The 44,574-nt window shown below is 59.2% G+C and carries 34 protein-coding genes and 10 pseudogenes; 27 read left to right on the top strand and 17 right to left on the bottom strand.

Features of this window, described 5'->3' with window-relative positions; translation table 11 throughout:
• Positions 1 to 681 precede the first annotated feature (681 nt).
• Both AC1D2N_RS34705 and AC1D2N_RS34700 read right to left on the bottom strand, forming a co-directional pair.
• Positions 682 to 1,704: a class I SAM-dependent methyltransferase gene (locus tag AC1D2N_RS34705; RefSeq protein ID WP_130653668.1), complete on the bottom strand. Its 1,023-nt coding sequence runs from the start codon at positions 1,702 to 1,704 to the stop codon at positions 682 to 684.
• 494 nt (positions 1,705 to 2,198) lie between these two features.
• A complete protein-coding gene (locus tag AC1D2N_RS34700; RefSeq protein WP_245484440.1) occupies positions 2,199 to 3,974 on the bottom strand; it encodes an adenylate/guanylate cyclase domain-containing protein in 1,776 nt (591 codons plus the stop codon).
• Between the two features lie 210 nt (positions 3,975 to 4,184).
• Here AC1D2N_RS34700 and AC1D2N_RS34695 point away from each other — a divergent pair.
• From AC1D2N_RS34695 to AC1D2N_RS34655, 9 genes and pseudogenes are all read left to right on the top strand, one after another.
• Positions 4,185 to 4,310, top strand: a pseudogene (locus AC1D2N_RS34695) (ABC transporter ATP-binding protein); the annotation flags it as partial.
• Between the two features lie 164 nt (positions 4,311 to 4,474).
• Positions 4,475 to 6,430, top strand: coding sequence for an SARP family transcriptional regulator (locus AC1D2N_RS34690; protein ID WP_130653670.1), 1,956 nt, complete (start codon positions 4,475 to 4,477; stop codon positions 6,428 to 6,430).
• 41 nt (positions 6,431 to 6,471) lie between these two features.
• On the top strand, positions 6,472 to 7,506 hold the full coding sequence (locus AC1D2N_RS34685) for a phosphatase PAP2 family protein (RefSeq protein WP_130653671.1): 1,035 nt from the start codon (positions 6,472 to 6,474) through the stop codon (positions 7,504 to 7,506).
• A gap of 31 nt (positions 7,507 to 7,537) precedes the next feature.
• Entirely contained in the window at positions 7,538 to 9,232 is a 1,695-nt protein-coding gene (locus AC1D2N_RS34680; RefSeq protein ID WP_130653672.1) for a S8 family serine peptidase, read from the top strand.
• Positions 9,233 to 9,335: 103 nt separating this feature from the next.
• Positions 9,336 to 10,919 carry an aKG-HExxH-type peptide beta-hydroxylase gene (locus AC1D2N_RS34675; protein ID WP_130653673.1) on the top strand — a complete coding sequence of 528 codons (1,584 nt, stop codon included), beginning with the start codon at positions 9,336 to 9,338 and terminating at the stop codon, positions 10,917 to 10,919.
• Positions 10,919 to 11,878 carry a ThiF family adenylyltransferase gene (locus AC1D2N_RS34670; protein ID WP_130653674.1) on the top strand — a complete coding sequence of 320 codons (960 nt, stop codon included), beginning with the start codon at positions 10,919 to 10,921 and terminating at the stop codon, positions 11,876 to 11,878. Before AC1D2N_RS34675 ends, AC1D2N_RS34670 begins: the two co-directional genes overlap by 1 nt.
• Positions 11,875 to 12,075 (top strand): hypothetical protein, encoded by a 201-nt coding sequence (locus tag AC1D2N_RS34665; protein ID WP_130653675.1) that lies wholly within the window; start codon positions 11,875 to 11,877, stop codon positions 12,073 to 12,075. The genes AC1D2N_RS34670 and AC1D2N_RS34665 overlap by 4 nt, the downstream gene beginning before the upstream one ends.
• A 76-nt stretch (positions 12,076 to 12,151) precedes the next feature.
• Positions 12,152 to 12,457 carry a DUF982 domain-containing protein gene (locus AC1D2N_RS34660; RefSeq protein WP_130653676.1) on the top strand — a complete coding sequence of 102 codons (306 nt, stop codon included), beginning with the start codon at positions 12,152 to 12,154 and terminating at the stop codon, positions 12,455 to 12,457.
• Positions 12,458 to 12,655: 198 nt separating this feature from the next.
• Positions 12,656 to 12,961, top strand: coding sequence for a hypothetical protein (locus AC1D2N_RS34655; protein WP_130653677.1), 306 nt, complete (start codon positions 12,656 to 12,658; stop codon positions 12,959 to 12,961).
• Positions 12,962 to 13,094: 133 nt separating this feature from the next.
• Here the strand turns inward: AC1D2N_RS34655 and AC1D2N_RS34650 are convergent, their stop codons facing one another.
• On the bottom strand, positions 13,095 to 13,991 hold the full coding sequence (locus AC1D2N_RS34650; RefSeq protein WP_130653678.1) for a GGDEF domain-containing protein: 897 nt from the start codon (positions 13,989 to 13,991) through the stop codon (positions 13,095 to 13,097).
• A gap of 204 nt (positions 13,992 to 14,195) precedes the next feature.
• Here AC1D2N_RS34650 and AC1D2N_RS34645 point away from each other — a divergent pair, with 204 nt between their 5' ends.
• Both AC1D2N_RS34645 and AC1D2N_RS34640 read left to right on the top strand, forming a co-directional pair.
• Positions 14,196 to 14,630 carry a hypothetical protein gene (locus AC1D2N_RS34645; protein WP_018246401.1) on the top strand — a complete coding sequence of 145 codons (435 nt, stop codon included), beginning with the start codon at positions 14,196 to 14,198 and terminating at the stop codon, positions 14,628 to 14,630.
• Between the two features lie 613 nt (positions 14,631 to 15,243).
• Positions 15,244 to 15,483 (top strand): annotated as a pseudogene (locus tag AC1D2N_RS34640) (amino acid ABC transporter ATP-binding protein); the annotation flags it as partial.
• Positions 15,484 to 15,694: 211 nt separating this feature from the next.
• Here AC1D2N_RS34640 and AC1D2N_RS34635 read toward each other — a convergent pair.
• Positions 15,695 to 15,916, bottom strand: a complete 222-nt coding sequence (locus AC1D2N_RS34635; RefSeq protein ID WP_130653680.1) for a hypothetical protein — start codon at positions 15,914 to 15,916, stop codon at positions 15,695 to 15,697.
• Between the two features lie 332 nt (positions 15,917 to 16,248).
• Between AC1D2N_RS34635 and AC1D2N_RS34630 the strand changes: the two genes are divergently transcribed.
• Complete coding sequence (locus tag AC1D2N_RS34630) at positions 16,249 to 18,012, top strand: adenylate/guanylate cyclase domain-containing protein (protein ID WP_130653681.1); 1,764 nt, start codon at positions 16,249 to 16,251, stop codon at positions 18,010 to 18,012.
• A gap of 60 nt (positions 18,013 to 18,072) precedes the next feature.
• Here AC1D2N_RS34630 and AC1D2N_RS34625 read toward each other — a convergent pair whose 3' ends face one another.
• Positions 18,073 to 20,370, bottom strand: coding sequence for a PBP1A family penicillin-binding protein (locus AC1D2N_RS34625; RefSeq protein WP_130653682.1), 2,298 nt, complete (start codon positions 20,368 to 20,370; stop codon positions 18,073 to 18,075).
• Positions 20,371 to 20,776: 406 nt separating this feature from the next.
• On the opposite strand from AC1D2N_RS34625, the pseudogene AC1D2N_RS34620 reads away from it, so the two are divergent.
• Positions 20,777 to 21,010: pseudogene (locus AC1D2N_RS34620) on the top strand (transposase); the annotation flags it as partial.
• Here AC1D2N_RS34620 and AC1D2N_RS34615 read toward each other — a convergent pair.
• Positions 20,983 to 21,311 (bottom strand): annotated as a pseudogene (locus AC1D2N_RS34615) (transposase domain-containing protein); the annotation flags it as partial. The pseudogenes AC1D2N_RS34620 and AC1D2N_RS34615 overlap by 28 nt on opposite strands.
• An 11-nt stretch (positions 21,312 to 21,322) precedes the next feature.
• Between AC1D2N_RS34615 and AC1D2N_RS34610 the strand changes: the two are divergent.
• Positions 21,323 to 21,667, top strand: a pseudogene (locus AC1D2N_RS34610) (Tn3 family transposase); the annotation flags it as partial.
• Positions 21,668 to 21,700: 33 nt separating this feature from the next.
• Here AC1D2N_RS34610 and AC1D2N_RS34605 read toward each other — a convergent pair.
• Together AC1D2N_RS34605 and AC1D2N_RS34600 are read right to left on the bottom strand one after the other, a co-directional pair.
• Positions 21,701 to 22,054, bottom strand: coding sequence for a hypothetical protein (locus tag AC1D2N_RS34605; protein ID WP_130653683.1), 354 nt, complete (start codon positions 22,052 to 22,054; stop codon positions 21,701 to 21,703).
• A gap of 127 nt (positions 22,055 to 22,181) precedes the next feature.
• Positions 22,182 to 22,403, bottom strand: a pseudogene (locus tag AC1D2N_RS34600) (transposase domain-containing protein); the annotation flags it as partial.
• Between AC1D2N_RS34600 and AC1D2N_RS34595 the strand changes: the two are divergent.
• Positions 22,387 to 22,606 (top strand): annotated as a pseudogene (locus AC1D2N_RS34595) (transposase domain-containing protein); the annotation flags it as partial. The pseudogenes AC1D2N_RS34600 and AC1D2N_RS34595 sit on opposite strands and share 17 nt — an antisense overlap.
• Positions 22,607 to 22,689: 83 nt before the next feature.
• A complete protein-coding gene (locus AC1D2N_RS34590) occupies positions 22,690 to 23,304 on the top strand; it encodes a hypothetical protein (protein WP_047617722.1) in 615 nt (204 codons plus the stop codon).
• A gap of 62 nt (positions 23,305 to 23,366) precedes the next feature.
• Here the strand turns inward: AC1D2N_RS34590 and AC1D2N_RS34585 are convergent, their stop codons facing one another.
• Positions 23,367 to 23,846, bottom strand: a complete 480-nt coding sequence (locus tag AC1D2N_RS34585) for an LBP/BPI/CETP family protein (protein WP_130653948.1) — start codon at positions 23,844 to 23,846, stop codon at positions 23,367 to 23,369.
• A gap of 179 nt (positions 23,847 to 24,025) precedes the next feature.
• On the opposite strand from AC1D2N_RS34585, the gene AC1D2N_RS34580 reads away from it, so the two are divergent.
• Positions 24,026 to 24,169 (top strand): hypothetical protein, encoded by a 144-nt coding sequence (locus AC1D2N_RS34580; protein ID WP_245484436.1) that lies wholly within the window; start codon positions 24,026 to 24,028, stop codon positions 24,167 to 24,169.
• A gap of 486 nt (positions 24,170 to 24,655) precedes the next feature.
• Here the strand turns inward: AC1D2N_RS34580 and AC1D2N_RS34575 are convergent, their stop codons facing one another.
• Entirely contained in the window at positions 24,656 to 25,051 is a 396-nt protein-coding gene (locus tag AC1D2N_RS34575; protein WP_130653685.1) for a response regulator transcription factor, read from the bottom strand.
• A gap of 582 nt (positions 25,052 to 25,633) precedes the next feature.
• Between AC1D2N_RS34575 and AC1D2N_RS34570 the strand changes: the two genes are divergently transcribed.
• The gene (locus AC1D2N_RS34570) at positions 25,634 to 26,272 is read left to right on the top strand and encodes a response regulator transcription factor (RefSeq protein ID WP_018246394.1); all 639 of its coding nucleotides are present in this window, start codon (positions 25,634 to 25,636) and stop codon (positions 26,270 to 26,272) included.
• Positions 26,273 to 26,897: 625 nt separating this feature from the next.
• Entirely contained in the window at positions 26,898 to 32,429 is a 5,532-nt protein-coding gene (locus AC1D2N_RS34565; RefSeq protein ID WP_130653949.1) for an AAA family ATPase, read from the top strand.
• 939 nt (positions 32,430 to 33,368) lie between these two features.
• Here AC1D2N_RS34565 and AC1D2N_RS34560 read toward each other — a convergent pair.
• Positions 33,369 to 33,509, bottom strand: coding sequence for a hypothetical protein (locus AC1D2N_RS34560; RefSeq protein ID WP_165403075.1), 141 nt, complete (start codon positions 33,507 to 33,509; stop codon positions 33,369 to 33,371).
• 234 nt (positions 33,510 to 33,743) lie between these two features.
• On the opposite strand from AC1D2N_RS34560, the gene AC1D2N_RS34555 reads away from it, so the two are divergent.
• Complete coding sequence (locus AC1D2N_RS34555; protein WP_112908566.1) at positions 33,744 to 34,001, top strand: hypothetical protein; 258 nt, start codon at positions 33,744 to 33,746, stop codon at positions 33,999 to 34,001.
• A 490-nt stretch (positions 34,002 to 34,491) separates the two neighbouring features.
• Here AC1D2N_RS34555 and AC1D2N_RS34550 read toward each other — a convergent pair whose 3' ends face one another.
• Both AC1D2N_RS34550 and AC1D2N_RS34545 read right to left on the bottom strand, forming a co-directional pair.
• The gene (locus AC1D2N_RS34550; RefSeq protein WP_130653686.1) at positions 34,492 to 34,686 is read right to left on the bottom strand and encodes a hypothetical protein; all 195 of its coding nucleotides are present in this window, start codon (positions 34,684 to 34,686) and stop codon (positions 34,492 to 34,494) included.
• Between the two features lie 365 nt (positions 34,687 to 35,051).
• Positions 35,052 to 35,516 carry an alpha/beta fold hydrolase gene (locus AC1D2N_RS34545; protein ID WP_245484435.1) on the bottom strand — a complete coding sequence of 155 codons (465 nt, stop codon included), beginning with the start codon at positions 35,514 to 35,516 and terminating at the stop codon, positions 35,052 to 35,054.
• A gap of 181 nt (positions 35,517 to 35,697) precedes the next feature.
• Between AC1D2N_RS34545 and AC1D2N_RS34540 the strand changes: the two genes are divergently transcribed.
• The 5 genes and pseudogenes from AC1D2N_RS34540 to AC1D2N_RS34520 all read left to right on the top strand — a co-directional run bounded on the left by AC1D2N_RS34540 (position 35,698) and on the right by AC1D2N_RS34520 (position 40,192).
• Positions 35,698 to 37,695, top strand: a complete 1,998-nt coding sequence (locus tag AC1D2N_RS34540; RefSeq protein ID WP_197728228.1) for an AI-2E family transporter — start codon at positions 35,698 to 35,700, stop codon at positions 37,693 to 37,695.
• Between the two features lie 213 nt (positions 37,696 to 37,908).
• Positions 37,909 to 38,091, top strand: a complete 183-nt coding sequence (locus AC1D2N_RS34535; protein ID WP_018448446.1) for a hypothetical protein — start codon at positions 37,909 to 37,911, stop codon at positions 38,089 to 38,091.
• Positions 38,092 to 38,175: 84 nt separating this feature from the next.
• A complete protein-coding gene (locus tag AC1D2N_RS34530; RefSeq protein WP_130653687.1) occupies positions 38,176 to 38,472 on the top strand; it encodes a PRC-barrel domain-containing protein in 297 nt (98 codons plus the stop codon).
• Between the two features lie 73 nt (positions 38,473 to 38,545).
• A pseudogene (locus tag AC1D2N_RS34525) lies at positions 38,546 to 39,152 on the top strand (hypothetical protein).
• Between the two features lie 245 nt (positions 39,153 to 39,397).
• The gene (locus tag AC1D2N_RS34520; RefSeq protein ID WP_130653688.1) at positions 39,398 to 40,192 is read left to right on the top strand and encodes a potassium channel family protein; all 795 of its coding nucleotides are present in this window, start codon (positions 39,398 to 39,400) and stop codon (positions 40,190 to 40,192) included.
• Positions 40,193 to 40,264: 72 nt separating this feature from the next.
• On the opposite strand, the pseudogene AC1D2N_RS34515 reads toward AC1D2N_RS34520, so the two are convergent.
• The 3 genes and pseudogenes from AC1D2N_RS34515 to AC1D2N_RS34505 all read right to left on the bottom strand — a co-directional run.
• A pseudogene (locus tag AC1D2N_RS34515) lies at positions 40,265 to 40,396 on the bottom strand (alpha/beta hydrolase); the annotation flags it as partial.
• Positions 40,397 to 40,524: 128 nt separating this feature from the next.
• Complete coding sequence (locus AC1D2N_RS34510; protein WP_018448444.1) at positions 40,525 to 42,312, bottom strand: adenylate/guanylate cyclase domain-containing protein; 1,788 nt, start codon at positions 42,310 to 42,312, stop codon at positions 40,525 to 40,527.
• A 7-nt stretch (positions 42,313 to 42,319) separates the two neighbouring features.
• On the bottom strand, positions 42,320 to 43,318 hold the full coding sequence (locus tag AC1D2N_RS34505) for an ABC transporter substrate-binding protein (RefSeq protein WP_130653689.1): 999 nt from the start codon (positions 43,316 to 43,318) through the stop codon (positions 42,320 to 42,322).
• A gap of 269 nt (positions 43,319 to 43,587) precedes the next feature.
• Here AC1D2N_RS34505 and AC1D2N_RS34500 point away from each other — a divergent pair.
• Positions 43,588 to 43,776 (top strand): annotated as a pseudogene (locus AC1D2N_RS34500) (regulator); the annotation flags it as partial.
• 139 nt (positions 43,777 to 43,915) lie between these two features.
• On the opposite strand, the gene AC1D2N_RS34495 reads toward AC1D2N_RS34500, so the two are convergent.
• The gene (locus tag AC1D2N_RS34495; RefSeq protein WP_157626510.1) at positions 43,916 to 44,083 is read right to left on the bottom strand and encodes a hypothetical protein; all 168 of its coding nucleotides are present in this window, start codon (positions 44,081 to 44,083) and stop codon (positions 43,916 to 43,918) included.
• 279 nt (positions 44,084 to 44,362) lie between these two features.
• Between AC1D2N_RS34495 and AC1D2N_RS34490 the strand changes: the two genes are divergently transcribed.
• Positions 44,363 to 44,574: hypothetical protein (locus AC1D2N_RS34490; protein WP_477982882.1), on the top strand; the 212-nt coding region annotated here is incomplete at its 3' end.

Raw genomic sequence — 44,574 nt, 5'->3', positions numbered from 1 at the left:
CTGTTCGAGATCGGCGATGATCCTGGTGGTGATGCGGCTGTAGATATCGGATCGTTGATTGGATGGTTGCCTGCTCATGTCTGAACCTCCGTTTCGAGGTCGCGGCCATCGCGACCTGCTACGGCGGTCCGAAAGCCGGGCGGCAAGTGTTGCCTGCACCCGCAGGGCCGCAACGCAGTGGAGGACGGCAAAGCCGTTGCCGGCGGCGCGAGCCCGGCAGGACCAGAGCCGGGGCAGGACGCGATGACTGCAATCTTAGTAGGAGGTTTTGACGGAGGCGGAAGTGGCAGATCAGCGAGTCGGCATCACGTCGCTCACATCGCCGATGAACCGCAGCGCAGATCGCTTGCTGGCCGGCCGCGCCAATGACCGGGCGATGTCATCGCGCGAAGCGGTTTGGTCTTCCTCACATGAGAAGTTTGGCGTCAACGGCTATCTCGGAAATAACCGGCGGCAAATCGGCAGAATCCAATTGCATAATGGCTCCGAATGCCGACGATGGCGCGCGCCCCATTGGACCAATCGGCTGAGCGAGTAAATCGAGGACATCTCGACACGCGTGGAATCGATGTCCGATCGGACGGTTGGGGCGTGCCTCGCGCTTGCGGATCAGATCAGGATGTTGCGGTTTCCCAATCGAAGACACCTGAACCAGATCGACGCAGGCGACGGTCGATGGGGCTATTCAAAGAGAATGAGGCTTGCCGGAGTTGGCGGCATCGCCGCCACCGTGACGCCGGCAAGACCGGCCAGTCCTGCCATCTCAGTCAGCTCACTTTGCGTATAAGCCTGACCCGCCGGCGTGCTGGCGAGCATCTCCCAAGAGAACGACGCAGGAAAAGGCGGCGACACGCCATTTTCGTTCGGTACGAAATCCACCGCGACGATCCGACCATCCTTTGCAAGGCTCGCGACGATCTTTCGTAACAGTTTGGCACACGTCGGCAGATCGAAATGGTGCAGAAAATTCGGAAGAAGGACAAGATCATAACCCGTGCCCCATTCAACATCGAAAGCACTGCCGGCAATTGTCTGGTACCGGTCAGACACGCCGGCATTTACCGCATTCTGCCTCGAAAGCTCCAACACGGCGGTCCAGTCGACGGCGACGATCTCCGCCGATGGAAGGCCCTTCGCAATTTCGATCCCGAAAAAGCCTGGACCTGCAGCAATGTCCAAAACTTTCTTGGGATGCCTGGCCCAGCCGCAGATTTCGTCGGCCAGTATTTTGGCGCTGAGCCCCGTAAAGGAGCCCATGCCGCGTGCAAACTTCAACCAGACGGGGTTGTCCGCAGAAATGTTTGCAAGCCCAACCGAACCGCCGTTTCGCACGACCGCGGCCGGATCGCGCAGAAAATTGTCGAGTATTTCGGGTGCAGCGACGAACTCGACGGCAGAGCCCATATAGGCTGGCGAATTGCGATCGAGGAACATTTTGGTCGAGGGCGTCACTCGGTACTGTCCGCTCTCCTTGGTCAGGAAACCGTGGACCACAAGGTAATCGCACAGGATGCGTATCCCACGCTCCGAGGCGCCTGTTACCGACGCCAGCAATGCTGCCGTTTTGGCCTCGCCGATATGAGTAAAGAGATCAAGCTCGATGGCCGCCCTGATCGCCGCCGTCTTGCGGCATGCAAACAGCGCATCGATCACGAGTTCGGGCGACACGTCGCCAGCATGGGCGTCCTCGACGATTGTTTGCATGGGATCCCCCAGAGCCCTCGGTCGATCTTGCCTGGCACCGCCAGCCGCAGAAATTATGCGTATATCCACATATTCTACAATACTTACCGCGCTAACCTTATCGGGTGCCACGCCCTAATGGGCGAGCTGTCCTGCGGCCGGCGCGCCGTTCATGCCGACCAAGATGGCTGCGTTGTCGTGCCTACACCAGTTTCCCCATAGTTGCCGGACGATACGCTTTTTCCCATCTCGATCGCTGTAAGCACCCGTCTGTCTCGGATGCATGCTCGAGACGATGTCGCGGAGCCAGAAAACAGATTTGATGCAACGTCGCGCTGCGGCGCGAGCAAGGTCAGGCCGATCGCTGGATTGAGTCGCCGCAAGATGCTCATGTGCGCGCGGCCGTGCACCGGGATGTTCAAGTCCCTCGGCGACAACAGCTTCGTTCGATCGAAGGGATACGGGGGTCGAGATCGACGAGCAATGAGGGGTCAATCTAACCCTCTCGCTCACAGTCAGTGTTCGGGCAACCCCGCTTGCCGCAGGCCCTCGGCCATTTGATCTGCCCATTGCGGTGAGGCTCGAAACACAGGCCGTGTCATATAGCGCTGGATCGTAAAGCCCGGCTCGGCTGCCAGCAGCTTTTTCGCCGCCCATCGAGCTGTGTCCTCGTCACCACTCATTGCCGACCAGGCAGACATCATCCGGTATGGCCACGTCACCTCCGGGTGTTTGTTAACTACCTCCCGGGCAATGGAGATCGCCTCGGAAAGTTTGCCTGCCAGGGCCAAGGAAAGGGCCAAGCCCATTCTCATATTGAAGGCGAGTGGATCCGCCGGACTAAGCGTCATCGCCCGCTCGAAACGCTCTCGCGCGCAATCAGGCTGGCCTCTGTAGCTCGCGACCCATCCATATCTCGCCCATCCCCAGGCATTGTTTGGATCGAGCGCCAGTGCTCTTTCGAGATAGGCCGACGCCCCCTCCTGATCGCCGCAGTGGCTCAACGCTCCCCCGGTAGCGGTCAAGGCAGTCGGATCATCGTCAATCGAGGCCGCTGCAACCTCGATGGCGCGTAATGCGCATTCGAGGTCCTTCTCTGGTTCGTCAGTCCAGATGTAGCCGAGGTTCTGGGCGTGGCACCAGGCTAGGAAAGCATGGGCTCGGCCGTACGCAGGATCGATCTCGATTGCGTCCTGAAGGAGCGGGATTGCCCGCTTGATAGCATCCTTATTCTGACCCCAGAGGTACGGGTAAGCCCGCATGACGAGGTCGTAGGCGCGCAGACTGCTGGGCGGTTTGCGCATCGCGAGCTCGATTTCCGCGCTGCGAATGGCTGGATGGACTGCGCCAGCGACCTGCGCCGCGATCCTGTCCTGGAACTCGAAGATGTCCTGGGTCGCGCCCTCATAGCGCTCGGACCAAAGCTGGGTCCGCATCTCGGCTTCAACAAGTTGGACCGAAATACGCAACCGGTCCCCTCCCCGTCGGACGGTACCTTCGACCACGTAGGTCACGCCAAGTTCCCTGCCGACACTACGCACGTCGACGAAGCGACCCTTGTACGTGAACGCTGACTGGCGCGCGATCACGAAGAAATTTCGTACTCGGGAGAGAGCGGCGGTGATTTCCTCCACGACGCCGTCCACGAAATATTCATCGCTCTGGCCGCTGAGATTGTCGAAGGGCATCACCACGATCGATGGTTGGTCCTTACCAAAGCGGGCCGAAAACGATCGCACCGACCCTGCCCCATTCCCTTCACCGTTCTCTTCGGGCCAATCCACTCGAAAGACAGAAACTGGCTTGGGGATATTTTTCAGGACGCGCTCTCCAAGGCTGGTGAGTGTGAACAGCACCTTGCCGTCGAGATGCTCGCGCACCGACCCGGAAATGCATATGCCTGAGGGAGCGGCAATCTCCTGCAGGCGCGCCGCGATGTTCACGCCGTCGCCAAGAAGATCATCGCCAGACACGATCACGTCGCCAAGATTAATACCGATGCGAAATTCCAGGCGGCGATCCTGTGGAAAGTCGTTTGAGCGGCTGAGAAGGCTGCGCTGCATTTCGACCGAGCACCGGACGGCCTGAACCGCACTTGGAAACTCCGCGACAAGGCCATCACCCGCGCTGCCGAAGATACGACCGCCATGCTCGAGCACCAGTGCCGCTATCTGATCGTGGCAAAGGGTGAGTTCACGAACGGTGGTCTCCTCATCAAGCGCCGTAAGGCGGCTGAAGCCCACGACGTCAGTGGAGAGAATGGCTGCAAGCTTTCGATTCACAGCGGTCACCGCTCCATCTGGTGGCTGTCTATCCGCACTCAGTGCACTGCCTCAACCTTACATCTGACAAAGGTCAAATTCCACCGCGAGACCTGAATGGCGCCAACAATTCCGGCCGCCGCCTTGACGAAGACGCTTGACGGCCGCATCGGGCTGTCGCTTATCACTAGTTGAGATTGACTCGACTTTGAGTAGTGCGCGTGCGCAAGTCAAGTGTTCAGATCCGAACGCAAGGCTTTCATGAAAGAGGTTCAGCCGGTTCTACAGAACCCCTTCGAGGCCTTCAATCCGCTGAAACGTGTCGATCGTTATCTCTTCGAGACGGCCCGCAATTTAACTTGGTCGGTCTTTTCGCCTAAATCGAGACTGGTATTTGCGTTGCGTAATTCGCAGCCTTTAGCGGCTGCCTGCGAAATTATGGCGCCTAAAACAACACTTCTTTGACGCTGCTTTGACGGTAGGGCGCTACGACCGGTTTGCGAAGTTACGCAGAGGGATTTCAGCCGGTTATGCTTCAGTTCGATTATCGCAAAAGCATCGATCTTCCTTTCGGAATCCCGATTTCCCTTCCCGGTTGCTTGCCAGGCGCCGCAGGTATGGCAGACTGGTCTCTGGATGCCAGGTCTTCGACCTGCCAAACGAGCGCATCGGAGGCAACGGGGGCGGGGCCGGTGGATCGCATGAACAAGGGGCACGATCCGTTTCGGATGTTCCTGCTCGGGCCTTTTGCCCTTGTGGATGCTGAAGGGCGGTCGGTTACTCCGAAATCCAAAAAAGCCCAGGCTCTTCTGGCGATGCTTGCACTGTCCGCCCGGGGCTCGCGCTCGAGAATCTGGCTTCGGGACAAGTTGTGGAGTGATCGCTCCGACGACCAGGCGGCAGCCAGTCTGCGCCAGGCCCTTTTGGACATTCATAAGACTCTCGGGCCTGCACGTGATCTCTTGATTGCGGATAAGAATACCGTTTGGCTGGATATGGACCGACTGGTGCTTGATACCGAACTGGTGGTTCGGACAAACCGGTCCGCGGATCAAATCACCGACGAGTTGCTCGAAGGTATAGACATCCGCGATCCGGAATTCGAGGACTGGTTAACGCTTGAACGGCAAAACTGGTATAGCCGGCTCAATGTCGGACAGGTCCACGACGTCTTCGAGCCGCGACAGCAGCCGAGCCGCGATATCGCCAAACATTCCGCCCTGCTACCTCTGACGGGTGCCCCGGATGTGCCAAGACAAGGCAAACCCGTGGAAATCGCCGGCAGCAACCCATATCGGCGGCCGGCAGACGGTGACTGGCAATGGGTCATGGTCCTTCAGCCCCCGATCGTGGTGGGTGTTGGAGAGGGCGGACAAATTGCTGCGACCCGGTTCCAGAATCTCATTGCAAAAGCCATCACCGATGGGCTGGCCATTGGCGTCAGCGACCTCTCCTTCGCTTTGCCGGATATTGAAGAGAGCGAACAGCGGATCAGCCTTCCGATATGCCTACAGCTTCGCCTCACGTTTGACGGTGACATGGTGATGATCGAACTGGTGATGAAGCACCTGATCAACAACCGCATTCATTGGCTGAGCAGTCAGGCAATCAACCGCACGCAGTTCGAGCGGGGCGAGTTCGGCACCGCCGCTGCGCTGATCAGCCAGGCCGTCGATCAACTGGCCTATTTCCTGGAGACCCAGGCAAACGACCGTCGACTGTCGCAAGACGGCCTCCTGATCGACGCCGTCAATGCGATCTTTCGGCTGTCGCGTAGCGATCTGGATAATGCGGAGCGGCGCCTGGAAGAACAGATCCAGTATCAGCCGCGGTCATCGACTTTTGCCTGGCTGTCATTCATCCGGACTTTCCAGGTTGGCCAACGTTTCAACGCGCTTGACGCGCATCTGATCGAGGAAGCTCAGGCATATGCGCGCAAAGCGCTGGAACTCGATCCGCAGAATTCCGTTTCGCTCGCGCTCGTCGGCCACGTCCATTCATTCCTGTTCGGCGAATACGACTATGCGGCCAACCTGTTCGAAAAATCGATCCGCCTGAATCCGGCCCTGCCGCTCAGTTGGGACCTCTACGCGATGCTGCACTGCTATGCAGGCCAGCCCGACAAGGCGGTGGCCATGGCGCGTTGGGTACAAGAGCTCGGCGTCTACAGTCCGCATAAATATTACTTCGATACGACCAAATGCATTGCGGCAGCGCTTGCGGGCGATCATACCGCAGCCATAGCTGCAGGCGAAGAAGCCCTGCGGGCACGGCCGAACTTCAACAGTCTGCTGCGCTATCTTGCCTCCAGTCACGCCCATTCCAACAATCTCGGCGGCGCGCGGCATTACCTGCAGCGTCTTGAGGCGGTCGAGGGCGGCTTCTCCATCAACGCCTTCCGCGGCAGCGGCTATCCGCTGCTCGATACAGGCGGCGGCCAGATCTTGATCGACGGCCTGCTCAAGGCCGGCGCCAAGCTGCGCTGAACTCCGGACAAATCTTCACATCATCGCGCAAGGAGGCTCCAATGGAAGCGGACACTACTGAGGAATCGCAATCGAAAATTGTTTCATTTCTAAACAGTTATAAATTCAGGATTGAGCCGGATACGGTCCTTCCATGCGAACCCAGGGACAATGCCGGTGCTGATCCTCTCGCCGGTGCATCACCGGCTGCACCTGATGAAGCCCCCGAAGCTGTGCTTTTCCTCGGCACGGATGACGATGGATCGCCCCTGCCCGGGCCAATGATGGCGACGATGGCCGTAGCCTCGGTCCTCAACAAGAGCGTTGCAAACAAGTCGGTGCTCAACAAGGCGTCGCTGAACAAAAACAAGAACAAAAATAAGAATAAGAACAAGAACAAGAACAAGTCGACGATGGACGGCGGCAGCCTCGGCGTGTCGCAGCTTATTCCCTCCTTCGAGCTGCGCAGGCTGCACCAGCAGCCATCACGCAACGCCTATACCGCGGCGCGGCGCTTCACCTGGGAAATGCTGGATATACTTCCGCCGCCCGGCCCCGATTATACCCGCCTCGAAACGACGGTGCTGCTCTCTATGCAACGCCGAGACCGCGAACGCGTGCGACGCCTGCCCGATATCCAAATCGAGTCGACGATCTCCGTGGGGGAATTCACCCGCGCATTGCATATCGAGGATCTCGGCGGTTTCGAGCAGACGGAAGGCCTTTTCCAGGCGATCCTGACGGCCTGCGAATATGTCGGACTGATCTACAAGAGCCAGTTCAACCGGCTGCGGCCAAACCAGTTCGAGCCGATGCTGCGGCCGTTGCTGGCCGTGCCGGTCCACGAGTCCTATCCCAGCAACCATTCGTTCCAGTGCTTTTCGATCGCCTTTGCGTTCTCGACGATCCTGCCGGAACATCCGGCCACCGACGAGCTTGCCCGCATCGCCCAGAACGTCGCCGAAAATCGCGAATGGGCCGGCCTGCACTATCCGAGCGATACGCAGGCAGGGCGAGATCTCGCCCGGCGTTTCGCTCCCTACCTCCACGACGCGTTCGGTCCTCTGTTCCAGGCCGTACACGACGAATGGGTCTGAAATCGCCAGTTGCACAATAGGGATCATGAACATGACGGATCAAACACAAATGCCTGAGCCCGCACCGATCAACTACTATTATCTCTGGCACCTGACTGCCCTTGGCGTGGTCGACGCGGAATATGGATCGGCTCCGCCTGCTCCACCGGCGCTCGATGCGAGCGCTGTACGCGCGCTCCCCGACCCCCTCATCACCGGCACGGTCTGGGATGCTATCGCTTCCGCCGGCCCGTTGCGACCCGCGCGGGTCGCGCTGATCGATGTCGGCGTATCTCCGGATCATCCCAATCTGGCAACCCGGCTTGACCGCGAGGCGTCAATCGATTTGACGACCCATCGTTACGGCGCGCGTGTACTCGAAATACTCGATACGACGACGTCGTTTGACCGCGAGGAAAGACATGCCTTCTTTGCCGGGCTCGACATCGCTCCGCTCGGCAATATCGGCCTTTCGAATGACGACCGGGACTATCTCAGTGACCTGGTTGCCGAATATGCCACGTCGGAGGGTGTTCTCCGGCGGCACTACAATCCGGAATCGCTGTTTGCGTCGCATGGTACCTGCTGTGCAGGGCTGATCGTCGGCGAACCCGCCGTTGTTGCGGAAGAAGGCACGCCAAGCCTTCCGCCGGAAGGAGCCTTCTACGGTGATAGTGACGAGCTGCGCACCAGCGGCAATCGCAATGTCATCCCCTATTTCGGCGTTGATCCTTTCTCAAGGCTCATCTCGATCAGAACGTCCTTCGAAGACGATGTCAGGCAGTTCATTGCGGCCTTCCTTTATGCCTATCTTCAGAAAGCAGATGTGATCGTCTTGCCGCGCGGTCTGCCTGACCCGAAACGCAGCATCGTCGATCCGAAGAACGAGCTGAAGGCCGACCTGGAATTATGGAAAAACCAGGATGCCGCCAATCTCTTCGCGCGCATTGCCCTTGCTGATCAAGGTGGACCTGAACTGGAGCCGAAGGCTGCGCAGAAAGGCTCCAATCCGGATCGTCCGTGGCATGTCCTCAAGCAACTCATCCTCGCCATCAGCCGGCACATCCCGATCGTCTGCGCCGCAGGAAACAGTGGCGAGAGCCAGCTGATCTATCCAGCAAGTCTTGCCGCCGACAACAACGGCGTCATTGCAGTTGGGGCCGTTACCGTCGAAGGTTTCCGTTCGGGCTACAGCAATTACGGCGAAGGATTGACGTTAGTCTCCCCCTCCGACGACGGGGAGGTCTTCAACAGGCATCAGTTGCGCCTCGACCGGCTTTCTCCATTTGCCGCGCAGCACGACTACAGCGCTTTTCGAACACGGGAATACTACTATTCGCACTTCTCGCTGCTGACGACGGACCTGTCGGGGATTTTCGGCTATAATCAGGGCTCCGATCCGTGGTCGGCCATCGTGCCGTTTGGAACCAATCCGGGCATCGGAGGCGGATACTACACTCCCTTCGGGGGCACATCAGGCGCGTCGGCGCAGGTGGGCGGGTTATGCGCCCTGATACAGCGGGCTTACAAAAGTCGCCACAATCCCGGTGACCGCCTCTCGGGGCCTCAAGTGAAATCCATTCTGAAAGCTGCGTCCCGCCTGGACGCCATTGTCGCGCCCGGAACGAGGAAATTGACGGCGGATTGTATGAACGCCGAGAGCGAGGACGCCGTCGAGATGGCCTATTTCTTCGGGTCGGGCCTGCCGGATGCGCGGGCGGCGGTGCAGGCGGCTCTGGCGATCTGACCCCGCGGCTGCGTTATCCAGAATTCCAAGCCTCCTCGATCGAGGAGGCTTTTTCTTTGTTTACGTCATTTTTACGGATTTTTAACGCGGAACTGGCGGGCAAATGACGCCCTCGGAGGATAGTGCCTCTCAACAGACGACGCACAACGTTCCGATGACGGACGACGTCGTCTCGAACTCCGGCATTTTTGCCCGAGATGCAATCTTGATCCGCCCGAAGACAAACTCACGGAGGCTGCCGATGTCCGCGACCCGCATACAACAATTGGCAGATGAGGCGCGCCTCCTGCTCAAGCGCAATCCCCTGATGGCAAGTACCGTCTCCCTGCAGCGCGTAGCAACACGCAACCTTTTGAAGCGACGCTTCCAATATGGCCGCACGCTTGCGGCGGCTTCGAAGCTCGCCGGTTGTTCGGCTGGGGTAGAGGCATTGTCAGGTTATTTCCCCGACCTTGCAGATGGCGGATACACGCGCCTGCCGGAGCTTCCGCCAGCGGTTGCCGGACCGGTCGGCGCCGACCCTTACCGTTCATCCGTACTTGCAGCCTGGATGGGTGCGCTCGCGCGCAGTCTGGAATGGCAGGCAGCCCGCCGCGATGTGCAGGTCGTCGGCCGCTATCTGCAGCCGGATCTGATCGCATCGGATCTTGAACTCGAACGTCAGCCAGCGTGCCGGCTCTCTTGCGGCATCGGCCTGGTGCACATCGAAAATCCGGCGCGAAGCCGTATCATGCAAGCCCTCCTGCGCCAATGCATGCCGGACTATCCCCGGCCCGGCTACCCGATCACGGACGATGCGGAACTGGATCGCATCGCCGACCATCTGGAGAAGGCCTTCGCATTAATCGCGGACTTGGACGAGTACGGCCATCAGCGTCTGATCGCCGGCCTGCACACGCTTTACGTTGGTGTCCGGCGCGAACCGCAGTGCTCCTTTTCGAGTTCGAACGAATTGCCGGGCAGCGCGCTCATCGTCCTTTCCAGAGAGAGATTGCGCGCCGGCGATCATGCCGCGACAGCGGCCCAATTGCTTCATGAGGCGGGGAATATCCTGCTCGGGTTTTATACGACCTCGGCGGCGGCATCCCTGCCTGGCGAGTTCCAATATGTTTCCCCATACAAGAAGGACCTACAGACGCTCGAGAGCATCCTGCATACGGCCTACACCATTCCCTGGGAATGCGCCTTGCGCATGGCATGCCTATCCACCGAGACGGATGCTGAGCGCCGCGCCTGGAAGACGGCATTCATAATTGCCTATGCCGCGCGGCAAGTCCCGCTCATCGACATCGCTCGGAAAGGTATCGAACGTCTCGGCGGCGATGTCCTCCTCGACCTCCCAGACATCGCCGCCATTCCTTCCTGGAGCAGTCGGATCTTGTTCCTCGTGAACCAGTTGCTTGCCGAAGAACCCATTGCGCACCGCCAGGCGCATCTGGCCGAGTGCCAGCGAGTTCTCGATCGCCAAGCCTGGGATATCGGACAGATGCTGCTGCGCGGCAAGGAGCCGATCGATCCTCGGATGGGGCGGCGGGAGATCGATGACAGCGGCGACAATGTCAGCCTCTGGTACGACGGCAAATTCCACGTGATTGCGAAGACCCCCGACCATGCGATGGGCGAGGATTACGGACACTACGCCGCGACGATCCGCCAAGTTGCGTCCAGCGAGATGGAGTCGATCTGATGGTCAATTATCGGTCTAGACGATTGTCAGCGGCAATCCGTGCGCCCGTCGACTTCCCGAACTTCTTCGCCCACAGCCTGGGGTGGGGCGGCAGAGGGGCTCTGTTCACCGGCAATAGTGTCGATCTTGCCGAGGAACGGAGCCCCAATGTTACCAGGCCTGCGTTCGGCGTCTCGTTGGAGCGTTCCAATGTGCCGGATGAGGACGAATATGTCTCCGCCGCAATGGATCACGACGACGCCTTCCTGACGCCTCTTTGCCATCGGCAACGCGACTTCGCAGGTTTTCGCGAAATCGACTTCGTCATTATCGGATGCGGCGGCTTGGGCTCGCAGATTGCCATCCAGCTTGCGGCCCACGGCGCGCGCCATTTCTTTCTCGTGGATGCGGATCGTATCGACGAGAACAACTTGAACCATGTGCCATGGGCGAGCGAAGCTGATCTCGGCCGGCTGAAGACGGACAAGCTGGCGACCTGTCTGGCCGCGTGTTTCTCGGCCAATGCCTTCGCGCTGCCGGAATTTGCGGAAGGGGCCGCAGCGCTCCGACTAATCGCAGATTACGCCCACAATCCCTTCGTCGTTCTTGCCGGCGACGATTCTCATCCGGCCCACGAGTTCCTGACGGCCTGCCACGCATCGAAAGCCGGCCTGCCGCCCTATCTGCATGTCGGCCGCTCCCAAGCACATGGCATGGCAGGTCCCTCGGTCGGAGTGCATGAGGACGCATGTCCCGTCTCCCATTGCACCGCCGAGGTCACAACCGACGACGGCTTTCTCGCTCCACCGGCCGCTGCCGAGAACGCATTTATCGCCGGCCTTGCCGTGTCGCGGATTGCCCAAAAAAGCCTTTCGAGACACTCGGCCGCACGGGGACGCCGATGGATATTGGACCTCAAAAGCGATCAGGCCGAGCTGCGTTCTCTCTGCGAACACCCCGAATGCAAGGTATGTCCATGAACACGCTATTTTCGTCGGGATATTGTTGCTCCGTTGGCGCAACTGCCGGAAAGAACGATGAGCTGACGATATCCGAAGCTCTTTGCGATCCACTGATCGCCATGGTGATGCGCGCCGATGGCGTGACCTCCGAAGAATTCAAGCGACTCCTTGAGGCAGCAGCCCGTGCGCTAAAAGCCAATCTGGCTGATGGTTGACGAGCATGTGTGGCCGATCTCGGTCCGAAACCATGGCCCGGCATTGGTACCGGCCGCCCCGCGGAGTTCAGGCACAATGAGGTTCGATATGTCGAGAAGCTTTCCAACGATAATTCTTGTTTTTGACGAAGGGAAAGATCGCAAGGTGATCTGCACCGCTCGCGAGGCCGCCCAACTGTTGCTGAAGGAATGGCCCATCGACGATGGTGAAGAATTCTTCACGGCGGTGAGAACCTGTTTGGAGGTCCTTACCGGCGATACCGACCCCGAGAAATTGCATGAGGCGATCGTCCGCGCCGCATATGAAGCGGGTGTTGCGGCGATCACGACTGATAACAGCCTTGGTATTTTCAGGATCTATCCAGTCAGCCAGGTCAGATAGTTGACCGCCGTTCACGCGCTCATCGCAATCCCGCTCCCATCGAGCCGCTGCGGCTATCGCCGTGGGCTCTACGAAGCTCTTGGCTGCGGAGCGAGCCGAAGAAGCTATATGACAGGCGATCGGTTCAGCAAAGTTTCAATTGACCGTTTCCGATGGCGAGGCGACACTCGCAACCTGCAGCGAGGCAGGAGGAAAACGATGGACGACACAGACCGCTGGCGCGACATGGCAAGCGCACCGAGAGACGGTAGCCGGATCCTCGTCACGATTCGCCAGTCCGAACAGGGGCCGGCGGAAGTTGACCTCGCCTATTGGTCGAATGGCGATCAGTTCGGTATAGAAGGCTGGCGCGCCTCTGATTCCTCGCCCGGGCACATCATCGAATATGCCGAGCCGGAATTGAAGTGTTGGATGCCGATGCCCTCGGCCAACCTCAATCGCACCTCGATGCCCTCCCCTTGGGAAGGCGACGATGACCAGGAGCTCTACGGGTCAGGGATTTAAGAAACCCGGCCGAATAAAAATGGTTGCTGCCTCCGCGAGAGGTCCAGATTGCCGTCCGCCACGACTGCGGCGCGCCACGAAGTCCCTGCTCTGGAACAGCAACCAAATTGAGGTTCAACCTTAGCCGAGGCGCCTACGCTGCGCGCACCCTGTCCCGGCCGCTTAACTTGGCAGCATAGAGTGCTTGATCGGCGCGTCGATAAAGGTCCGACGCGCTGTCTGACGGGGCACAAGTGGCGATGCCGGCAGAACAGGTGTAACTGAAGTCGGGAGATTCAGGCAGAGGCCGGGAGAACCGGATCACCGTCAGCATGCACTCGACCATGGCAATGGCATCCTCCGGCCCGGTTGCCGGCATCACCAGAAGGAACTCTTCTCCGCCGACCCGCCCAAAACAATCGTTGCGGCGAACATTCTGATGAATGCGATGAGCAAAATCGCGCAGGACGACATCCCCGGCGTGGTGACCAAGCCGATCATTGATGTGTTTGAAATTGTCGATGTCGAATACGGCAAGACATCCGTTGTTTCCGTGCTGGGCGGCTGCCAGCATGTCGTTGACGCGTGCCATCACAAAGCGGCGGTTGGCGACACCCGTGAGTTCGTCAGTGTAAGACGCCTTGATCGCCTGATCGCGATCTTGCCGGACAGTCCTGCCATGCGCTCGCAGACTGGTGATGTCGCTCGCAATGCACAACATCCAACCGTTCTTCTGGACCGCCTCGGTCATCCAAAACCATCGGCCATCACACAGGTCCGTCTCGAAAGCTCGATAGCCAATCTTGCCACGGCGCGACTGTGTCGACCGCAGCCATTCGTCGAAATTGCTCGTTTGAATGACCGTGCCTCGCCGCAGCTCAAAATTGCGCCGCATGAGATCCGGCCAGAGTGGAGTTTCATCCGGCTCGATGAAATAAACCGAACGAAAGGCGCTGTTGGCGTATCGCAGCCGGTCATGACCATCGTAGGCGGCAATCAGCGTTTCGGTGCGTGCGGAAAGGTGCAGAAGCTGTTCGAATATCTCGTCCATACCGAACCCTGTCTGGTTGCCTTGGTATGAGATGGCGCAGAAACCCTATGAGAAAAGAGCCCGTCAGCAAGAAAAGGCGCCTCCAGTGATTACGGAAACGTCAACGAGATGCCGTTTTCAATCGTGATTGGACATCTGCTGAGACCTGAGCGACGCTATTTTTGGGAGGCGGACCATCTATTTTTCCGGAGATAGGAGGCCGAGATGGAACAGTACGCACTCGATCAGTTGAAAACCATTGCAAAGGTCAGCACGACCTGCAAGCGCCTCGAAATGACGCGGCGCGAACGGCTTGAACGCTGGGCCGAAAGTCTCGAATGCAGCCCCAGACCGTTTCTTAAGACGCTTCACGAAACCGAATATCAGCCGATGGCCGATCGGCTTGCTCTCAGGGATGACGGCACCCCGATCTCTGTCGCATTCGCTGATCCCATTCTGCGGGCGGCAGGAATGGAAAATGACAGCTATGGAGAAGCCAAACGGTTCTTCGACCTCGGCGATGAACAATTGCATGATCTTGTCTGCTTCTGCCATTTCGGTGAACGCGTCAGCGCGGCAGTCGTCGCTCGCCGTTTGCGGAAGATGTCAGGCTCCAAACCAAGTGGGTTTTTCGCTCAGCTTCGTGCGTTGTTTGCCTGATTGAGGCGAAAGGTCACCATCTGACGTGCTGGTCGGGGACGCATCGATCCCCGTCGCGGGCGGCACGCGCGACGACCGAGGCCAGATCGGTCGGGTCGTTGCTCCTGCGGCGTCGACTGCCGCGGACATTTTGAGGGGCAGATTTCTGAAGCAGTTGGTTCCTGCTGGTCAACTGGCGGGTCCAGGTCTTTTGCGCTGGCCGACCACCACGCCCCCGAGGGATTTGGGTCAAGGCGTTCACCAGCAGCACCCACTATGTCAGCGTGCTGGGGAAAGATGCCTCGCCGCGCGACTATCCAGTCAGGTAGACGCTTGAAGAGGCCGTATCGCTACTTACCGCCAGCTAACCACGCGCTTGCCATTGTAGGTGATTTAACGGAAAATCCTCGGCGTGGCCCTTGAGGCCTGGGCAGCCTGCCATGATCGGAGAACGCCGTGCCTCTGAAAAACATTTTGGCCGCAGCAGCAATCGTCTTCATGACACTCTCAGGATGCGCAACTAGTGGATCGTACAACACAACCTACGCACAGCCGCAGGGGATAGGCCCGGTTCGCGGGGAAATGGGCGGTTACTAGCCCATCCAAGGTGTTTCGACCGCTTGAGAAACACAGCCTGGCTGTTTACGACGAACCAACCTCGGTGCTCGATCCGATGACATGGTCGCTGTCCGCGGAAGAACGCATGACGGTGATGGTGGTGACCCACGAAATGGGCTTTGCCCGCAAGGGCGCGCAACGCGTGGTGTTCATGGATGCCGGCGCCATTGTCGAGAGCGGCGCGCGGGATGAATTCTTCGCCCACCCGAAAACGGACCGGTCGGGTCGTTGCTCCTGCGGCATCGACTATCGCTGACAGGCTGCTTCCTTGGGTCGGAGCCAACTGCGAGATCAATTGCCGGATCCTCCAGACGTGACCGGAGAAGGCCTCGTCTTTAGTCTCGAAGTGCTCCAGGCCTTTTTCGCCTTCACGCCTATAACCACCATCCTAGACATGGAATTTTCCTCTAAAGATAATGGGATAAGTCGAGAGGCGTAGGTTCCGTGCGACAGTAGGGCTTTAAGCCTCAATATTGTCGAGCATCGAATTCTTCAATCGTTTCGGGGTCCTGCTTATATTCCCATTGCACACCGTTCAGCCGGCGCCAGATTTGTCCCGATGGGTTTCGGGCGGCGCCGTTGACGAGTGGCACCGGAAAGAGTGTCTCGTGCTTGTGCCAGAGTGTGACGTCAGTGACCTTGGCCTGCTTGGGCTTCCGGAACAGGTTGAAAAGGAGTGCGAAGTCCATTGGCCGATTTTTCTCCAATGGACTCAACTATAAGGACATTTTGGGTACTTTCAAGTACTATAATTTAATCCGACGCGCGGAAAATAAAGAACGAGGCCCACCGATGGGTGAGCGGCATCAGGTCAAGACTGGTGAGAATTTCTGGCCAGCTTTCGGCAGGTAGGCCGTCGATGGCGACAACGCCGAGGAAACGTGACGAACCGGACGCGCACCCGATTGCAGGGCTTCCCGGACGACTCAAAGTGAAACGCTCCTGATCGCTAGACCGCTCTTTCGGGCGATAGTAGATTGCACATATTAGAGATTGAAGATGAGCTGCGTGGGGACGCGTCATGGATCGGAAGCTTGCGGCGATCATGTCCGCAGACGTCGTCGGTTACAGCCGGCTGACGGCTCTGGATGAAGAGGGAACGATACGCGCGCTCGACAGAAGCCGCGAGCGGATCGGCAGGCTCGTCGCGCAATACGGCGGCCGCATCTTCGGTCTCGCTGGAGACGGCGTCATGGCCGAGTTCTCAAGCGCGGTTCAGGCCGTTCGCTGCGCGGTTCAGATCCAGCGTGACCTCACGGCAGACGAGGGCGAATCCGATGGCAGCTTGAAGTTTCGCATCGGCATCAACCTGGGAGACGTTGTTATCGCGGGCGACGATCTGCTTGGCGACGGCGTCAATGTCGCTGCGCGGCTGCAGTCCATTGCTGGATCGTCTGCGATATGCATATCCGGTCCGGTTCGCGACCAGCTCGGCGCGAAAACGGAATTCAGGGTTCGCAGCATGGGCAAGCGGGTCCTGAAAAATATCCCGACCGCCATCCCCGTTTTCCAGGTCGATTGGTCGACAGGTCCTGGAGCGACGAAGAGCGCTCGTTCGCCCTCGCCCGCTCCATCGGAAGATCCTTCCGGTCCTCCGGTCATCGCCATCCTTCCCTTCGCAAATCTGGCGACGGACGAGCTCTGGGAAAGGTTCGCTATCGGACTTGCAGCAGACATCATCGCCGATCTTGCGCGCTATCCCGACCTGGCCGTGATCTCCCGTCAGACGATGATCGCCTACAAGGGTTGCGAGAACGACGTCGTGTCGATCGGCAGGGAGTTGAAGGCCGACTACGTGGTGGAAGGAAATTTGCAGGCGACCGGAGATCGGGTGAGGATTTCCGTCCAACTCGTCGATGCTTCCAGCGGAGCTAGCCTGTGGAGTGCCCGGTACGACGAAACGGCCGGCAACGTCTTCGAACTGCAGGACGCCGTCACCGCGAGCGTGGTCAACGTCCTCGGGAATTGCTGCGGAAAGCTTCTAAGCTTCCGGCGCGACGTCCTCCGGCGCAAGAAGCCTGCGAGCCTGCAGGCCTACGACTGCTACCTCCTCGGCGAAGAGCACCTCGACCTTTTCACGCGAACCTCCAATGCAGAAGCCATCCGGTTCCTTTCGCGCGCGGTCCAGCTTGATCCAAAGCTCGCAAGAGCATGGACCGGCCTCGGCCTTGCCTACTCCACGGACGTCTGCAACGGATTTTCTGAAGACCCTGTTTCCTCGGTTCGGCGCTTCGAAGACTGTATCGAGAAAGCTCTGGAGCTCGATCCGCAGGATCTGGTCGCACGGCTTTGTATCGCAGCGTTTAGAGCTTTACGGGGTGACTTCGAGGGCGCTTCGCGCGATCATGAGATGGTCCTCAAAGCTGCTCCCCACGACGCCGATACCATCGCAATGCTGGCCGGCAATGTGGCGTTGGTCGCCGGCGAACCAGTGCACGGCTACGAGCTGGCCACGCGGGCCATCCGACTCAACCCTAACATCCCTTGGTATTATGGCATGCTGGGCCGCTGCTGCTTCGTAGCCGGCCTTTATGAGGAGTGCATCGCGGCCCTCAATCAGGCTCCGCCCCGATCGCCGGCGACGCTCCTGTTCATGGCGATGGCGGCCGGGATGCTCAACCGGGAAGAAGAGGCGGCTCGGTTCGTCTCTCGTCTGGAGGAGCCGTTCCCCGGATTCTCGGCGGAAGCGTTCATACAGGGGTATCCGGTCACGAATCCGAAGGCGCTCGCGGCAATCCGTGCTGGTGCCGACCAACTACGCTCGTGGCCACGAGCGGGGATTTGACTTTCATCCGCTGAACGGCGCCTCGTCGCCCGCAGCCGCGCCTTCCTCGACCGCGCCACGTCACTTTTCGCAGAGCCGTCGGCCGCCGGAATATGGCTGATAGGTACAATCGGACGGCCGGAAGGAGCGGTAACTGCGCGAGCAGGCGGTGATATTGCAGGACTGTGTTGCGCCTTGACCATCGCTTGCCGCTCCTGTCGATAGCACTCCATTCGGCGTAGGTTCGGCCGTCGCTTGGCGCATGAAGTCCCGCCAAATATGCGCTGGCAGGGCGCCGCCCGTGACCCCCTTCATCGGCGTGTCGTCATCATTGCCAACCCAGACTCCGACGACCAGCGATTCCGTGAAGCCGACGAACCAGGCATCGCGATTGTTCTGGCTGGTGCCGGTCTTGCCGGCTGCAAACGAGCCGGGGTCTGCTCCACGCCCAGTGCCGCGCTCGACAACCAACTGCAGGAGCCCGAGGAGATCGGACTGGTAAGGCGAAAGATCGACATTCGGCTTTGATTGTGAGCCAACTCGAAACACGTTGGGCTGCCCTGCCGCTTGAAACTCGATGATGCCCCAGGGTTTAACAGGTGCCCTGCCGAGTTGGACAGACGCATAGGCGCTGGTGAGGTTAAGCAGATTTACTTCGGACGTCCCGAGCGCCAACGACGGCGTGCTGGCGAGGGGCGTATCGATGCCGAGCTCACGCGCTGCGGCAATCACATTGTCCAAACCAACCTCTTCGGCAAGCGCCACTGAAGCGGCATTGAGTGATCGCGCGAACGCCTCGGCAAGCGTAACCCAACCGCGATAGTTGCCACCGGAGTTTTCTGGCGACCAACCGTCTATGTCAATTGGCGCGTCCAGAACCTGGTCGGACAAAGTCAGTCCAGCTTTCAATGCTGCGTAATAGACGAATAGCTTGAAGGTGGAACCCGGCTGGCGCATCGCAGTGACAGCGCGATTGAACTGGCTCGCCTTGTAGTCGCGCCCGCCAACCATCGCGACGACCGCGCCGTCCGGGGTCATCGCAACCAACGCGGCCTGCGATGCTCCGACAGATGTTCCTTCACCGTCCAGGGCTCTTTTCACGACCCTTTCGGCGATTTGCTGCAATTGCGGCACCAGCGTGGTTCGCACCGTCGTCGAACCCGGCGAGGAGCCGGCGACTTCGCTCGCTTGCGGCGAAATCCAGTCGGCAAACCAGCTTCCCGAGCGCGGCGTCGGCGTCGTTGGATGCAGCTTGGCAAAGCTCGCCTTGGCCTCCGCTGCCTCTGGCATGGTAATCTTATCATTCGTCGCCATCGCGTCGAGAACGACCATGGTACGCTGCCGGGCGCCTTCGAAATTGTCGATGGGATTCCATTGACTTGGCGCCCGCAGCAATCCCGCCAGCATCGCCGACTCCGGCAGGTTAAGGGCGTCGATATCCTTGTTGAAATAAATCCGCGCGGCGGCAGGCATGCCGGTAGCGCCCGCGCCAAGATAGACGCTGTTGAGATAGCGCGTCAGGATTTCCCGCTTGCCGAGCTTCCACTCCAGCCAGACTGCGATCACAACCTCCTGTATCTTTCGCTTTATCGTTCGATCGCTATCGAGGTATTGGAGCTTGATGAGTTGCTGGGTGATCGTGCTGCCCCCCTCCACCACCGAGCCAGCCTCCAAATTCCGGAGAAACGCCCTTCCGATCCCTCTTGGATCGACGCCGAAATGATCCATGAACCGGCGGTCCTCAATTGAAAGGACGGCATCGATCAGACGCGGTGGGAACTGGTGGTATTGCGCATATGGCCCTTGATAAGGTCCCTGCCTTACGAGCGGCGCACCGTCGGCGGTTTCCAGCACAACGATAGGCTTTAACGTCCCGTCACGGATCTCGCTCCAGGGCACGTCCTTTAGTGCCCACACCAGCACGCTGCATACGAGGAGGCAGACAAGCAAGGCCGACCCCATAGCGAATTTCCACCAGTTCGCCGGAAGCCATCGGCGTCGGCGACTTTCGCGCGGCTTGGAATCCCGATCGCGAATGCCGCGCCCGGCTTTGGCCAGAGCAGTCGTCATCCATTTGGCGGGAGCTGATATGGCTACCAGCCGCATCGACCTCCTTAGCTTCGTTCTCAAAAACGAAGCCATCGTCTTGGTCTTCGCCAAAGCAGAACTTGCCTTCAAATCGTGGCGCAGCGCACGCAATAGATTGCTCGCAGCCTGTCGAGTTTGCACGAAAGTTCCGTGGGGGAGTAGCGGGTTGTCGCCTTGGGCGATTCCTGGCGAATCCGAGGCGGCCGCTTGCGTCGCCGAATCTGCTGGCTGATTGCGACCCGTGCTCGAGTTGCCAACGCGTTCGCCTGAGGATTCGGGAGGATTGGGCATCGGTTACCGCTAAAAGGCCAACGTGGCATGAACTTTATAGCCGGGCGATGCCGAGTGTTCTACCGTAAAAGGTCCCATAGGCTTCTGTATGAAACGAAGCCGGCTCTCATTCGCGCGATCATCGCCACGGCCGACGTAACGCGTGCTCCGGTGAAGACTGTGGTCATTGAGAAGTCCGGCCTGTCTGAATGTGTTTGATTTACTCGGCAGCGCCAAGGACGGCCATCAACCCCGCCCCGATCCAACATACGAGCGCTAAACGAACCTGCCTCTTGCGCTCCAGTTCCCGTTCTGTCGCCGTCTGTGCGGGATCGAACACTTGTGAGACAACTGGGACGATTTTCGTAACCGGTGTTCCGATCCCACATTGTCCTCGCCGCCCTGATCTGTGATCGCCTTTCCATGGATGAGCAACGGGAGTTTCTCCATGGAGACTACATTGGAGTTTCTCACAACCAGGAAGTCTGGACGTGAGGTTCACCGACATTGGCCTGATGAGGTCAAGGCGCGGATCGTGTCGGAGAGCCTTCGGCCCGGTGCGAAGGTGAATGAGGTCGCCGAACGCTTTGGATTGCGGGCGAACCGTCTTTCGACTTGGCGGACGATGGCGCGTCAGGGCAAATTGGTTCTGCCTGCACCCGAGGATGCGGTGGAGTTCGCAGCGGTGATCGTCGATCCACCTGTTTTGGAGCCGCCGATCAAGAGTAAGCGCGATTTTCCATGCGCATTGACGGCTGCGACGTCGGCCTCTTCGCCTCGCTGTGGCAACCCGGTGAGCACATGGCGCAGCCAAGTGAGTGGATCGACGCCACAGGCGCGGCAAGTCGGCATCAAACTATAGATCACTGGCTCGCCTTGGCTCCGTCAGCGGTGTCGCTGAACAGCCACGATTTTCTTCCGGTGGCAAAAACTCTGATGTCGCGTTCCAGAATGTTGTTATCGGATCGGCACCGGTGGCAAAATCCGCCAGGAACTGATTGTTGCAAACTGGCCGGATCTCTCCGTTGTGCAGCTACGATGGCCGCCGGTAAAATGAAACCGAGCCAGTTGCTCCGAAAACTCGCATCCTATCCCCGGCAGAACGATCTGGCGGTTGCGCTGCGGGTGGTTGGCCGCGTCGAGCGGACACTCTTTATCATAGAGTGGATCCTCGACACGGACATGCAGCGGCGTGCCGAGATCGGCCTCAACAAAGGGCGAGGTTCCGCCGGAACTATTGGCGCATATCTCTCCGCTGGGTTGGGCACACATATTACTGACCGGCGAATATCTCTGGCTGAAGGGAGCAAAGGCTTAGATCATCTCGCCCCCAGCCGGAACCGACCCCTTTTTATCGGATCGACATGCGGTAGCAGTGCTCTATCATCCGTCCCCTAAGGTTAAGATCGATCCTGCCAAATCTATCGACGTAGCCCAGCCCCAGGGCGAGTATTCCCTGCCCGGCGACGTTGCCCGGGTTGTGGCTGTAGTGAGCTACGGCCATTTCCTCTTCCTTCGTATAAGTGGCAGGGCCTTGCAGCAGAGAGACAATCGACTGGCCTCGGGCATTCAGCAATTCGGCTTCGCTTGCCAATCCGAGTTCAACCAATTTGGCTTTTGTCTCTTTGAAGGTTGACGGCGTCGTCTTTTGAAAATGTTCAAGCACGGCCTTAACTTCTTCGTCGGTGAAATTGGCATGCTCCATGGCATGATCCTCTCAAAACAGGAAATCCGTAAAAACCCTGTATAGAACCAGGATATACCCGTGTCTCCTCCGAAAGCCAGACCCTGGATGCCCAGCTCGAGGCACTCCAACAACGTGACCTGTCGGCTTAGGCCGCAGAGGTTTTGGAGAGGTTGAACGGCAGCAGGTCGCCGATGTCGGCCGCTTCTTCGCGCTGCGGCAACTCAGTGAGCACGTGGCGCAGCCAGGTGAGCGGGTCGACGCCACAGGCGCGGCAGGTCAGCATCAAACTGTAGATCACGGCGCTGGCCTTGGCTCCGTCAACGGTATCACTGAACAGCCAACTTTTTCTGCCGGTAGCACTTAATCGAAAGAATGCTCTTTTCGCCGGGCATGACGTGGGCGTGGAGAATTGGGCTACCATTGCCTCGCTGATCGAGAACCTGCAAGCTCAATGCCATCGATCCATTCGCATATCTGGCCAGCACACTCACCGCCATCGTCAACGGTCACAAACAGCGCCGGATCAATGAGCTTTTGCCTTGGAGCTTCAGTAGCAAGCACACCCCGTGATGCTCAGGGGCCATTGCGAAAACCCGTCATGCGTGCAAGATATTTTCCCATGTGTTCAGTCGTATTGATTCGAGATTGGTACCATGATCGTTACGGAAGAGGTGTTTTCGCGCTTTCGCGATAAGGGAAAGGTGCCGGTACGCAGTCTGCCGTCGAGCCTCTTTTCGCAGACAGGCGATTTGTTTTTCAAGAATGACGCCGCCCCGCTGTCCCAATTTCCGAGCGATGTCCGCGAGGTTATACACGTGGTGCCCGTCTTAGCATTCTTGCAGACCGTCCCTCCACTTTCGGATGAACGTGAATGGATCGCGTTGCACCATCAATGTGGCGGATATCACTGTTTGGAAGTCGCGATGGTTGCGACAATTCTCACACCGAATGTGACGATCAAAGACAAGCTCGACCAAATCGGAAAGCAGTTCTACTTCGCACAACACGGAAACCTTGAGCCAGGCAACATGTTGGCATCCTCTATTTCAGCATATTCGACAGCACTAAGCGCAATCGGCCTTGATTGCGAGTGCACATGGCGAAGGCTTTCAGAAGGGCTCTACCCTATCGATTGCACTCAGGAAAATCTCAACAAGGTCGCTTCCGATGCGCCCTCCCTAGATATGCTGGCAGATTGGCAGGGATTTACCCGGGCGCGGTACAGCACGGACCCAATCATCCTATTGCTGGCAAGCAATAGCGACTGATTGGCCGTCTCACGCGCTAGTGTGAGCAGCACACCGCTCACCGATTTTCGCCGATCCGCTGATCACTTCTCGCAAAGTTTGGCCAAGTTCTTCTCCAAACTTCGCCGCAGGGCGCCAGAGATTTCAGTCTCCAGTCCTTTGATGATGTCGCCGAACCGGCCACCGGTCTTCACGATCTCGATGGAGGTGTCAGTCATCTTGCAGGTCGCCAGGTCGACCTTCAGACGAACCGCGGCGGTTGCTGAAAACCCTCCTTCGACCAGCGCTTCGGCTGAGGTCTTGCAAGCAAGAGTGCCCCGGGCGCTCGCCTCCGCGGTGTCGCCATTCACCGACAATTCCAGGTTCTCGATCTTCACGGCATCGAGCTTGTCGATGCCGACCTCCACGCTGATGCCGAATTTCGACACCTTGGCCTTCAAAGACCTGCATGGCTGCGCGTCTCCGATGACCCTCTCCAAGGCATTCGGTGCCTGGGCGTTGGCGAAGGAGCATGGCTGGAGGAGAAAGGCTCCTGCCGCCAGCAGGCCCAAACAGTTCCACATCGCTTTCTCCGATCTCACCGCGTTTTCCATGGATGCATCGTAACCCGCTCCCGCGTTGTTCTCGTCGCCGTGAACTGTGATCGACAATGCGTGGATGAGCAACGGGAGTTTCAGCGCTACCTCCCATGGCGCCATCTGATTGCTGCTTCGGTCCGATTGCTGGCGCCAAGTGGCAACTTGTGCTTGGCAAAAGGCCGAACGGCCAGGTCATCCGGAAGACTGGCGTTATTACGATCGTGCTCATCGGTGACATCGTCGTTCCCGGCGACGGCATCGCTATCCGGTTTCCCGTTCAACTGTTGGTCCTGCTCGAAGTCGTCTAGGGTCGGGCATCCCGAAAGTAATGCGCATCGATGTTCTAAAGGTGAGCGCCAGTTACTAGAGATGATATGCTGGCCTTGTCACGCGGGCGGTAAACTTGCACGCGGAAGGCCGCACAAGACAACAGGTCATCGATGCTGATGATCGAAAACTATCGGACCGGTTTGCCCTGGAATATCAGGCGTCGACGCAAGCCCCTGGTGATGGGATTACGTCGCGTCCGATTTTCAGGAGGGTGGCTCTAGATTCGATGCGCCCCGACCCCTAGCGTGCCCGCGCCCGCCTAGTGGGTACCGTCCTTCACCTGAGTTCCCTTCAACTGCTGCAGCGGATCGAAGCCCAGAGGTCGTGGTATCGTCGAAGCCGTCAATTGCGAGAATCCGTTGAGGGCGGCATTGAGGCTTTGACGACGGTGGCGGACCGGCCGCGAGCCCCTTATACATCACGGCACGACGCATGTGAGGCTGTCCAGGACCCGGTGTGCGACCTCATGAACCGCTTTCCCCACCGCTATTGAGAGCCAGCGCGGAACTGATGCAATCAAGCAAAACCTGTTCGCCAAACGGTTTTGTCAAGCAGCCCACGATGTCCGCGCCCAACGCAGACGCGCGTACGTTCTTTTCCGGAAAGGCGGTGATCAGAACAGTCGGAATGCTCTTGCCCAGCGCGACGAGCCGGCGATGCAGATCGAGCCCGCTCATTCCGGGCATATTGATGTCCGTCACGAGGCAGGCCGTGCGGCGGATATAAGGGAACCTCAAGAAATCATCCGCGGATGAAAAGGTTTCGGCATCAAATCCCATCGACCTCAAGAGCCCCTTGATAGCCTCCCGCATCGACTCGTCGTCGTCGACGATCGCAATCAGAGGTCTCTTGGTTGGCACTGCCGCCTCCCAACTTCGCCGATCAGCATCATGCCGAATTAGCGTTGTGGCGCGCTCGACTGGAAGATTTTAGTATTGAACGGCGACAAAGGCAGCGCAAGCTATACGATCGTATATATTATCTAAGACTTGTGGAGCGAGCTGGGTCTCTGCCCAAAAAGCGCCCGTGCTCCGATTGGAATATTCCGGCGAAGGATTTCTTTTCGATTTTACGCAATGCATGCTCGATCACTCGACACAGCATCGAAAGTGCTTGAGGTTTTCTTGCTTCGCGCCGCCCGATACTTTCGGCACGCGTCCCTTGTGACGGTAGGCGCCGACCTTGTGGCATCGGCACGCCATGGCAGACTCCAGGACGTGCAAGCGCTTTTGGAGACCGCCCGCATCTAGCCTTGTGGCCGAGGTAATTATCGCGCATTCTGGTGTGCGAAGAAAAGCCGCTTCGGCACTAGCGAAGGAGAGAGGAGGAGTGTTCTCATCGCGTGACTGGCGCTGCGCTGGTTGGGCTTTGCCCGATGCTGCTGCGGTGAGGGTGGACAGAATAAATCCCAAGACGTCGATTCACCTTGAGGGCCCTGACGATTGACCGAGGCGCCAGCAACCATCATTGTCATCGATGATGACCCGGAAATCCGCGAGGCGCTTGGCAGTCTGCTGCGTTCCGTCGGCTTTGCCGTCAATCTCCTCGCTTCGGTGGGCGACTTCCTCAGGTCTGAGCGACCCGACGGACCGACCTGTCTCGTGCTCGATGTCCGGCTTCCGGGGCAAAGCGGTCTTGATTTTCAGCTCGAGCTGTCGCGAGAAAATATTCAGCTGCCGATCGTCTTCATCACCGGGCACGGCGACATTCCCATGTCTGTCCAGGCGATGAAAGGGGGCGCGGTCGAGTTCCTGACGAAACCGTTCCGAGACCAGGATTTGCTCGACGCCGTTAACGTCGGCTTGGCACGCGACCGCGTGTGGCTTGAAAATGAAAAGGCATTGGCGACGGTGCGCGCGCGTTTCGATAGCCTGACCCCGCGGGAGCGGGAGGTGATGGCTTTGGTGGTGACCGGAAGGCCCAACAAGCAGATTGCCGGCGATCTAGGCGTGAGCGAGATTACAGTGAAGGTTCACCGCAGCCAGGTCATGCAGAAGATGGGCACCAGATCCCTGCCCGAACTCGCGCGTATGGCTGATAAGCTGATGCTCGCTCCGGGAAAGCCGCAAACGCACTCATAAAGGTCCTGGCCGCGCGTATAGGTCACCCCCACCTCATTGGTTATCGATCCTTCCTGATGGCCAATAGCCCAGGCGGGAGCCCTGCTCTATTGTGCGCGTTCCTTTCCTCCCATCCTCCCAGGCCGGATCGCCACCGATCGGCCCGCCTTGGCCTCCCACCCCGCGGGAGGCTTCTTTTTGGCCTCAGCCCGGCAAGACACTTTCGACTCACCATGGCGGGGTGGAGTAGCTCGGACCATCACCGCAGTCATTGTCGAGGCCCAGGATGACTTCTCCGACATGACTCGCTGAGCAGAAGTTCGCTGATGGGTATCGGTGCCGGTATTCCAAAGTATCGCGAAGGCGAAACCACAGTATCCCCCCCCGACCGCCCAGCAGCCGCTGGGCGGTCTTTCGTAGAGGCGGACCACGCATCGAACGGGCGGGTGGCCGCTCGTTGTTGGGACGAACAGGCGAGATGTGGTAAGAAGATGGCGAAGTGGTCGCGGTCGTCATATGTGCTCGCTTTGGCCAATTTGACGGGACGGATCTCCGAAACGAAAATGGCAGTGCCGGATCCGACAGGCGAGATGCCGAAGTCGGCAAGCAGGCACATCCTCTTGCTTCGGCGTTGGTGGAGATGAGTTTGGAGGTTCTTTGGGAGGACGGTGATCGCGTGTTCCGGCGGGAACGGCGCCTAGGTGCCGACGGCAAGTGGAACCCGGCACTGGTCGTGCTTTCGGCCCTCGAGTACCCGACACCTTCGAGCCTCGGCCGCCTCGACCATGAATATGGCTTGAAGGACGAGCTTGATTCTGCATGGGCGGTGCGACCGCTTGAGTTGGTGCGCGAAGGCGGCCAGACGATGCTGGTGCTTGAAGATCCGGGCGGCGAGCCGCTCGCCCGGCGGCTCGGCACGGCGATGGAACCGGAGCTTTTCTTGCGCTTCGCGATCGGCATCGCCGCCGCGCTGGGCAAGGTCCACCAGCGCGGTCTCGTCCACAAGGACATCAAACCGGCCAATATCCTGGTAACGGGCACGGGCGCCGAGGTGCGGCTAACCGGCTTCGGGATCGCCTCGCGCCTCTCCCGCGAGCGCCAGGCCCTCGAGCCGCCCGAAGTGGTCGCCGGAACGCTTGCCTACATGGCCCCCGAACAGACCGGGCGCATGAACCGCTCGATCGATTCCCGCAGCGACCTTTATGCGCTCGGCGTGACCCTTTACGAAATGCTTACCGGGAGCCTGCCCTTTTCCGCCTCCGACCCAATGGAATGGGTGCATTGCCACATCGCACGGCAACCGACGCCGCCCAACGAGCGGGCGGTGGATGTTTCACCGGCGGTATCGGCCATCGTCATGAAGCTGCTCGCCAAGACGGCCGAGGAACGATACCAGACGGCAGCCGGCGTCGAGCACGATCTGAGGCGCTGTCTCAGCCAATGGGAAATGCGGTGCCCGACCGACGTATTCCCGCTCGGCGAACGCGATATCCCGGACCGCCTGCGGATTCCCGAGAAGCTGTACGGGCGGGACCACGAGGTCGAGACCTTGCTCACTGCCTTCGACCGCGTGGTGTTGAGCGGGGCGCCGGAGTTGGTCTTGATCTCTGGCTATTCCGGCATCGGCAAGTCGGCGGTGGTCAATGAACTCCACAAAGTTCTGGTGCCGCCGCGCGGCCTGTTTGCGTCCGGCAAATTCGATCAGTACAAGCGCGACATTCCGTATGCGACCCTGGCACAGGCTTTTCAGAGCCTTATCCGGGGGCTTCTCGCGAAGAGCGACGCTGATTTGGCACTCTGGCGCGAGACCCTGAGAGAGACGCTGGGGCCGAACGGACGGCTGATGGTCGATCTCGTCCCCGAACTGAAGCTCATCATCGGCGAGCAGCCGCCGGTGGCTGAACTTCCGGCACCGGACGCGCAACGGCGGTTCGAGCTGGTATTCCGCCGTTTCATTGGTGTCTTCGCCCAGCCCGAGCATCCGCTGGCACTGTTCCTGGATGACCTGCAGTGGCTTGACACGGCGACACTCGATCTGCTGGAAGACCTCCTGACGCGGTCGGATCTGCGACACCTGATGCTGGTTGGTGCCTATCGCGACAACGAAGTAAGCGCCGCCCATCCGCTGATGCGGACACTTCGCGCGATCAAAAGCGCCGGCGGCAATGTCGCGGAGATCACGCTTGCGCCGCTTACAAAAGGCCATCTCCGGCAGTTGATCGCGGATGCGCTCCACTGTCAGCCCGATCGTGCGGTCCCGCTCGCACAAATGATGCACGACAAGACTGGCGGCAATCCGTTCTTCGTCCGTCAGTTTCTATTTTCGCTCGCCGAGGAGGGAATGCTCACCTTCGATCATGACGCGGCATGCTGGTCCTGGGATCTCGGTCGCATTCACGCCAAGGGATACACCGACAACGTCGTGCACCTCATGGTCGGCAAGCTCGCGCGCCAGCCGCTCGAAACGCGGGAGGCGTTGCAGCAGTTCGCCTGTCTTGGAAACATCGCTGATACCACGATGCTTTCACTCGTCCTCGGGATCCCGGAGGAGCAAGTCGCCGGGGCCTTATGGCCCGCCGTCGCTCATGAGCTGCTCGAGCGGCTGCCAGACGCCTACCGGTTCGTCCACGATCGCGTTCAGGAAGCGGCCTATTCGCTGATCCCGGAGGAGCGACGCGGCGAGTTGCACCTTCGCATAGGGAGACTGCTTGCGGCGAACACCGCGCCGGAGTTGATTGACGATTATGTCTTCGAGATTGTCAGCCAGCTCAATCGGGGAGCCACGCTGATCACGTCGACCGAGGAGCGCGAGCAACTGGCCGAGTTCAATCTGCTGGCTGGCAAGCGCGCCGAAGCGTCGACGGCATACGCCTCGGCGCTCAACTACTTTGTCGCCGGCACGGCGCTGCTGCCGGAAGACGCGTGGGAGCGCCAGCGCCAGCTGACCTTCGCGCTTGAGCTGAATCGCGCCGAATGCGAATTCCACCTGGGCGCGCTGCCGGACGCGGAGGAGCGGTTGGCACGGCTTTCCAATCGTGCTGTCTGCTCCGACGACCAGGCTGCTGTCGCCTGCCTGCGCATCGATCTCTATGCCGCGCTCGGTCAGACCAGTCGCTCCGCCGCGGTCGGTCTCGACTACCTGAGGCAGCATCTCGGCGTTGACTGGTCGCCGCATCCGGCCGACGAGGAGGTGCAACGAGAATACGACCGGATATGGTCGGGGCTCGGGAGCCACGCGATCGAGGAGCTCATTGACCTGCCGCTGATGAGCGACCCAGCGTCCTCCGCGACACTGGATATTCTCACGCGGCTCGTTGGGGCGGTATGGCACACGGATGCGAATCTGGCATGCATGGCAATCTGCCTAGCTGTGAACGTGAGCCTCGAGCGAGGCAACAGTGACGGCTCCTGCTACCATTATGTGTCGCTTGGCTATATTGCCGGGCCGCGCTTCGGCGACTATGAGGCCGGATTCCGGTTTGGACAGCTAGGCTGCCATCTGGTCGAAACGCACGACCTGAATCGCTTTCAGGCCAGGACTTACAAAGACTTCGGGGCCCACGTCATACCGTGGACGAGACATGTCCGAATCGGCCGCGACATCTTGCTGCGAGCGCTTGACATCGCCAACCAGAGCGGCGACCTCACGTTTGCCGGATACAGCCATGTCAGCTTGAACTCGAATCTGCTGGCGGCTGGCGATCCGCTTATCGAAGTGCAACGCCAATCGGAGGTTGGCCTCGCGTTCGCGCGGGAGGTGCGGTTCCAGTTCGTTGTGGACCTCGCCAGCGCGCAGCTCGGACTCGTCCGGACACTGCGGGGGTTGACCCGGAAATTCGGCTCCTTTGATGACGACGGATTTGACGAAGTTGAGATCGAGCGCCGGTTTTCCGAAAATCCGAATCTCGCGGAAATCTGCTACTTTGTCAGAAAACTGCAGGCGCGGTTCTTTGCGGGCGACCACGAGGCGGCCGTGGATGCGTCATTGCGGGCGCAGAGACTGCCGTGGACATCGGTGGCGCATTTTGAGGAAACGCCGGAGCATCATTTCTACGGCGCCTTGGCCCGCGCCGCATGCTGCGATTCGGCCGCGGCCGAGCAGCGGGCGCGGCATACGGAGGCTCTGGTCGCCCACCACCGACAGCTTGAAATCTATGCGAAGAATTGCCCGGAGAACTTCGAGAACCGAGCAGCGCTCGTCGGCGCCGAGATAGCGCGCCTTGAAGGCCGCGAAATCGACGCGGCGCGCCTTTACGAACAAGCGATCCGCTCGGCGCGCGCAAACGGCTTCGTTCATCATGAAGCCCTCGCATATGAACTCGCCGCCCGCTTTTATGCGCGGGGAGGTTTCGAGGACTTCGCTCGTCTTTATCTCCGCAACGCGCGTGGCTGCTATCTGCGCTGGGGTGCCGACGGCAAGGTGCGACAACTCGACCAACTCTATCCCGACCTGAGAGGGGAAGAACGTGCTCCCGCTCCAACGAGCACCATTGGCGCACCGGTCGAACAACTCGATCTCGCTACCGTTATCAAAATCTCGCAAGCCGTGTCGGGAGAGATTGTTCTTCAAAAGCTGATCGACACGGTCTTGCGGACCGCCGTTGAGCAGGCGGGCGCCGAGCGCGGCCTGTTGATCCTGCCGCGTGGGGGTGAGTCACGGATCACGGCGGAGGCCACGACGGGCGGCGAAACGGTCGTGGTGCGGATGCGTGACGAGATCGTGACAGGGACAACCCTGCCGCAATCGCTCCTTCATTATGTCTTGCGCACAAACGAAAGCGTTGTTCTCGACGACGCCATGGCTCAGAATCCATTTTCCACGGACCCCTACATTTGTCGGCACCGGGCTCGTTCCATTCTCTGTGTTCCGTTGCTCAATCAGGGCCAACCTGCCGGGGTACTCTATCTTGAGAACAACCTCGCCCCCCGGGTCTTCGCGCCGGCCCGGATCGTGGTGCTGAAGCTGCTCGCATCTCAGGCAGCGATCTCACTAGAGAATACCCGGTTGTACCGCGATCTCGCTGAACGCGAAGCCAAGATCCGTCGCCTCGTCAAGGCCAACATCATCGGGATCGTCATCTGGAATATCGAAGGTCGCATTCTCGAGGCCAACGACGCGTTTCTCCGCATGGTGGGATACGACCGAGAGGATCTTGCCTCGGGTCGGCTTTGCTGGACGGACCTGACACCGGCCGAATGGCGCGACCGCGATGAACGGACCGTCGCGGAGTTGAAGATGATCGGGTCGGTCCAACCCTTCGAGAAGGAGTACTTTCGGAAAGATGGCAGCCGTCTGCCCGTGCTGATGGGCGGTGCTCTCCTAGAAGAAAGCAGGAACGAAGGTGTTTCTTTCGTCCTCGATTTGACGGAGCGCCGTCAGGCCGAAGAGGCGTTACGGGAGAGCGAGGAGGCCTTGCGCGAAGCGCTGGGGCAACTTGCCCACGCAAACCGCGTCGCCACGATGGGGCAGCTCACAGCCTCCATCGCCCATGAAGTCAATCAGCCGCTCGCCGCGTCGCTCACCAACGCCCAGGCGGCCTTGCGCTGGCTCGGTAACCGTCCGCCGAATCTCGAGGAGGTGACTCAGGCGCTCGGCCGGATTGTCGAGAACGCCAATCGAGCCGGCGATGTCATTGGCCGGATCCGTGCCTTGATCAAGAAGGAACCCCCTCACAAGGGGCAATTCGACCTCAACGAGGCCATTCGTCACGTGATTGCCTTGACCAGCGGTGAAGTGCTCCGGCAAGGCGTCACGCTGCGGACCCAATTCGCGAGGAGCCTCCCGTCGGTGGAAGGGGATCGTGTCCAGTTGCAACAGGTGATCCTAAACCTCATCATGAACGCCATCGAGGCGATGAACGGCGTTAATGAGGAAGAGCGCGAGTTGCTGATCAGCACCGGGACAGGCTCGGGAGGCGTGGTCGTCAGGGTGCGCGACTCGGGTCCAGGCCTGGACCCGCAAAGCATGGACCGCATTTTCGAGGCTTTCTACACGACCAAATCCAGCGGCATGGGTATGGGCCTGGCGATCTCCCGTTCGATCATCGAGGCTCACGGGGGCCAGATGTGGGCCACCGCTAATGACCCTCGTGGGGCAGTGTTTCTGTTCACCCTGCCTCTAGAACGAGACGAAATCCACACAACGCATGCCGACCAAATCACAATGCCGGGAAAATAGGAGCAACAACTGGCTGAAGCTTTCGCAGCCAGTGCTGCTCTCGGCGAAGTGTGAAGGCGTCGGCGGGCCTCTCTTCTCCATCGCGAGACGACCGAGGTGCCGCTGAAACTGAATTCACCTTCATGACGCGGTCAGCGGGCGAATGGAGGCAGCAGTGGAGAAAGCAACAAGCGCATCGCAAGGGGCGAAATCGTGCCACGGGAAGCTGGACGCGATGAGCAGCACTACCATGTCCGTACCAGCTAAACGGTGCTTCGCCCCAAGTTCGATGATCCAGGTGCGGACCAAGAAACCCTATCGAAGACACAGATCGTTTGGCTTAATGCATAGTCACGGAACTCACTGAAGGGCAAAGATCCTCGAAGTCCTCCACAAGACGGAAAAGCCCGAAGGAGTAGCACAAGAGACCGAACCGCGTCCCGGTCACAAACAGGGTAAAAGCAGATCTCCCGGCGCGCAAAGCTTGTCCCCAGGGAGGCGTGATTGTTTCGCGTGGCATGACGGAAAACATCATCAAATGAGCCCCAAAGGCCGTATTCGGCCATGATGAACCATCTGGCGGCATGTGGAGCGGAGAGCCTGGAGCCCAGGGCCAAGCTTTCCCATATGCGCTGGGAAACAAGGTCAACGGGACCAGATCGATTTCGATTCGGTTGAGTTCATGTGTCATGGCGTCAATCCTTGGAAGGAACGCGAAAGAACGAAGAGGCAAACGGTGCGACCCGTAGGCTCCCCGGCCACCTTGTGTGGTGAAACCGCCGTCCCGACTGATCTTGATGCAGGTACTACCCCCGCTGCGTGATGAACTCCCGAGTGAGCCTGATCACATGGCCGCGCGGAAGAAATGTACCCTGACCATAGCAGGACGCTGCCCGACCCGCCATTGATCTGGAGGAAGGATCGGGGTAACGAACAGGAGGGGATGACTTATACGGGGGTTTAGGAGTCCTTGATCGAGGTCGGCAAGCCGCGTGATGTCTCCGCTGGAAAGTCGACCATCACCCGCGTCGCGATGAGATGCCCTCGGCTGGAATGGACGACCATGACGCCGATATCGCGCTCGTTTTTCGAGGGCTTCATGCTCAAAAACGAGTGGCCGAGCCTGGCATGGCTCCCTAGCGCCCGCCTGTTTGCTGCGGTCGTATAATTTCCACATACACAAGTATGATGGTGGACCTGTACACTTTGTTTTAACGTTTGCTCATAAGTGCCGGCTTCGCCAAGCTGCTCATCCTTGCACGGCTTCGCTGGCCATTAGTGTGTTGGAGCCATGGGGAGTTTTCAGGTTCCAAAACCGTTAGGGAAGGACGCAGAATGCCGACGGTATCTCCGACTCCGATCACGCCCCCAGACGAGCACGTTGTGACAGCCCGCGAGGCGCTTGAGCCCCTCTACGAAAGACTGGAGCTTCACACCGAATCCACCTTGCTTTCGGCGGCAATGGCCGCCGGATGGCCAGCCGAGGAAGCAACGAGGGCGCTGGCTGCCCTTAGATTGCAAGACGCGCTCAATATTCTTTGCCGAGCGAATTCAAGTCCAAGCATATCGATGCACGGCCAAACGGCTGAATGAAATGGCAGTCTACGCGAAGTTCCAAGGGAATTGATCCAACGGGGATATCCAGCAGCACGATCAACGAAGTCTGCGTCAATGGAAACGCCCTCAAGCAATTGAATTTTGGAAGAAGATGTCGCCATGGCTGCCCAACGCTGCCCGGCGCGCTCTCTGACGATCGCCGAGACGATGTCTAGTTCCTGAGATCAAGGAATTCGTGGAATTCAACGGGCTGTGCGACACAGGCGTTCAAGCGGAGCTTCTGGCTTCCGCGGCGGCTCGGTCACGGGGTGATCGAAACAACGCAGGCCCGCCAGCACGTCCAATTTGACCTCAAGGAAGTGGTACAACAAGCCTCAGTCTGGTCAATCTGGCAATCCAATCCGTTTCCCGACGACGACCACCTGTTCGCGTTCCCAGGGGCGTGTAAGACAAGAGCTTATTCCGAAACGGCCCAGAGCCAATAGCCTCGAAACAGCCGCGAGCCTGCGCGGATGGCCGGTTGCTTTTAAAGCTGTTCGACAAAACACCAGAGGCTCACTTGGTTGCCACGATTTAGTAGATCGACCAAGTTGTCGGCCTCCTCGGCGGTGAGCATGTCCATGACAAACCCATCGATGATGGCCGCCTGTCCGCTGACTTTATCGAACACCGTCCAGTAAATATTGAGGTTCTTGCAACGGCTATATCTTTGCGATGCCATCGTGAACGGCCTCCGTGTGGTAACGACTTTGGTCAATTGTGAGCGATCTATCAGACATGACTGCCTGGCGGCTCTTGGACATCCGCGAGGCTCGTGACGTCAGTCGGCAGCTCGGCAGAGGGCTCGCATTCAGCGGGTGGTAAGGGAACTCTTGCACCACAGAGAGTCAGGCCGCTCGTTGCCTTTAAGAAGGCGCTCACAGTAGAGCATTTTTGTACGCGCTAATGAAGAGATGCGTTGGAATCAGGCATGCTATCTGTTCGTATAGCCTTCCAAAAGCTCGATGATCGATGCAGCGTGTCGACGGCCATATAGATCGATGCGCCTGTGGGACTTGGAGGAAAGCAGCTTGAAGAAGATCATCCTCATGCCACCAGTGTCCTCTTACTCTCCACGATGGACACGGTGTCGACGAGCTGCTCCAGCAGTTCCACACACACCTCAGCCCGGACATGATGCGGCATATGGCCCACGCCCCTGAGCGTTTTGAAGAGCGCCTGGTCGTGGCTCCGTTGGATCCACGCCGAGTGCCACCGATAGTCGATGACCCCGTCCCGGTCGCCGAAGACAACGGTCATAGGCAGGTCGGACGAGAGGCGCCCGAATGCGGCCATGTCGGCGTTGAAGGCGGACAGTTCCGCGGCCATGGTCTCGATTGTGGGCGACGACACGATGTAGCGCGCTGGCAAGGCTGCCAAGTATTCCGGTACGGGATTTGGGGCGGCCGAGGTTCGCAGCGCGGAGCGGAAAATCACCTCCGGCCAGCGAGTGGTCATCTGGCGGCGGACGGCGGATCCGATCACCGGCATCATCGCCGTACGCAACAGCACGAGTGGCTTGAAAGAAACTGGCCTGCAACAAGGTGCGATCAGCAACATAGCCCCAACGACGGCGGGGCTGTTTTTCGGAGCCTATGCCCTAAAGCCCGTCGAAGGAGGTACGTCTCAACCATTGCCGAGGCCAATTTGCGCCCTAATTTCAAAAGACTTGGCGAGAGCGACCGACACATCGATGTCTTCGAGCGACGCCAAGATCACGGAGGCGGAATTGGAAAGTGACCTCGGCCCCCGCCGCGTCTATTCGACCTCGCCATCCTCCCCTTCACGCATGCCTGCCTTCGCGAGTGTACTCGCTGTTATTGCCATTCTGTATTTTGGCAAGGACGTACTTCTTCCTCTAGCAATCGCAGTGCTGTTGACGTTCGCGTTGGCTCCCATCTCCTCTCGTCTTCGAAAGCTTGGTATGCCGCGTATTGCGGCGGTCATAGTCACTGTCGTGATCGCTTTTCTTGTCCTCGTCCTGTTCGGGCTTGTCGTAGCGGGACACGTAGCCGAAGTCGCCCAGAACCTTCCGGCCTACCAAGGCAACATCATAGCAAAAATTCGGTCTCTCCAGGAAAGTGGAACGGATAGCGGTATTGTGCGGCGCCTGACATCAGTCGTTGAGAGCGTCGGTCGTGAGCTCAGCAACGCCGAGGAGCGCCCAGTTGCTCCCGGTACCGCATCAAGACCAAGGGAGCCTGTGCTCGTTGAGATATTCGCGCCGAGTAGACCAATTGAAACACTGACTAGCCTGATTGGTCCGCTGCTCGGCCCCATCGCCTCATTGGGCTTGATCATCGTCGTCGTAATATTCATGCTTTTAGAGCGGGAAGAGCTTCGCGATCGCTTTATCCGGCTCGTTGGCTATGGCGATCTGCATCGCACAACAGAAGCCATCCAGGAGGCAGGTAGCCGCGTCGCGCGGTATCTTCTTATGCAGCTGGTGGTGAACTGCGCCTACGGCGTCCCATTGGCGCTCGGACTATGGGCGGTTGGCATTCCAAATCCAGCGCTCTGGGGGATGCTAGCCATCGTCCTTCGATTTGTCCCTTATATCGGGCCTGTAATCGCGACGGTTCTGCCGCTGTTCCTGGCCTTTGCAGTTGACCCTGGCTGGAGCCTTGTTCTCTGGGTTGGGGCCATCTTCCTCGTGCTGGAATTGACCAGCAACAACGTCATCGAGCCCTGGCTCTATGGTTCTCGTACCGGCCTCTCTCCGCTGGCAATCATCGTCGCGGCGATTTTTTGGGCATGGCTGTGGGGACCAGTCGGTCTTGTGCTGTCCACGCCTCTGACCGTGTGTCTTGCAGTGTTGGGCCGGTATGTCCCGCAGTTCGAGTTCCTTGAGGTCGTTTTTGGTAGTGACCCGGTGCTCGATCCCAAGGAGCGGCTGTACCAGCGGCTTCTTGCCGGCGATCCCGATGAGGCGACCGACTACGCTGAGGAATTCCTCGAGGAGGATTATCTGGAGGATTACTATGGCAAGGTTGCCATTCCCGCCCTTCTACTCGCGGAGAAGGACAGGCGTCGAGGCGTCTTGACCGCGGAGCAGATGGAACAGGTGTTCGGGACCGCCATCACACTGGTCTCGAACCTCGCGGAAATCGCGGAGGAAGAAGAGCAGGAAGAGGAAGAGGAAGAGGAACAGAAGGAGACGGAAGCGGCAGGTCGGCCCAGCACCCCCCTCAAGGAAGGGAATGGGGATGAAAGCGAACTACCTGACGGACGGGGCAAGACCGTCTTTTGCGTCGGAGGCAGGGGGCCGCTCGACGACGCGTCGGCTGCGATGCTTGCCCAGATTCTTCAGGTACAGGGAGCCGAGGTGGTCGCAGCGAGGCATTCTGACATCCCCAATCGCCGCGCCATGAGCCTCGTTCCGAAACAATCGAACGCCATCGTAGTTTGCTTCCTCAACGAGGACTCGGCAAGGCACGCCACCATACTTGTTCGTCGGTTCAAGCGCATATACCCAGCCATTCGCGTCGGTGCGGTCCTTTGGGTGGAAAACCAGGAGGAAAGGCAGCCGCCCGCGCTTGGGGAGGCGGATTTCGTTGCCACGACCTTGACCTCGGCCGCCCGCGAGGCACTCGCCGATGCACCACCATCGTTGGTGACGCCCGCGCGCAAGATTCGTACCAGGCGGTCCTCGAACAAGACAGGCATAGCCGCCGCGCGCTCCGGGATTTAGGTGTCCAAGGGGCGGTCAGGCGCCATAAGATGCGCCAGTCAGTCGGCAAGACCAAGCTAACAATAGTGAGCAAATCGTGGGCAGTTCCCGAAGCAGTAAAGCCTACGACCGTGCGACAAGCCCACCGGTTGCTAAACTTCGCAAATCAGCTCACTTTTCTCTTCCATGGAGATAGCGAGACCTTCCATCGGGCAGGATCAACCTGATCGCCACATGCGTTGCCAGGATGCAATCGACGCCGCGTTCCGTGATCTGCTCGAAAGAGCTACCGCAGCGGGATGGTCGGAGCGCGAGGTCTTCGTTGCGGTTATCGATCTCGCGGACAATCATATGCTCTCGATGTCGGCGAACGAGGAGATGAACGCCCTCATTGAATTGTTGAAGCGCATGACCTGATCTTTGGGCCGACGAGGGTTCTCACCGGCCGGAACATTCGGCCTTTAACTCGATTAATCTACCTCCACATAGGAGGAAGCAATCATGGACCACACCAACCACGTCCGCCTCACGACTTCGGAACTTACCCCTGCCGTCCTCGAAGGTGCCACCATCTATGGAGCCGACGATCACAAGGTCGGCAAGGTCGATCATATCCACGGGGCGGGCGCCGGCGGCTCCGCGGTCATCGACGTCGGAGGCTTTCTGGGTATCGGCGCGAAGCCTGTTGCAGTTCCGATCTCGGATCTTGAGTTCATGCGCGATGAAGACGGCGACGTTCACGCGGTTACGAACTGGACCAAGGACGAGCTCAAGCAGATGCCCGCGCACCGCGACTGAGCGTAATCACATGATGCCTTCCGTCCTGGGGTAGTCGTTGACGCTGCCGGGCGGAAGGCCCATCTGTTCGCACATGGCAAAACCCAAGACCACCGACGATGCGGAGCTGATCAAGGAGTGGCCCCTATCGACCGCAGCCACGCTCGGATCATCCGTTCGCGCGAAGGGGATTCTGATGGAAATTCGCGCACGTCTGCCTTTGGCGGTGAGAAAGTCGCTCGAAATCGAGGCGGGTGCTCTGACATTGGCGATGGCTGAAACGGCTAAGAGTGCGTTCCGTGCTGCTTCTCAGTTGTTTCCGACGTGCTCGAAGACATCGAAACCTTGCCTGTGATCCCTCCTGAAATCCAGGATATCCTGACGAGCTCTACTACCGAGAGACATCGCTGGCTCAGCGACGGACGCTTGCGCAGCGCTGGAACCCGCACGGTGAAGCTGCGTGGGCGGGCGAGGAAAATTACCTTCCACGTATTTGACCCGCGCGTGGTGGAGGACATCCTCGACCGAGACCTGGTGACAGTCTGGCGCGAATAGGATGCTGAAGCTACGGTCGAGAAACGACGCGTTCGCTGAAGACCAAGGCCAAGACCCCTTCGAAACCTGATGCCGACCCCGACGATGCGTCACGTTCGAAACCTCTCGGCTGCGAAGAGTTCAGTCGCGATGGGTTGCTCCGCTAAGGCGGCGGAACCTCTGCAACGCAGTTTTCGATCCCTTCCCAATAGTCGCCGAAGGCATTTCGGCGAACTTGAAGATCAGGTCGGCATTACAGACATGGAGGCCTTCACCCCTCCATCGGCATGCTGCAATACAGCCTTGCGGAATATCTCCTTCGCGAGGAGGACGTGACAGTTAAGACTGTCACCGAGGGAGTTCCGTGTCTTCGGCGACTTGCGGACGCCGACGAGGGATCTACATTCCCCGGATGAAAATCTTCGAATCCGGCGACGGCTCTCAGCGGAATTCGCTTCGTGAGGTGCTGCGAAGCCTCGACAGGGCCGACGGCAGACAGGCGATCGCCTTTCGGCTGGTATTTGCTGCCATTGACGTTGCCATTCTCGCCTTCTTCCTGCTCGGCCCGTACCTGCGATCCGGTCCGTCCTATCTAATTATCGACTATGCGATAGCAGTGTGGATCGCCGCCGAGATGGTCGGCCGGGCGGTCGCCGTATTCTCTGTGCGTGAGTGGATTCGGCGGCCGATGACCTGGATCGACTTCGTGGTGCTGGCCACGCTGTTGCTGCCGGACCTGCTCTTCAATTTCGCTTTCCTACGGATCATGCGGTTCTGGGCGATCGGCACGAGTCCGCTGCTCAAGGACTTGCTGCGCAAGGCCGGCTACTTATACCTTCTCGACGTCGTCCGGGCGGTGATCAATCTCCTTGTGTTCCTCTTCATGGCAACCGGGTTCGTCTATACGTCCTTCTTCTACAACAGGGAGGGAGGCGAAGGATTCGTCGATGCGCTATACTTCACGGTCGCGACGGTAACGACGACGGGATTCGGGGACATCACGCTTCCCGGAACGCTGGGCAAGCTCACTTCCGTTGTGACGATGATCGTCGGCATCTCGTTATTCGTCAGGCTTGCTCAGGCAGTCGTCCGCCCTCACAAAGTGACCTATCCCTGTCACCGATGCGGCCTTCAGCGCCATGACGCCGACGCCGTTCATTGCAAGGCGTGCGGAGACGTCTTGAACATCCCGGACGAGGGATCGTGACCGTCGATCCTGGCTAGACGATACGGTAGGATTTGCACGCAGCCGTTGTCTAAGAGGGCGCCTCAAGAACGTGACGCGGTTGACGCCACCCGATAGCCAGCTCGACATCTCCAGCGCATTGTCGCGTGTTGATGTCAGAAGCACAAAGTGCGGCCGCTTCGGCCCCATCTCAGTGAACTGGCGGCGGAACACGTCGATGTCGATGTGCGTGACTGCGCCGGAAGAGCGAAATCCACGCGCTGGTCGATGAAGACTGGCTCCCCGACAGCTGCAGTCGGCGAACCGAGCAAGATTTCAGAAGGCTGATCTCTTCTCAACTGTGTGAGGTCCACCTACCCGTTCAACCCCTTCGGTTCTTGCACGCCATTTGATCTTCCGCTTCTCGTTCCGACCTTCCAAGCAGGTATTTGCTCGTCGAAACCTTTGAGCTGTCGCGGGCCGAGAGCGACCAATAAAATTTCTCCACGCACGGATTGCGCTACAGCGTGATCGACGAGGATTTGCTGATCGGCGGCGGACGAACAGAGTCGCGATGCCAGGTTCACGACATGTCCGATCGCGGTGTAGTCAACACGGGCTTCGTAACCAATTCGGCCGACTGTCGCCCATCCCATCGCCAGTCCGATGCCGAAGCCAATCGCATGACCGAGCAGACGCCATTCGGCGATCAGGCGCTGGATGGCGTCCTGCATGTCGATCGCCATCTCAACAGCACGAAGTGCCGGGTCTGCGCACGGTACCGGCGCGTTGACGAGCACCATCAAACCGTCTGCCGCGAAGTTGGTCAGCGTGGCCTCGTAGCGTGTGATGATCGTGCCGAGCGCCTCATAGTACTCGCGCAAGACCTGCATGATCTCCTCGGGTTCGGCGTGCGCCGAAAAAGCGGTGAAGCCACGTAAGTCGCAGAATACAGCGACGACTTCCGCGCGCTGTCCGGCGAGCACGCTCTCGTCGCCGGACTTTTCGACGAGTTCCGCGACCTGCGGCGCGAGAAAACGCTTCAGCCGTGCAATTCGCTCTGAACGATCCCGCGATACGGCGAGTTCTTGCGCCATTTCATTGAACCGGTCCGCCAGTCGTTCGAATTCGTCTCCTGTGGCGATGTCGATACGGTGCTCGAACTGTCCAGCACCGATTTTCTCGGTGCCTTCCTGCAGCAGGCGGATTGGTCCGGTCATCCGCCTGGCAAGCCAGTAGGCAAGCGCCGATGCGAAGATGGCGGCGGCGAGCAGCAAGCCACCCGTCCGCCACAATGACGCATACAGCGGTGCGAAAGCCTCGGCCTGCGCCTGCTCCACGAACACGGTCCAACCGAGATTGGGGATCGCCGCCATGGCGGTCACAACCGGTTCGTTCTCGGCGTTGCGGGCCGTGGTCGCCTCTCCCCCTGCGGCGGCGATCTCGTCCCGCAATCTGGTGAGGGCCGCCGCTGTCTTCTCGTCCGTGCCCTGCAACACCTTGCTAATGTCGGGGTGGGCGATGAGCCGGCCGGTCCGATCGAGAACAAACGCCCGGCCACGATTCCCGACGCGAATTTCCGAAACAACCGTCCAGACAAGCTTCAGGTTGATTTCGGCGACGACGATGCCACCTGCCTTACGGTTTCCGGCCATGGCCATGGTCATGAACGGTTCGGAGCCGTCGCGAAAAGTGACTGGCCCAAACCATGTGCCGTTCGAACGAACTCCCAAGACAGCAGGATCGCCAGAGCGATCCGATCCCCCTTCCATCCTGTTCAAGTCGATACGGGAGACATGCAGCCGTTCGACGCCGACATCGTCAACAAGGGTGATGCTGGCGATCGCCGGGGCTAGGCGCATCACCCGCAGTGCATCGAGCCGATGGTATGCCTCGGCATCAGCGGTCCAGGCTTGCTGGACCGTCCAACCCAGTTGATCCTTGATGCCGTCGAGAAAGCTCTGAATTTTGCCGGCCGCCGATGTGGCCTCCACCCGCAATAGAGCGCTGAGCATTGCACGCTGGTCGCGATAGCCGAACCAAGCGTCGCCGATGCCGCTAATAGCCAGCGGAACAATGACCGCAGCGAAGAAGGCGAGGAAGTACTTCCGGAACAGCGATCGGCGCATCGGGGCGGCTTGAAGCTGGATCGAACGCCGCACACCATCCTCACTCGATGACTTTATCAGCCATCAGCAAAACGGTCTGCGGCAGCACGATCCCGAGTGCCTTTGCCGTCTTCAGATTGACCGACAAGTCGAACTTCGTCGGCTGCTCGATCGGCAACTCCCCAGGCTTGGTTCCTTTCAAAATGCGATCGACATAATAGGCGAGCCGATGTTGCATTACACCATAGTCCGCCGAATAGGCCATCAGGCAGCCGTCTGCGACGTACCACGAGCCCCAAGCCATGATCGGCAGGTGATGCTCGATCGCCAAGGCGGCGATTCGCGACGACTGGTCGGCCAGCATGAGGTCGGGAAGCACCAAGGCGGCTTGAGCGCCGTCGGCCTTCATGCGCGAGAACGCAACATCGAGTTCGCCCGGCTCGCTGACTTGCTGGAGGCTCAAAGCCACTCCTAGGTGGCGGGCAGCTTGCTTGGTGTCCATTTCGAAGGGGAGATATGACACCACCGGGTTTGCCAGCACGCCGACAGTGGCAAGCCCCGGTATGGCCTCCATCAAAAGCTGCAGCCGTTTGGCGGCTAGTTCAGTGGCGTAATAAGTGACACCCGTGAGATTGCCCCGAGGTTTTGCGAGGCTGCTCGCTAAGCCTGCCGCAACTGGGTCACCGCTGATGATGGTCACGATTGGAATCGCATCGGTCGCTGCTTGGGCAGCATGCGCAGCCGGCTGAGACGAAGTCACGATCACATCCACGGGGAGCTGCGCCAGGTCCCCCGCCGCGGCTGCAAGGCGACTGTCTTGCTTACTCGCGCTCCGGCACTCGAAGCTGAGTTCGTGCAGCGTGTAGCCCAGGTCGTGAAGCCCTTGCATGAACATTCCGAACTCGCTGGTTTCGCTCGCATAGGGCATACCGCAAGGCCACCAGGCGAGAAGGCCGATTCGTGGCGTCTTGGCCGACGTCTGCTGCGCGGCGGCGATGGCAGGAAGGCTCATCGCCAGCGCGACTGCAAGTTTGAGGAAGGGACGTCGTTTCGGTTTCATCCGAACACCCCTCGCTGACCCACGGCACATAACGGTGGGATGATGAGATCCGGCTAATTGCTGCAAACTCACATTTCGACGCGCCCCTTCTCCTGAAGGAGCGACCGACGAACAAGCCAAAATATTCAGTGGACGAAAGTATAGTCGATATTGGCGCCCATTGGTAGCGCGGGCAACCTAGTTGGCAGTTGCTGCGAAGCCAGAACAAGGCGCCCCCCTACCCGTCGGACAGCGCGCCGGCGGCGCTGATCAGGCGGCGACGTGCTCCTTGGCAGGAGGTTGGAGGTCCGGCGGTGGAAACTCCAACCAAGAAGGGGTTCGGCACTCGGCTCGTCAGCTCCAGCCTGTCCGCTTTCGGGGAGGTCTCTCTTGATTACGCCCCGACCGGGCTCATCCTGAGGCTGGATGCGCCACTTCAGAAGCTGCAATATAAGAACTATTCCGACGCCGAGGAATAGTTTGATTGCGACACTAGGATGGCCGGCGCTCGAGAAATCAAAGACATCGATGATGTCATCGCGAGACGTTTGGATCTTCCTTGTTCCAGGCAACAAGCGAACCCGATCCAAAAGTCGGTTCACGACGGTCTGGCAGTTGCTAAGGTTTGTCGACAGGCTCGCCGTTTGGGTTGGGCACCGGTGCCTCCCTTGTATCTCGAGCCGGGTGTTTCTGATCGTCAGGCTCCGGTGGCAGTTCTTTACGGTCAGGGTGATTGACCGGCTGGTCTTTAGGATTGCCCCCTTTGTCATTATTCTTTTTGGACATGGCCAGTTCCTCCATTCAACAGTACGAACAGACTTGCGAGATCGAAAGTTCCGAGACAGCCAGACTGCCGTGGTCAGAGCATATGGTCCATCTGCAGCACAGCCACCGGCCATTCGCCAGGATGACGCTTGATGAACGCCCAAGGCGAAGGGGATGCAGGCGGATCAGCGCCAATGCGTGACGTAAGCGCCGGCGGCAAACGACGGCGCTTACCGCAGRTGCGTAGTGTGGAACCGGAGTTCTGTTCAGGTGTTCCTCTCGATCAGCAGGGAGCTTCCCATGACCTAYATCGCATCACCAAGCTACGACCGTAACGACCCCAGTCGCGCTTCGAACCTCCGTCAGTGCCTSGAGACCGCCAGACGCCGCCTSGATGAGACTTCGCATGCGTCCGAAACCGAGAAAATCGAGACGCTTGTGGCTTCCGCCATCGAGGCGGGTTGGGAAGACGATGAAGTGCGCGACGCACTTAGCCCCGGTGACGAGCAAGA

The organism is Rhizobium sp. P1_B8 (genome assembly GCF_056406515.1).
The sequence above is the reverse complement of the archived record's forward strand: the minus strand, read 5'-3'. Positions and strand labels throughout refer to the sequence as shown.

Coding starts and splice junctions, on each gene's coding strand:
- AC1D2N_RS34665 (WP_130653675.1), top strand. CDS start 11,875: ATGAACACGCTATTTTCGTCGGGATATTGTTGCTCCGTTGGCGCAACT.
- AC1D2N_RS34550 (WP_130653686.1), bottom strand. CDS start 34,686: ATGGCATCGCAAAGATATAGCCGTTGCAAGAACCTCAATATTTACTGG.
- AC1D2N_RS34540 (WP_197728228.1), top strand. CDS start 35,698: ATGTCTTCGAGCGACGCCAAGATCACGGAGGCGGAATTGGAAAGTGAC.
- AC1D2N_RS34505 (WP_130653689.1), bottom strand. CDS start 43,318: ATGAAACCGAAACGACGTCCCTTCCTCAAACTTGCAGTCGCGCTGGCG.
- AC1D2N_RS34520 (WP_130653688.1), top strand. CDS start 39,398: ATGAAAATCTTCGAATCCGGCGACGGCTCTCAGCGGAATTCGCTTCGT.
- AC1D2N_RS34625 (WP_130653682.1), bottom strand. CDS start 20,370: ATGCCCAATCCTCCCGAATCCTCAGGCGAACGCGTTGGCAACTCGAGC.
- AC1D2N_RS34680 (WP_130653672.1), top strand. CDS start 7,538: ATGACGGATCAAACACAAATGCCTGAGCCCGCACCGATCAACTACTAT.
- AC1D2N_RS34690 (WP_130653670.1), top strand. CDS start 4,475: ATGCTTCAGTTCGATTATCGCAAAAGCATCGATCTTCCTTTCGGAATC.
- AC1D2N_RS34675 (WP_130653673.1), top strand. CDS start 9,336: ATGACGCCCTCGGAGGATAGTGCCTCTCAACAGACGACGCACAACGTT.
- AC1D2N_RS34635 (WP_130653680.1), bottom strand. CDS start 15,916: ATGGACTTCGCACTCCTTTTCAACCTGTTCCGGAAGCCCAAGCAGGCC.
- AC1D2N_RS34705 (WP_130653668.1), bottom strand. CDS start 1,704: ATGCAAACAATCGTCGAGGACGCCCATGCTGGCGACGTGTCGCCCGAA.
- AC1D2N_RS34555 (WP_112908566.1), top strand. CDS start 33,744: ATGCCGACGGTATCTCCGACTCCGATCACGCCCCCAGACGAGCACGTT.
- AC1D2N_RS34655 (WP_130653677.1), top strand. CDS start 12,656: ATGGACGACACAGACCGCTGGCGCGACATGGCAAGCGCACCGAGAGAC.
- AC1D2N_RS34560 (WP_165403075.1), bottom strand. CDS start 33,509: ATGAAGCCCTCGAAAAACGAGCGCGATATCGGCGTCATGGTCGTCCAT.
- AC1D2N_RS34660 (WP_130653676.1), top strand. CDS start 12,152: ATGAGGTTCGATATGTCGAGAAGCTTTCCAACGATAATTCTTGTTTTT.
- AC1D2N_RS34650 (WP_130653678.1), bottom strand. CDS start 13,991: ATGGACGAGATATTCGAACAGCTTCTGCACCTTTCCGCACGCACCGAA.
- AC1D2N_RS34670 (WP_130653674.1), top strand. CDS start 10,919: ATGGTCAATTATCGGTCTAGACGATTGTCAGCGGCAATCCGTGCGCCC.
- AC1D2N_RS34535 (WP_018448446.1), top strand. CDS start 37,909: ATGCGTTGCCAGGATGCAATCGACGCCGCGTTCCGTGATCTGCTCGAA.
- AC1D2N_RS34645 (WP_018246401.1), top strand. CDS start 14,196: ATGGAACAGTACGCACTCGATCAGTTGAAAACCATTGCAAAGGTCAGC.
- AC1D2N_RS34685 (WP_130653671.1), top strand. CDS start 6,472: ATGGAAGCGGACACTACTGAGGAATCGCAATCGAAAATTGTTTCATTT.
- AC1D2N_RS34630 (WP_130653681.1), top strand. CDS start 16,249: ATGGATCGGAAGCTTGCGGCGATCATGTCCGCAGACGTCGTCGGTTAC.
- AC1D2N_RS34605 (WP_130653683.1), bottom strand. CDS start 22,054: ATGGAGCATGCCAATTTCACCGACGAAGAAGTTAAGGCCGTGCTTGAA.
- AC1D2N_RS34585 (WP_130653948.1), bottom strand. CDS start 23,846: ATGTGGAACTGTTTGGGCCTGCTGGCGGCAGGAGCCTTTCTCCTCCAG.
- AC1D2N_RS34495 (WP_157626510.1), bottom strand. CDS start 44,083: ATGTCCAAAAAGAATAATGACAAAGGGGGCAATCCTAAAGACCAGCCG.
- AC1D2N_RS34590 (WP_047617722.1), top strand. CDS start 22,690: ATGATCGTTACGGAAGAGGTGTTTTCGCGCTTTCGCGATAAGGGAAAG.
- AC1D2N_RS34530 (WP_130653687.1), top strand. CDS start 38,176: ATGGACCACACCAACCACGTCCGCCTCACGACTTCGGAACTTACCCCT.